Source organism: Clostridium rhizosphaerae, from assembly GCF_016765585.1.
GTDB classification, from domain to species: Bacteria; Bacillota; Clostridia; order Clostridiales; family Clostridiaceae; genus Clostridium_AT; species Clostridium_AT rhizosphaerae.
In genome coordinates this window covers 1-52968 of sequence record NZ_JAESWC010000019.1, presented here as the reverse complement: position 1 = coordinate 52968, position 52968 = coordinate 1, and the positions used below count along the sequence as shown (strand labels likewise).

Annotated in this window: 57 protein-coding genes; 16 read left to right on the top strand and 41 right to left on the bottom strand. The window is 31.7% G+C overall.

The window, feature by feature from the left end:
* Positions 1–622: 622 nt before the first annotated feature.
* Both JK636_RS22200 and JK636_RS22195 read right to left on the bottom strand, forming a co-directional pair.
* Positions 623–1561 carry a GNAT family N-acetyltransferase gene (locus tag JK636_RS22200; RefSeq protein WP_202751184.1) on the bottom strand — a complete coding sequence of 313 codons (939 nt, stop codon included), beginning with the start codon at positions 1559–1561 and terminating at the stop codon, positions 623–625.
* A 19-nt stretch (positions 1562–1580) separates the two neighbouring features.
* On the bottom strand, positions 1581–2696 hold the full coding sequence (locus JK636_RS22195) for an MFS transporter (RefSeq protein ID WP_202751187.1): 1116 nt from the start codon (positions 2694–2696) through the stop codon (positions 1581–1583).
* Positions 2697–3115: 419 nt separating this feature from the next.
* Here JK636_RS22195 and JK636_RS22190 point away from each other — a divergent pair, with 419 nt between their 5' ends.
* The gene (locus JK636_RS22190; RefSeq protein ID WP_202751183.1) at positions 3116–4306 is read left to right on the top strand and encodes a class I SAM-dependent methyltransferase; all 1191 of its coding nucleotides are present in this window, start codon (positions 3116–3118) and stop codon (positions 4304–4306) included.
* 88 nt (positions 4307–4394) lie between these two features.
* A complete protein-coding gene (locus JK636_RS22185; RefSeq protein WP_202751182.1) occupies positions 4395–5054 on the top strand; it encodes a DUF4230 domain-containing protein in 660 nt (219 codons plus the stop codon).
* A gap of 84 nt (positions 5055–5138) precedes the next feature.
* On the opposite strand, the gene JK636_RS22180 is transcribed toward JK636_RS22185, so the two are convergent.
* From JK636_RS22180 to sfsA, 15 genes are all read right to left on the bottom strand, one after another.
* Positions 5139–5909: a tRNA threonylcarbamoyladenosine dehydratase gene (locus JK636_RS22180; protein WP_202751181.1), complete on the bottom strand. Its 771-nt coding sequence runs from the start codon at positions 5907–5909 to the stop codon at positions 5139–5141.
* Positions 5910–6014: 105 nt separating this feature from the next.
* Positions 6015–6566 carry a CBO0543 family protein gene (locus tag JK636_RS22175; RefSeq protein ID WP_202751180.1) on the bottom strand — a complete coding sequence of 184 codons (552 nt, stop codon included), beginning with the start codon at positions 6564–6566 and terminating at the stop codon, positions 6015–6017.
* Positions 6563–7828, bottom strand: a complete 1266-nt coding sequence (locus JK636_RS22170; protein WP_202751179.1) for a hypothetical protein — start codon at positions 7826–7828, stop codon at positions 6563–6565. The genes JK636_RS22175 and JK636_RS22170 overlap by 4 nt, the downstream gene beginning before the upstream one ends.
* Positions 7829–8071: 243 nt before the next feature.
* Positions 8072–9745 carry a sensor histidine kinase gene (locus tag JK636_RS22165; RefSeq protein ID WP_202751178.1) on the bottom strand — a complete coding sequence of 558 codons (1674 nt, stop codon included), beginning with the start codon at positions 9743–9745 and terminating at the stop codon, positions 8072–8074.
* Positions 9746–9916: 171 nt separating this feature from the next.
* Entirely contained in the window at positions 9917–11161 is a 1245-nt protein-coding gene (locus JK636_RS22160; protein WP_202751177.1) for a DUF1015 domain-containing protein, read from the bottom strand.
* A gap of 40 nt (positions 11162–11201) precedes the next feature.
* On the bottom strand, positions 11202–12116 hold the full coding sequence (locus tag JK636_RS22155; RefSeq protein ID WP_202751176.1) for a D-2-hydroxyacid dehydrogenase: 915 nt from the start codon (positions 12114–12116) through the stop codon (positions 11202–11204).
* A gap of 90 nt (positions 12117–12206) precedes the next feature.
* A complete protein-coding gene (locus JK636_RS22150; protein ID WP_202751175.1) occupies positions 12207–13280 on the bottom strand; it encodes a pyridoxal-phosphate-dependent aminotransferase family protein in 1074 nt (357 codons plus the stop codon).
* 238 nt (positions 13281–13518) lie between these two features.
* On the bottom strand, positions 13519–13710 hold the full coding sequence (locus JK636_RS22145) for a hypothetical protein (RefSeq protein ID WP_202751174.1): 192 nt from the start codon (positions 13708–13710) through the stop codon (positions 13519–13521).
* Positions 13711–13808: 98 nt separating this feature from the next.
* Complete coding sequence (locus JK636_RS22140; RefSeq protein ID WP_202751173.1) at positions 13809–13994, bottom strand: hypothetical protein; 186 nt, start codon at positions 13992–13994, stop codon at positions 13809–13811.
* 177 nt (positions 13995–14171) lie between these two features.
* Complete coding sequence (locus tag JK636_RS22135) at positions 14172–15677, bottom strand: carboxypeptidase M32 (RefSeq protein ID WP_202751172.1); 1506 nt, start codon at positions 15675–15677, stop codon at positions 14172–14174.
* An 18-nt stretch (positions 15678–15695) separates the two neighbouring features.
* The gene (locus tag JK636_RS22130) at positions 15696–15857 is read right to left on the bottom strand and encodes a hypothetical protein (RefSeq protein WP_202751171.1); all 162 of its coding nucleotides are present in this window, start codon (positions 15855–15857) and stop codon (positions 15696–15698) included.
* A 19-nt stretch (positions 15858–15876) separates the two neighbouring features.
* Complete coding sequence (locus tag JK636_RS22125; RefSeq protein WP_202751170.1) at positions 15877–16656, bottom strand: EFR1 family ferrodoxin; 780 nt, start codon at positions 16654–16656, stop codon at positions 15877–15879.
* 158 nt (positions 16657–16814) lie between these two features.
* On the bottom strand, positions 16815–17504 hold the full coding sequence (locus JK636_RS22120; RefSeq protein WP_202751169.1) for a beta/alpha barrel domain-containing protein: 690 nt from the start codon (positions 17502–17504) through the stop codon (positions 16815–16817).
* A gap of 102 nt (positions 17505–17606) precedes the next feature.
* Positions 17607–18101, bottom strand: a complete 495-nt coding sequence (locus JK636_RS22115; RefSeq protein ID WP_202751168.1) for an NAD(+) diphosphatase — start codon at positions 18099–18101, stop codon at positions 17607–17609.
* Positions 18102–18160: 59 nt separating this feature from the next.
* Positions 18161–18853, bottom strand: a complete 693-nt coding sequence (sfsA, locus tag JK636_RS22110) for a DNA/RNA nuclease SfsA (protein WP_202751167.1) — start codon at positions 18851–18853, stop codon at positions 18161–18163.
* A gap of 254 nt (positions 18854–19107) precedes the next feature.
* Here sfsA and JK636_RS22105 point away from each other — a divergent pair, with 254 nt between their 5' ends.
* The gene (locus JK636_RS22105; protein WP_243428291.1) at positions 19108–19824 is read left to right on the top strand and encodes a clostripain-related cysteine peptidase; all 717 of its coding nucleotides are present in this window, start codon (positions 19108–19110) and stop codon (positions 19822–19824) included.
* A 358-nt stretch (positions 19825–20182) separates the two neighbouring features.
* Here JK636_RS22105 and JK636_RS22100 read toward each other — a convergent pair whose 3' ends face one another.
* On the bottom strand, positions 20183–20380 hold the full coding sequence (locus JK636_RS22100; RefSeq protein WP_202751166.1) for a hypothetical protein: 198 nt from the start codon (positions 20378–20380) through the stop codon (positions 20183–20185).
* 224 nt (positions 20381–20604) lie between these two features.
* Here JK636_RS22100 and JK636_RS22095 point away from each other — a divergent pair, with 224 nt between their 5' ends.
* Both JK636_RS22095 and JK636_RS22090 read left to right on the top strand, forming a co-directional pair.
* Positions 20605–21078: a hypothetical protein gene (locus JK636_RS22095; RefSeq protein WP_202751165.1), complete on the top strand. Its 474-nt coding sequence runs from the start codon at positions 20605–20607 to the stop codon at positions 21076–21078.
* A 153-nt stretch (positions 21079–21231) separates the two neighbouring features.
* The gene (locus JK636_RS22090) at positions 21232–21678 is read left to right on the top strand and encodes a hypothetical protein (RefSeq protein WP_202751164.1); all 447 of its coding nucleotides are present in this window, start codon (positions 21232–21234) and stop codon (positions 21676–21678) included.
* Positions 21679–21719: 41 nt separating this feature from the next.
* On the opposite strand, the gene JK636_RS22085 is transcribed toward JK636_RS22090, so the two are convergent.
* From JK636_RS22085 to yedF, 10 genes are all read right to left on the bottom strand, one after another.
* Positions 21720–22817, bottom strand: a complete 1098-nt coding sequence (locus tag JK636_RS22085) for a CsxC family protein (protein ID WP_202751163.1) — start codon at positions 22815–22817, stop codon at positions 21720–21722.
* Positions 22818–23047: 230 nt separating this feature from the next.
* Positions 23048–23773, bottom strand: a complete 726-nt coding sequence (locus tag JK636_RS22080) for a CsxC family protein (protein WP_202751162.1) — start codon at positions 23771–23773, stop codon at positions 23048–23050.
* A 252-nt stretch (positions 23774–24025) separates the two neighbouring features.
* The gene (locus JK636_RS22075) at positions 24026–24811 is read right to left on the bottom strand and encodes a CsxC family protein (protein WP_202751161.1); all 786 of its coding nucleotides are present in this window, start codon (positions 24809–24811) and stop codon (positions 24026–24028) included.
* 406 nt (positions 24812–25217) lie between these two features.
* Positions 25218–25490 (bottom strand): 30S ribosomal protein S18, encoded by a 273-nt coding sequence (gene rpsR, locus JK636_RS22070; RefSeq protein WP_202751160.1) that lies wholly within the window; start codon positions 25488–25490, stop codon positions 25218–25220.
* A gap of 26 nt (positions 25491–25516) precedes the next feature.
* On the bottom strand, positions 25517–25984 hold the full coding sequence (locus JK636_RS22065) for a single-stranded DNA-binding protein (protein ID WP_202751159.1): 468 nt from the start codon (positions 25982–25984) through the stop codon (positions 25517–25519).
* Between the two features lie 12 nt (positions 25985–25996).
* On the bottom strand, positions 25997–26284 hold the full coding sequence (gene rpsF, locus JK636_RS22060) for a 30S ribosomal protein S6 (RefSeq protein ID WP_202751158.1): 288 nt from the start codon (positions 26282–26284) through the stop codon (positions 25997–25999).
* Between the two features lie 89 nt (positions 26285–26373).
* Positions 26374–26580, bottom strand: coding sequence for a DUF951 domain-containing protein (locus JK636_RS22055; protein WP_202751157.1), 207 nt, complete (start codon positions 26578–26580; stop codon positions 26374–26376).
* A complete protein-coding gene (locus JK636_RS22050) occupies positions 26573–27469 on the bottom strand; it encodes a mechanosensitive ion channel family protein (protein WP_207751802.1) in 897 nt (298 codons plus the stop codon). Before JK636_RS22050 ends, JK636_RS22055 begins: the two co-directional genes overlap by 8 nt.
* A gap of 35 nt (positions 27470–27504) precedes the next feature.
* The gene (locus JK636_RS22045; protein ID WP_202751156.1) at positions 27505–27765 is read right to left on the bottom strand and encodes a putative Se/S carrier protein; all 261 of its coding nucleotides are present in this window, start codon (positions 27763–27765) and stop codon (positions 27505–27507) included.
* Positions 27766–27783: 18 nt separating this feature from the next.
* Positions 27784–28362 (bottom strand): sulfurtransferase-like selenium metabolism protein YedF, encoded by a 579-nt coding sequence (yedF, locus tag JK636_RS22040; protein ID WP_202751155.1) that lies wholly within the window; start codon positions 28360–28362, stop codon positions 27784–27786.
* A gap of 117 nt (positions 28363–28479) precedes the next feature.
* Between yedF and JK636_RS22035 the strand changes: the two genes are divergently transcribed.
* From JK636_RS22035 to yyaC, 4 genes are all read left to right on the top strand, one after another.
* Positions 28480–29169, top strand: coding sequence for a LysE family translocator (locus tag JK636_RS22035; protein ID WP_202751154.1), 690 nt, complete (start codon positions 28480–28482; stop codon positions 29167–29169).
* A 39-nt stretch (positions 29170–29208) separates the two neighbouring features.
* Complete coding sequence (locus JK636_RS22030) at positions 29209–30363, top strand: aminotransferase class V-fold PLP-dependent enzyme (RefSeq protein WP_202751153.1); 1155 nt, start codon at positions 29209–29211, stop codon at positions 30361–30363.
* A gap of 5 nt (positions 30364–30368) precedes the next feature.
* Complete coding sequence (gene ytvI, locus JK636_RS22025) at positions 30369–31421, top strand: sporulation integral membrane protein YtvI (protein ID WP_202751152.1); 1053 nt, start codon at positions 30369–30371, stop codon at positions 31419–31421.
* Positions 31422–31609: 188 nt separating this feature from the next.
* Positions 31610–32212, top strand: coding sequence for a spore protease YyaC (yyaC, locus tag JK636_RS22020; RefSeq protein ID WP_202751151.1), 603 nt, complete (start codon positions 31610–31612; stop codon positions 32210–32212).
* 3 nt (positions 32213–32215) lie between these two features.
* Here the strand turns inward: yyaC and JK636_RS22015 are convergent, their stop codons facing one another.
* The 13 genes from JK636_RS22015 to rpmH form a co-directional block, all read right to left on the bottom strand.
* A complete protein-coding gene (locus tag JK636_RS22015) occupies positions 32216–32467 on the bottom strand; it encodes a YkuS family protein (protein ID WP_202751150.1) in 252 nt (83 codons plus the stop codon).
* 63 nt (positions 32468–32530) lie between these two features.
* Positions 32531–33031 carry a DUF4446 family protein gene (locus JK636_RS22010; RefSeq protein ID WP_202751149.1) on the bottom strand — a complete coding sequence of 167 codons (501 nt, stop codon included), beginning with the start codon at positions 33029–33031 and terminating at the stop codon, positions 32531–32533.
* 210 nt (positions 33032–33241) lie between these two features.
* Positions 33242–34084, bottom strand: a complete 843-nt coding sequence (locus JK636_RS22005; protein ID WP_202751148.1) for a ParB/RepB/Spo0J family partition protein — start codon at positions 34082–34084, stop codon at positions 33242–33244.
* Between the two features lie 6 nt (positions 34085–34090).
* Positions 34091–34858 carry a ParA family protein gene (locus JK636_RS22000; RefSeq protein ID WP_202751147.1) on the bottom strand — a complete coding sequence of 256 codons (768 nt, stop codon included), beginning with the start codon at positions 34856–34858 and terminating at the stop codon, positions 34091–34093.
* A 138-nt stretch (positions 34859–34996) separates the two neighbouring features.
* On the bottom strand, positions 34997–35776 hold the full coding sequence (gene noc, locus JK636_RS21995) for a nucleoid occlusion protein (RefSeq protein ID WP_202751146.1): 780 nt from the start codon (positions 35774–35776) through the stop codon (positions 34997–34999).
* A 108-nt stretch (positions 35777–35884) separates the two neighbouring features.
* A complete protein-coding gene (gene rsmG, locus JK636_RS21990; protein WP_202751145.1) occupies positions 35885–36604 on the bottom strand; it encodes a 16S rRNA (guanine(527)-N(7))-methyltransferase RsmG in 720 nt (239 codons plus the stop codon).
* A complete protein-coding gene (mnmG, locus tag JK636_RS21985; RefSeq protein ID WP_202751144.1) occupies positions 36604–38505 on the bottom strand; it encodes a tRNA uridine-5-carboxymethylaminomethyl(34) synthesis enzyme MnmG in 1902 nt (633 codons plus the stop codon). Before mnmG ends, rsmG begins: the two co-directional genes overlap by 1 nt.
* 191 nt (positions 38506–38696) lie before the next feature.
* On the bottom strand, positions 38697–40076 hold the full coding sequence (mnmE, locus tag JK636_RS21980; protein ID WP_202751143.1) for a tRNA uridine-5-carboxymethylaminomethyl(34) synthesis GTPase MnmE: 1380 nt from the start codon (positions 40074–40076) through the stop codon (positions 38697–38699).
* Positions 40077–40117: 41 nt separating this feature from the next.
* Positions 40118–40744 (bottom strand): RNA-binding cell elongation regulator Jag/EloR, encoded by a 627-nt coding sequence (gene jag / locus JK636_RS21975; protein ID WP_202751142.1) that lies wholly within the window; start codon positions 40742–40744, stop codon positions 40118–40120.
* A gap of 37 nt (positions 40745–40781) precedes the next feature.
* Entirely contained in the window at positions 40782–41465 is a 684-nt protein-coding gene (yidC, locus tag JK636_RS21970) for a membrane protein insertase YidC (protein WP_202751141.1), read from the bottom strand.
* Between the two features lie 28 nt (positions 41466–41493).
* A complete protein-coding gene (yidD, locus tag JK636_RS21965; protein ID WP_202751140.1) occupies positions 41494–41742 on the bottom strand; it encodes a membrane protein insertion efficiency factor YidD in 249 nt (82 codons plus the stop codon).
* Positions 41705–42073: a ribonuclease P protein component gene (rnpA, locus tag JK636_RS21960; protein ID WP_202751185.1), complete on the bottom strand. Its 369-nt coding sequence runs from the start codon at positions 42071–42073 to the stop codon at positions 41705–41707. Before rnpA ends, yidD begins: the two co-directional genes overlap by 38 nt.
* Positions 42074–42141: 68 nt before the next feature.
* Positions 42142–42276: a 50S ribosomal protein L34 gene (gene rpmH, locus JK636_RS21955; protein WP_034572126.1), complete on the bottom strand. Its 135-nt coding sequence runs from the start codon at positions 42274–42276 to the stop codon at positions 42142–42144.
* 626 nt (positions 42277–42902) lie between these two features.
* Here rpmH and dnaA point away from each other — a divergent pair.
* The 7 genes from dnaA (at position 42903) to gyrA (ending at position 51882) form a co-directional block, all read left to right on the top strand.
* Positions 42903–44252, top strand: a complete 1350-nt coding sequence (gene dnaA, locus JK636_RS21950; protein ID WP_202751139.1) for a chromosomal replication initiator protein DnaA — start codon at positions 42903–42905, stop codon at positions 44250–44252.
* A 258-nt stretch (positions 44253–44510) separates the two neighbouring features.
* The gene (gene dnaN / locus JK636_RS21945; protein ID WP_202751138.1) at positions 44511–45614 is read left to right on the top strand and encodes a DNA polymerase III subunit beta; all 1104 of its coding nucleotides are present in this window, start codon (positions 44511–44513) and stop codon (positions 45612–45614) included.
* Between the two features lie 143 nt (positions 45615–45757).
* Positions 45758–45964, top strand: coding sequence for an RNA-binding S4 domain-containing protein (locus tag JK636_RS21940; protein WP_202751137.1), 207 nt, complete (start codon positions 45758–45760; stop codon positions 45962–45964).
* Positions 45965–46032: 68 nt separating this feature from the next.
* Positions 46033–47142 (top strand): DNA replication/repair protein RecF, encoded by a 1110-nt coding sequence (recF, locus tag JK636_RS21935; protein WP_202751136.1) that lies wholly within the window; start codon positions 46033–46035, stop codon positions 47140–47142.
* A 48-nt stretch (positions 47143–47190) separates the two neighbouring features.
* On the top strand, positions 47191–47454 hold the full coding sequence (remB, locus tag JK636_RS21930) for an extracellular matrix regulator RemB (RefSeq protein WP_202751135.1): 264 nt from the start codon (positions 47191–47193) through the stop codon (positions 47452–47454).
* A gap of 17 nt (positions 47455–47471) precedes the next feature.
* Complete coding sequence (gene gyrB / locus JK636_RS21925) at positions 47472–49382, top strand: DNA topoisomerase (ATP-hydrolyzing) subunit B (RefSeq protein ID WP_202751134.1); 1911 nt, start codon at positions 47472–47474, stop codon at positions 49380–49382.
* Between the two features lie 34 nt (positions 49383–49416).
* Entirely contained in the window at positions 49417–51882 is a 2466-nt protein-coding gene (gene gyrA, locus JK636_RS21920) for a DNA gyrase subunit A (protein WP_202751133.1), read from the top strand.
* Positions 51883–52968: the final 1086 nt, after the last annotated feature.

Genomic DNA, 52968 nt, shown 5'->3' with positions numbered 1-52968 from the left:
CCAGCGTTCGTCCTGAGCCAGGATCAAACTCTCAATTTAAAAGTTTGAAAACTTAAGCTCATCGCTTACTTAAAATTTAGAAGTTGCTAAACAACTTCAAAAGAATTGCTGGTCATTTACCTTAATTTCTCTGTTTAATTTTCAAAGACCAATTTGTTCGCCGTCATCTGACAGCTTTTATATCTTATCATTTAAACTTTTATCTGTCAACATCTTTTTTTAAGTAATTATTATTTACTATTATATATTGAAGATTTTTCAAATGATTTGTTATCGCCTTGTGTCAGCGACAAGGAATATAATATCACATATCAAAACTCGCATAAATATATAATTCCCATTTATATTAGAATAATTCATTATATCTATACATTTCTCTATTTAACTATAACTTTCATACGTTGACACACCAGGTAGAGTATTTGTATAACTTAGCAAAATTGCGATGAAATCCCGATTTTATAATGTAGAATTAAAGGATGTTTTGCTTCGCAAATCTAAATTTTATAATTATGTACGAAGCTCCATATAATAAAAAATCCCCTAAGAGATTTTCTACATTCATTCTGAATTTTTAATTATACATTTTGCAATACGCAGTTTACTGCGCCCTCTACCTTTATTAATCACAAACTCTATAAAAGACTTTATGATCTTTCCACTCACCATTAATAAAAAGATATTTTTCACTTATTCCTATTTCCTTAAACCCACAAGCTAATAAAACAGCTTGAGACTTTGTATTATCAACTAAGGTTGTAGCTTCAATCCTGTGAAGACCTAAATCATTAAAAGCATAACCTAAAACTAATCTTAATGCTTCCTTCATATATCCTTTTCCCTGTTCATCTTTATCTATGGAATATCCTACAAAAGCATTCTTGAAAACGCCCATTACTATATTTGAAATTCTAATTTTGCCTATAAATCTACCATTTTTAAATATTCCAAAGTTAGCTCCTGCTCCATTTAGAAACTGCCTATAATTCTCTATTAAATCCCTCTTTTGAAACTCCATGGTATAAAAAGCCTCATCTCGTGATGGCTCGAATGCCTTTAAATGTTCACGATTTCTTATATAGTAGTCCAATAGTTCTTTGGCATTTTCATGAGTTAGAAGCCTAATTTCTAAATTTCTTCCCTTTAATATAATATTTCTTCTTCTAATCCCATTCTCAAAAGCATCTTTGTCAATTCCAAATAAAAATTCATGCTTATAATGATTGTTCAATATAATACTATTTGGAATCACACCTTCTAATTGAAAACCAAGTTCTGTAAGTGCTCTTATATTAGTATCTTCATCTATTATTGTACTAACTTTAAATATACTCATGTTTTTAAAAAGTATTATCAATATAAGTTTTAATGATTCCTTTAACAGCTCATAATCCTTTGCTTCATTTCTATAAAACTTCACTCTAAAACTGCAGTATCTATTTTCTTTTGATAGCTCGACTATAAATATTCTTCCTGTAGTTATTCCCGATGAGTCTTTTATAATATACTCATTATCATTTCCTTTAACAGGCGCTATACTAACACTTTTAGCATTGTCCATAACCTATGCCCCCTATAATCTAATTAGCTATAGTCTTTACATTTTTATATATAGCAAAAACAAACAAAATTGATACTGCTAAGCTTATCGGTATTAAATAAAAAGCTTTATATACCCCAATATTATCATTTAAAAATCCTATGACCATATTTAATACCATATTAGTTGTTGAGCTTATAGTCACTATTATTCCGGTTGCATAGGCACCATTTTCCTTAAATACTTTACTGATTGTTACTACTATAGTTGGAAAGGTTACAGCAAAGAACAAACCTGATATTGAAATAATAACAAGTCCGCTTTGGCCGAGATTAATACCTGTTATATAAAGTACTAGCGCAATTATTAATGACACCAAAACAGTTTTTATATATCCAAACTTTTCAGCAACAAATCCTCCTACAAGTCTTCCAAAGGTAAATATGCCAAAAAATAATGCCAAATAGAATGAACTTTTACTTTTATCATACGAGTAAGTTTTTTCAATAAAGTTAACAAACCAATTTCCTGTTCCCATCTCAGCAAATACATAAAAACCTAATGCAAACATATAAAAATACAATAATTTATTTTTAAACAGCTCAGATTTTTTAACATTGTTATCTGCATTTTTTGTTTTATGCACATTAGGCAGCTTCACAGGGAGGAAAAATAAAAATACTGCTAAAAATAAAACTGCTTCAGCTAAGTATATAACTCTCCAGCTAACACCTTTAAATAATAAAATTCCAGATGTTCTTTGAATTATAGTTGATCCTAAACCATAACAAAAGTGAGTTAAATTCATAAGTACAGCCTGAAAGCTTAAAAATAATACCGGAATAATTGTATTTATTGCAATCGAAATCAAAGACAAGCCTATATTTAGAATGAACATAGAGATTAAAAATATTGGATAGCTATAAGACATCCATAGTCCTAGCAATGCTATTACCATAGATATAAATCCTGCTATAAAAACCTTCTTCTGCCCAAGCTTTTCACATAGAAGTCCGCCTATATATGTAAATACTATATAACCTACTGATGAAACAGTCAGCATAAATCCAATTTCAGTATCATTTATTGAAAAGTCTTTCTTAAATAATGGGATAAACACACCTCTAACATTTTCTGCAGTTGCGTTTAAAATCATCATCATAAAAATGAATACTATAGGAATTATATATTGTTTCTTTTTTAGATTTTCACTCATTATGCATCACTCCTCGCCACTTTACATTATAGCATAGATATTTCGTGAAAAATATTGAATAATATATATGTTTATATTATTCTTATATAAACATATCCATACTAATAAGAAGTTAAAATCCTAAGCGAATCTTATCAGGTAGTTTGCAAGCGTATTAAACTATCTGGAGTTGTAGAGTGACAGGAGGTTGAAGTCCTAAATGGACTTCAACTGGAATCTTGCGAACTCAAGTGAGCACTCCAAGATTCCCAGTGTTTCGAGTGAAAGGAGGTGCAAGGTCTAAATGACCTTGTACGGGTAGTTTGCGAGTGTGAACGAGTGCTCTAAACTACCCCGTGTTTCGAGTGAAAGGAGAAATTATGAACAAACAATCAATTAATAAACTAACTTTATTTTTAACTGGACTTCAAAGCAGGTTCACTGAAAACAATTCTATTTTCAAGGGCATATATGTATCCTTTTTTACAGGGCTTAAAGAATTCAAAGGCGTTGGACATTATGAAGATGGGAAGATTAAATATAACTTTAATGGCAGAACTGAATTTTTTGACATAGATAATCTCTTTAAAAAGCTTATGAATGATGCAGAGGTGTATGATGTCCTTTCATTCATATATAAAGAAAGAGGAACAGACATATTAATTACTGCTGACAATAAAAATGTAAAGATGACAAATACACCAGTTAGCGAAGAAGAACTTACCACTAATAATTCTTCAGCACAAAAACAATCTCACAGCTTTGGTGAAACCTCTACTCTTTTAAATAGGGATTACTACATTAAAGTCGGCAAAGCGGACGCTCTTCTTAAAGAAATTGGAATAATGTCTAAGGAAGGCAAAATTAAAAATGATAAGATAAGAAAATATAATCAAATAGATCACTATGTTGAACTATTAGAGGGTATACTCGATAGGCTTCCTAAAAATCAAACAGTTAATATACTTGACTGCGGCTGCGGAAAGTCTTATTTAACCTTTGTATTAAATTACTACTTAACAGAAGTTAAAAAGAAAAAATGTCATTTTATAGGATTGGATTATTCTGAAGGAGTTATATCAGCTTCTAAAAAGATGGCTGAAAACTTGGGATACAGAAATATGGAGTTCCATGCTATGGACATAAATAATTATATGCCTGACAAAAAAATAAATGTGGTTATATCTCTTCATGCCTGTGATACTGCAACAGATATGGCTATGGCTCTTGGAGTAAGAGTAAACTCTGATGTAATAATAGCCGTTCCCTGCTGCCATAGAGAGCTTTTAAATCAATATTCTTATGAACCATTTAAAGGTATTTTAAAACATGGAGTATTCAAAGCAAGAATGGCTGATATACTTACAGACGGAATGAGATCATTACTTCTAGAAGCTAAAGGTTATGAAGTTTCCGTAGTTGAATATATTTCACCTCTTGAAACTCCTAAAAATCTTATGATAAGAGCTATAAAGACAAAGGATGAAAATGCAGCTGCTATGGATGATTATTTTAAGCTTATGAGCAGTCTAAATGTATATCCTGCTCTATATGACTATATAAATAGATAGAAAGCAAATATCTAGATAAGTATATAAATTTTTAAATATGTAAATATATAAATATTTACTGATAAATAGCCATAGGGGGATAAGGTTAATGAAAATAATAAAAAGAAGAACTATTATATTAATGGTAGTTTGTATCTGCTTTGGTGTCTTTATCAGCTATAAGTTATTTGTAAGTCCTAAAAAAGCTAAAGCTACTTGGATTGTTCCAAATGTTTCAGACATATCAAAAAAATTTATTACTGAGGACACACTTGTTAAAGAAATTCATCAAAAGCAGGAACTAATCACACTGGAAATAAACATGACTGAGAAAGTAACATTGGATAACAGCTGGGGTAACTTCGAAATCTTTAAAAAGATTCAAAGCATAAATTACTTTGGTACTGGAACATTTGTTGTAGACTTGTCAAACTTAAAACCTGAAAATATAACTATAGATAACAAAAATAAGAAGGTAACTGTAAATATACCTTCTCCATCTGCAAAAACTGTTAATTTAATTGAGGAAAAAACTGAATATCAGACACCAGAAAATGGACTGCTTCGTTTTGGCGAAATAAAGCTAACTTCTGAAGAAAATATGGCTATTTTAAGAAATGTTAAGGATAGAATGATGAAAAAGATGTCTGAAGCAGACTATGTATCACAAGCTCAAAAATCCTCTGAGCAAACCTTAAAAAGTTTAGTTCAGGCTATAATGAAAAACCAAACTAGCGAAGACTATGATATTGAAATTACATTTAAATAAATGAATGATGAATAACTAAAAATTATGCTAAAATGCCTGTTTGGTAAACTAAACAGGCATTTTACAATTATCAATTGCTAATTATTAATTATTAATTTCCAAAAGTTCCTTAATAACCTCTCCGCCAATAATCATTCCCGCTACTGGTGGAACAAAGGATATACTTCCCGGTATCTGCCTTTTCATTGTACAGTGTTTGCTGCTTTCCCCTGTACATATGCATCCATCTTTACAAGACATAATTTCACCTGTCCTCGGTTTTAGAGGCTTTTCTTCAGAGTAAAGCACCTTCAATTTGTCTACTCCCTTTCTCTTAAGCTCGTATCTCATAACTTTAGCGAGCGGACAAACTTTAGTATCATATACATCTGCAATTTTGAATTGTGTAGGATCAAGTTTATTTCCAGTACCTAGGCAGCAGATTAGCTTCTTATTGTGCTCCTGACACCATACTGCCAAAGCAATTTTAGAAGATACCGTATCTATTGCATCTACAATATAATCTACATCCTCTGTAATTATTTCCTCTATATTCTCTTCAGTAATAAAAGTCTTATGTGTTATTACATTACATTTTCTATTTATATCATAAATTCTTTCTTTCATAACATCAACCTTAGGCTTACCTACAGTCTTAAGATTCGCAATAACTTGTCTATTTATATTAGTTAAACAAACAGTATCATCATCTACCAGCACTAAGTTTCCAACGCCTGCTCTTGCTAGTGCTTCTACAGTGTAGCTTCCAACTCCACCTATGCCTAATACCACTACTTTGCTAGCTTCAAGCTTATCTAAGCCTTCTTTTCCAATTAATAACTCTGTTCTTGAAAGTGAATGTTGTGGTCTTGCCATACTTTTCTCTCCTTTAGTAATCTAATCGTAGAATATTATACAACAATAATTAATTCATTTAAACATATAATTTCTTCATAATATATTTTAAATATGTAAACATCATTAATCACTTTCAGTTTTCCACAATCTCCTACTATTATATATGTAATCATAAAACAAATATAATACAATATAGATAATGAATGAATATCCATACTTCCAATTCACTCTATGATACATGCTTAGATATGAAAAAAACGGTTCAAAAATAAATGAGCATAGAAAAGAAAAAAAAATTGCTTTAATATATTTATTAATTTTAGGCTTAAATTGTAGCATTATCATTACACTGATTGGAAACAAGGTTAAATCCCATGGCATATATATAGGAATGAACGGAAAGTCTTTCCAATCATAGTGCCAAAGGTTATAGGAAGCTCCTATGGTATCTAAAAAGTTTGATATCATCATAACCACTAACCCAACAAATAATAATCTTGCTGTATCTTTTTTGTTTCTAATTTTAATCCATACTAACCACGGAACTATGGCTAATACTACCTGAAACCACCAACGCCAAGAGAGAAATATTTGAGATATCCATATATCAGTAAGTTTAATATTATCTTGTTTTAATATGTTATAAACGTCATCTAATAGATTATTTTGTTTCATTTGTAATCTCCTATATCTAATTTACTTACACCAAGAGCCTTATGAGACCAAAGCATGTCTTTGACCATTTCCAACTGACTTTCATTACATTCTATTACGAGAACAACTTCTGACCCGCTTTTATTGCTTTGTCTATCGCTATACTTTTTAGTCATAATTAACCTGATAATAAGACCTATTATAAAACCTATAAATATAGCAATTAACCCCCAAAGTAATGGCCCCCACTTTAATACAAAGCCATATATGCCTCCAAATATTCCACTTATAACTGCTAAGATTGCAGGCAGATCAAACAAGCTTAGACCATCAGATCCATGTATGGAGTCAAACAACATTCTTTGTTCACCTCTTTTATCCAGAGAAACAGCCATAATATTTTCTTTCTTAATTCCTTTCATTTGAATCGCTGTAATGACTAACTCCAAATATATTGAATGATCGAAAGTAGAAACAATATACACACTATCACCTCTAAAATTCTTTTTAAATGGCATTACAAAATTTTGATTTTGGTAGCCTCTTTTAAAAAATTTGGACTGCTCCCAATCAAACAACTTATTATTTTCAATTGTATTTGCATAAGCATCATACATAGCAAAAAAATATACTGATGGAATATTTAATAACCACTGCATATTTACTATAGATTTTGCCTGCTGAAAATCACCTAGCAATGTATAATGCATTGCTGGGAGAAAATTAGCATTTAAACATAGAATTATCCACCAAGTAACAAGAAAAAAGGCTGTAACAAGCCTATGGATATATAGTTGTCCTCCTCCTGGAATTAGCAGTGACCAGATTGCAGCAACCAACGGTTTTCTCTTATCTAAGTAATTTATCTCCATACTGCTTATTTTGAACGGCTTAATTTCTGCATCTTCTCTAGCGGCTAACATATATGCATGATTTAAGTCAATTGTTGTTCGATAACTATCCCAAATTGAAAACAGATATGCAGGTATATAGAAAGACATCCACTTTATATCAACAACTTGCTTGGCTTTTTCAAAATCTCCTAAAAAGGAATAAAGGATAAGCAAATTAATGTGTGCCTTGTAATTTACGACTACTTCCCAAATAAACAAAAGAAACCCTCTCAAATACTTAGAAAGTAGCATATGTCCCATACCTGGAAATGCTACTGACCAAGCAGCAATTACAAAAGGATTCCTTAAATGTAGTTGTGTTGTTCCTAATAAACTAAGATAGGCTGTTGATCTTCTTGCTGAGGGTTCACCATACTTTAAACTGCTCATACTTAACTCCTTTATTGATGTACTCTCTTAGATTATTGACAAACTTATAATATTAAAAACAAATTCATTATAAAAAAATAAGAGCCCCTTCGAGAATACGAAGCTGCTCTTCAACACGAGGCTGCAATATACCTATCAGTTAGTACATTACATGTCCATTTGCTTTTATTATTAACTTTAAGTATCTACTATTTAATAATATAACAACAAATATATTTTAAAACTCAAGCTTAATTTTGTTGACTACATATATATATCCGAGAACTCAATACTCATTTTTTCAATTCTTTCATTATCAAATTTGTTACTTGCAGAGGCATTACATATAATGGACTTTTCATCGGTACTTAGAAACCTTGCTGGAATGAAAATACTGAATTGCGTATACTCCCCATAATTACTCGTTACTGAAATACTTCCACCGTGCATTTCTATTAACGATTTTACTAGAGCTAACCCAATGCCTGTACCTTCACTTCTCCTGGAAAGTGACTTATCAGCTTGTATAAATCTATCAAAAATATTATTTATTTTATCCTTAGGTATTCCACTGCCTGTATCCCTTACAGTTATATTTATACTGTCTAGTGAATCATGTATATTTATTTCTATCCTGCCGCCAGGCTTAGTAAACTTTATTGCATTTGATAATAAGTTTAATATAACTCTCTCAATTTTATCTGCATCACACCCAATTATTTTTTCCTCAACATCTGTGTCAAAAACAACTTCTATGTCCTTGCCCTTAATATACTCTGCAACAGATTGAGTAATATCTTCAACTACTTTTACTATATCATGATTACACATATTTAATTGATAAAAGCCGGAATCTATTTTAGTTATATCTAACAAATTATTAATAAGTCTTAATAACCTGTAACAATTCTGTTTCATTATACCTGTATATTTTCTTATTGATTTAATATTTATATTATTCTCGCGCTCTGTATACATTTCAATAAGTTGGAGTGAACTCAAAAGTATATTTAAAGGTGTCCTTAACTCATGTGACATATTGGAGAAGAATTCTGTTTTTAGTTTATCATATTCCATTGCTCTCTCTAACAACAATCTGTTTTCTTCAAACTTCTTTTTATCTGTTATATCCCTAATTGAGGATAGAATATTTAATTCATTGTTATGACAGAACCTTACTGAAGTAGACTCAACATCTTTTGTTCCCCCTTGTTTAGTAATAAACTTATACTCAACTCTTGGAAATATCTTATCATCAGATAAAAGAGTTTCCACTCTTTGTTTCATAAGTTCAAGGCTTTCTTTACTTACCACTTCATTAACCCTTTTCCCTACTAATTCTTTGGGATTATCATACCCCAGCATTCTAGCATATGAGTTACTAACAAAGGAATAAGTAATACCATCGTGAATACTTATACCATCTGGTAGAATATCAACTAGTCTTTTATATAGTTCCTTGCTCTCTAACAACTCTTCTTTCAGTTGTTTTCTTTCTGCCTTTTCTCTCGTATCATTATATTTCTTCTTATCTGTAGAAACATCACTAAAAGTAATAAACTCATAGTGGCTATCTTCTAACAACCTAGAATTACTCTTAATTTCTATATATATTTCATTACCTTGAAAGTCATTAATCTTGTATTCTCCATTACTAACTTCATCTAATTCTTTCATTCTATTTATGCTATTTGATTTTACATTTAACTGCAGTAACTCCGAAACTGATCTACCTAATATGATATCCTTGTTACAATGCAGAAGTTTGCAAAATTCATCATTTACATAAATAATTTCCATATTCTTTTGAACTATCATTGCAATAGGTACAAGATCTAAACACTCAATGTTTATATTTGTATAATTATTACTTGAATTAGCCATATCCTTGCTGTCAGGTGCCTCTCTAATTTCACTAGCAGAAAGTAAATTATCCATTTGCCTTATTCCTCCAGGCCCATTGAAATATTTTACACTATATTACATTATTCTCCATATACTTTAAAATTCCTGCCACCTCGATCGCTTACTTAATATTTTTTGATAAATAAAAACCGCAGCACCCACTGCGGTTTTCAATCCCCCTATAAAATAACCCCTACTTTTTATTTATTTTAGTTTGTGAATAAATAATCCACTTCTAAGCTTTGGCTCAAACCAAGTTGATTTTGGAGGCATAACCTTCCCTGCATCCGCAATATCCATTAAATCCTGAATAGTTGTCGGATACATAGAGAAGGCAACCTTCATTCCATGCTCTACTCTTCTCTCGAGCTCAGAAAGTCCTCTTATACCACCTATAAAGTCTATTCTCTTATCCGTTCTAGGATCTTCAATTCCTAAAATAGGTCTTAATAGGTTGTTTTGAAGAATAGAAACATCTAACCTATCAACAGGGTCATTAGGATTATAAGTTCCTTCCTTAGCAGCAAGAACGTACCATTTCCCCTCTAAATACATTCCGTAGGTGTGCTTGCTGGAAGGCTTATATTGTCCCTCCCCTTCATATGTGCTTACTTCAAATTTGTCCGAAACTTTAAGCATATATTCTTCGGTTGAAAGTCCATTTAGGTCCTTAACAACCCTGTTATAGTCCATAACATATAAATCTTCATCTGGGAAAAGAACTGACAAGAAGTAATTAAACTCTTCTTCTCCAGTATAATCTGGATTTTGCTGTCTTCTCATCTGTCCAACTTTCACTGCAGAGGCAGCTCTATGATGTCCATCTGCAATATATAGATATTGAACTCCCCCAAATAAGGAACATAACTTTTCTATGTCCTTATCACATTCTATTATCCATACTATATGAGATATTCCATCTTCTGAAATAAAATTGCAGACAGGCTCATTTTCTACCCACTTTAATATTATGTCATCGATTTCTTTTTGTGCCTTGTAAGTTAAAAATATTGGTCCTGTATTTGCATTGCAGTAATCTACATGGTTAATTCTATCCTGCTCTTTATCAGCTCTTGTATGCTCATGTTTTTTGATTATATTATTCATATAATCATCAATGGAGGTACATGCTACTATTCCAGTTTGAGTTCTACCATCCATAATTTGTCTATATATATATAATCTTGGCTTGTCATCTTCAATTAAAATATTATCATCAATCATCTTATATAGGTTTTCTCTAGCTTTTTCATAAACCTTTTTATCATATAATTCTATAGATTTATCTAAATCTATTTCTGCCTTATCAACATGAAGAAAAGAATACGGATTTCCCTTAACCATTTCTCTAGCTTCATCACTGTTCATTACGTCATAAGGCAAAGCAGCAACCTTATCTGCTAAATCCTTTGCTGGTCTAACAGCCTTAAATGGTCTAACAACAGCCATTTTATTCCCTCCACTACATCATATATTAAGTTTATTAATTTTATGCTTTAAAATGTTCAGTAATAATACTTACTATTTCTTCACCAATTCTTGTTTGAGCTTCGGCAGTTGATGCACCAATATGAGGTGTTACTGAAACTCTAGGATGTTTTACAAGCTCTTCATTTTTAGTTGGCTCTTCTTCAAAAACATCAACTGCAGCTCCAGCTAATTTTCCGCTGTTTAAAGCTTCTAAGAGTGCTTTTTCACAAACAACTCCACCTCTAGCACAGTTTACAAGATAAGCTCCATCTTTCATCATAGCGAACTGCTCTGCTTTTATAGTTGCTCCTTTTTCCTTATCAAAAGGTATATGAAGAGATATAAAATCAGAACGCTTTAATAAAGTTTCCATATCTACAAACTCATACTGATCAAAGCCTTCAGCTTTTCCAATAACATCTGTATATATAACCTTCATTCCAAGCGCATAAGCTCTTTTAGCAACTTCTCTTGAGATTCTTCCAAAGCCTATAAGACCTAAAGTTCTTCCATTTAGTTCTATGCCTTCGTAATGCTTTTTATCCCATTTTCCTTCTCTCATAGTTACATTAGCAGTATTTATAAATCTTGCTACTGCAAACATATGACCTATAGTAAGCTCTGCAACAGACGCACTGCTAGCATTAGGAGTATTAGTAACCTTTATGCCTTTTTCTATAGCATAAGCTACATCAATATTGTCTACTCCTACTCCTCCACGGATAACCATTTTAAGTCTTCCGCCTTCAGCTGCCTTGTCAATTATAGGTTTTCTTACCTTTGTAGCTGAACGAACTACAAGTGCATCGAAGTCCTTTAAAGCCTCTCCTAATTCCTCTGGCTGATAGAATTGTTCTACAACCTCGAAACCTCTAGCTTTAAGCTCTTCAACTCCTGACTTTTCCATACCGTCAGTAACTAGAACTCTAACCATTGATTAATCCTCCCTTTAGGTGTTTAGGGGGCAACTTTAATTTAATCGTTTCCATATGAAAGCCACCCCTTAATCCATTTAATTATAAATTTATTCTAAGCCTAATATTTCATTGATATTTCTTAGTAACTCGTTTATGTCTTCCATAGTACAGTCAGCCATATGAGCTATTCTAAATGTCTTATCCTTTAGCTTTCCATAACCATTGGAAATTTGGAAGCCTCTTTCTCCAAGCTTCTTGTTTAAATCAGCTACATCTATGTTTCTTGTATTTTTGATGTTTGTTAATGTATTTGAAAGATATCTTTCATCTGGGAATATATCAAAATATTTCTTAGCCCAAGCTCTAACAACTTCAGCCATTTCAATATGTCTTCTGAATCTGTTTTCAATACCTTCTTCCATTATTCTATCTAATTGATAGTCTAAAGCATACATATGTGATAAAGATGGTGTTGATGGATATTGGTAATCTTTCTTTTGTATGTACTCATACAATGATAATAAATCTAAATATAATCCTCTGTGAGGAACCTGCTTAGCTCTTTCTACTGCCTTTTTGGAGAAAGTACAAATAGCCATTCCTGGAGGTAAGCCTATTGCTTTTTGTGTAGATGTAATGCAGATATCTACTCCTAGTTTATCTACTTCTATTTTAGTTCCAGCTGCTGAGCTTACTGTATCTAAGCAGAATATAACGTCTGGATATTTTCTGATTACTTCAGCAATTTCATCTACTGGGTTCATTAAACCTGCAGAAGTTTCATTATGAGTTATAGTAACTAAATCATATTTTCCTGTTTTTAAAGCTTCATCAACCATTTCTGGAGTTGTTGCTTTTCCATCCTCTGATCTGAACAAATCAGCTGGTACATTATTTGCTACAGCCATATCATACCATCTGTCTCCGAAAGCACCTACTGAAAATACAGCAGCTCTTTTAACTGTACAAGAACGAACTGCACCTTCCATAAGACCGCTTCCTGAAGTAGTTGAAAGTAATATTTCTTCTTTTGTATAGAAGAGAGTCCTTAATTTTTCACTTATTCTTCTTTGAAGTGCAGAAGCATCCTTGCTTCTATGACCTATCATTGGAGTAGCCATTTTTTCTAAAACATCAGGCCTAACTTCTACTGGTCCAGGTATAAATAATTTTTTATGCATTTTTTGACCTCCTCATTTTTGTATAATGTAATTATTCTTTCATTTTTTATAATTTTTGAAGTATTACCACCATTTATATTCTAACATCAAGCATAAAATTTCTCAATATTTAAATCAATATTTATTTTTACAAATTACTTAATTATGTTACTCTATTTAATAATTTGTATAATATTTATTAAATGATATAAAAGGATAGCTTTTAAACTATCCTTTTATACAATTATATAGTCTATTCTTAATCTAAACTAGACAATACAGGATCAAACAAGTTTACTACACATTTGTGCTCCTGCCAGTTATGACAATTATCACAGCTTTTACAATTATCAGCTCCTATAGCGTTTGTAACATTACTTACTGTTGGCTCATAGCCTGGGCAGTTTACAGCTACCATCATCAATTCATTTTCACTTACTGAATTCTCCATAATATGTCCTCCTTTCACTCGGAACACTGGGTAGTCTATCCTGCTCGCTCTCGCTCGCAGACTACCCGTTAAAGTCCATTTAGGACTTTAACCTCCCATTAATTAGTTCTTAGTGATTCATAAAGCTCATTAAATAAACCCTTTTTACATTCCCCTTTTACATAATTTAAGCAGCCTGCACAATTACGAGCTAAGTTTGTATTACTCATATTATGTAAAATATATCTTGATTCATATTCGGAACAATTTTCTCCTACTAAGCTATGCTCACTGCTAATTATCATGAATTTCACTCCTCGCAGCTCATATAGCAATATTGTTCCCTAAAAACTTAGTTTAATTATAAATTTTTTCAAATATAAATAAACACGGAAATAATAGAAACCACAGAAGACGCTGAAAAGATATTGATCTCTTTCCGCGTTATCTGCGTATTCTTTTTATCTCCGTGTTTAATAATTTTAAAGATTATAGATTTTGCTATACTTGTTATTTAAGTATTCAATAAAATACTTAGCATTAAGTTCTTCACCAGTAACCATCTTAATAATATCAGCTGGTTTGTATACAGAACCATGCTTATGAATATTTTCCTTCAGCCATTCGTGAATTTTATCAAATTCTCCTCTTTCTACAAGGCTGTAGTAGTCTGGAATATCTTTTAAAAGCTTGCTTAAGAATTGAGCTCCATAAAGATTTCCTAATGCATAGCTAGGGAAGTATCCAAAGCTTCCGTCAGACCAGTGCATGTCTTGAAGAACTCCTTCTGCATCGTTTTTAGGTTCTACACCAAGGTATTCTTTATACTTTGCATTCCAAACCTTAGGAAGTTCATCCATACTTATTCTTCCGTTTATAAGCTCTTTTTCTATTTCATATCTTATTATAATATGAAGGCTGTAAGTAAGTTCATCTGACTCTGTTCTAATAAGAGATGGTTCTACAACATTAATAGCTTTATAAAATTCTTCTAAGGAAACTCCTTCAAACTGCTTAAACCTCTTCTGAGCCTCTGGGTAAAAATACTTCCAAAACTCTTTGCTTCTACCTAGTATATTTTCATAGTATCTTGATTGAGATTCATGTACTCCCATGGATACTCCAGTTGCAAGACCAGTACCCTTTAATTCATCCGGAATATTCTGTTCATAAATAGCATGACCGCTTTCATGAATAGTGCTGAATAATGCTCCTCTAAATTCATTTTCATCATATCTTGTGGTTATTCTGACATCCTTGTTGTCAAAAGTAGTTGTAAAGGGATGAGCGCTCACATCTATTCTTCCCGCTTCAAAGTCATAACCTAATTTTGAAGCCACAAATACTCCGAACTCTTCTTGCTCTTCTTTTGTAAAATGTTTATAGAAGAAATCAGTATTAGGCTTTACACTGCTCTTTTGTATCTTTTCTAAAAGATTAACTATTGCTTCTCTTAGTTCTCCAAAAACCTTATCTAACTTTTCAACTGTAATGCCTGGTTCATATAAATCTAATAAAGTATTATACTTATTGCCTTCATATCCCCAGTACTCTAAAAATTCCTGATTGAATTTAACTATCTTTTCAAGATAAGGTTTAAAGATACTATAATCAGATTTAGCCCTTGCCTCTTCCCAAGCAGAAAAAGAATTAGAGGCTAAAACAACATATTCTCTGTATCTATCTTCCGGTATCTTTTTGGTCTGATCATAACTTTTCTTAGCATTGCGAACCATTGACTCAGTTACATCATCTAAATTTTCCTGGGAAATAAAATAATCTATAAATTCTTTCATTGTATCTGAAGTTTGAAGTTTATAGGATTCACTAGATAAATAGCCCAAAACATCACTTCTATAAGCCTTTCCCTTCTTAGGAATACTGACCATCATATCCCAGGAAAGTACACTTGTAGCACTATTTAAGTATTCAATCCTAGTCATATACTCTTTAAATTCTTTTAGTCTCATCTCAAAATTCTCACCCATAATAAATCTCCTTATAAATTATAAATTAAGTACAGATTCAGTTTCTGTACAATATTTAGTAGTTATACATTTTCCAAGACTTCTTGGACATCTTCTGCACATACAGTCCTGAGCATTGCCATCACATTTGTTTTCTAAAAAATCAGGACATCCTTTGCAGTTATCTCCGCCTACTGCCATTCTTAATTGCCTCCCTGCACTATTTTAATTCTAAACTTTTAATCATTTTCTTTTGTACTTGATTTATTTTCTTACCTTTATATCTTATTGCATTTATAGGACATAAATGTATGCATCTTGTACACATCATACATTTGCTGTGAAAAACAGCATGACCCTCTTCAAAAGTAATATTACCTTTAGGACAATTTCTTAAACATATGCCGCACTTGCTGCATTCTTCAGTTGAGGTTAAACTAGCTGAAAGCTTAGGAAGCATCTTACTAAAACCATTATGAGATATCTTTGCAAAAAAAACTCTGGCACCAGAGGACTTTTCTTTAAATTGTTCTCCTTTTAAAAACTTTTCAGCTGCAAGCTTAATTTTTTCTTCGGCTTTTCTACAAAAGTCAGCTATCTCTTCTTCACTTCGCTGAACACCCACACCAAAATAATAATTGTTCGCAAATCTTAAAGCAATTTGTACTAAAACCTCATATCCTTTACTTTCTAACTGTCTTTTTATATATTCTGTAGCCGCCGCGCTGTTTGCTCCCTGTGTTGAATAAACTATACATTTTATATTCTTATCATTTACAGGCAGCTTATTTACAAAATCCATAACTATTCTTGGCGGAAATTCAGCATGTACTGGAGTACCTATAATTAAATAATTATATCCTTTTAAATCTATACTCTCTTCTTCTTCAATATTTTTTATAACTATTTCCTTGTGAAGATTTTCAAATTCTTTTTTAAATACCTCAGCCGACCACTTTGTATTTCCAGTACCACTGAAATAATATAATAAACCTTTCATTATAATCCTCCAGGTATTTATTATAAGCCCCAAACAATTATTAATTGCTCAAATCTTAGTATTCTTTTTTATATGAACCAATCATTAATTAATTCACCCTATTATTATGACCTAAAAATTACCTTCACTCAAGGCATTTACCTCAAGCGAAGGTAATTTTACTCACTGATTGGCATATGATGCTCATACTTATCTCTATAATTAACCATTATATCTCCTAAAATATCGGAAGTTGTAGGAGGTGTATATGTAATTCCATTTGCACCTGCTTCTATAGTAGCCTTTATAGTTTCTTCCGTTGGTCCTCCAGTTGCTATTATAGGGAAAGTAGGATGTTTTTCTCTAATCTTTCTTACTATTTCGGGTGTTCTCCTTGCTCCTGAAACATTTAAAATCGTAGCTCCTGCTTCGATTCTTGCCTCTATATCCTCAAATTCAGATACTACTGTAATCACTATAGGAATATCTATTGTAGCTCTCATTTCTTTTATCACTTCATTTGGAGTAGGATTATTAACAACAACTCCCATAGCTCCCTTAAACTCTGCATCAAGAGCAAGATTTACTACTCTAAGACCTGTAGTTATTCCTCCACCAACTCCGCAAAACACCGGTATATCTGCAGCTAAAACTAAAGCTTGTGTTATAACCGGCTGAGGCGTAAATGGATAAACAGCTATAACTGCATCTGCATTTGTATTTCTAATAACCGCCACATCTGTTGTAAAAACAAAGGACTTTAATCTTTTGCCAAAAATTCTTACTCCGCTTGCTTCACTAATAACCTTTGGAAGCTCTATCATATGATTACGTAAGGTTCCCCTTATATCCGGTACAAGCTTACCCATATTTTTCACCTACCTATATATCAATAATTTTTATATATATAATACCACTTTGTGGACATACTTTCATCCAACTTTTGTAAACAATATGTTAATTTATAAACTTTATTTTTTAAGCTCCTCAAGAACCTTTTTTACTATTCTTTTACCTATTTCATCTTCTTTCATCTCTTCTAAGGCACTGTCTAATAATCCCCATTCAACTCCTTCTACCTCAGAGGATTTATTTATATCTCCTTCTATATACTCTGCCATAAAAGTGAGCATTATAATTTCTTTAGAAGCTAAAAACTCGCTGCCTAGATATTTTATATTGCCTACGGTTATTCCTGTTTCCTCCTTAACCTCCCTTGCTACCGTCTCCTCAACACATTCTCCATTGGTAACATAACCTGAAACAAGAACTTTGGAATCCTTATATATATAGCTTTGCTTAAGAAGCAAAATTTTATCACAGTTTATTACTGCCACAATTATACAAGGTCTAGGAGTATCAAAAAACATAATATCATCATGAGGACAATAAGGCACTCCACCTTCATCGAAACTATATCTTGTAATTAATTCTCTTCCGCAGTTAGGGCAGTACTTAAACTTCATAGTTTCTCCGCCTTTCTATATAGATTCAATTTAAGAATATCATTACTATTATAATGTATCTATAACCTAACTTCTACAGCTTTATTTAGAGTTATAAAGTCCTCTCCTAAACTGCAGTCATAAGCAAAAACATCCACACCGCTGTGATAAGCATACCTTAAAGCCTCACCAAAAAGTTTATCCATTTCATCATGAGGAGTAAAATAGTCTACATTTTCCATTTGAATTAAAAATAAAACCCCAGCTCCTCTGCCAGTTTCAAGCACCTCCACAAGCTCTAAAAGATGCTTTCTCCCTCTTTCTGTAGGAGCATCAGGAAATGCAGTTTTTCCATTATCCTCATAAGTTACTCCCTTAATCTCAAGATAATATTCACTGCCCTTGTCATCACTGAGCTTAAAGTCAAATCTACTATTACCAAAAGTTTTTTCCCTAGTTATATTATTATATTTCCTAAGCTTATCTATCTTTCCACTTTTTAAAGCTTCATCCACAACCTTATTAGGAATCTGAGAATCTATATTAATAAGCCTTTCACCTTTATATCCTGCTATAAGATCATATTTTGTTTTTCTCTGAGGATTATTTTCTTCTCTTAAAATTACTGTATAGCCAGGAACTAATATTTCTTTATTTCTGCCTGTATTAGGCACATGAACCATTAATTCTTCTCCATCAAGCTCTACATAGCCCTGAAATCTATTAGGCCTTCTTATAAATTTAGCGTGTCTTATATTATTAGTTATCAACAATTTATCATCTCCAAATCAAAAGTTATACACATATCCACTATATTTGTCCACAATTTACACAAATTTATGCTTGTTTTTTATTATAAACCGTTAATAAACCTATGGAAAGACTAGAATTTAACTTTTTAAGGTTATCCACATTTATTATTAATATTGTCCACATAATTTTTTATTACCTCTTCAAGGTAACACTTTAAATCTTCAGGAATATACTATCATGAACAAAATACAACTTCATTAAGGATGTTGGTAATATGCATAAAAATCTCAAAAAAAAATGGACAATACTTATCTATGCAGACGGCAATAATGAAATGGAAGGTATTATGTACAAGTCCCTTTTATCATGTAAAAAAATAATTTCTAACGAAGATGTCAATGTTGTATTTGAAATTGGAAGGTTAGATAATTATAAGTCAAGGAACAGTGATGACTGGTGCGGTGTAAGACGCTACCATGTTGACAAAGGTAACCTGATTTTAGTTGAAGACTTGGGTAAATCCAATATGGCTGATCCCAATAATTTATATAGCTTTATTAAATGGGGCTTTGAAAATTATAAATCTGAACATTATATGGTTGTACTTTCCGACCATGGTGGAGACTTTATCGGCTGCTTTACTGACTTAAGCAAAAATAAGCCATATATTATGGGAATACCAGAAATGATTGAAGCTATAAACGCTGTAAGAAAAAATTTAGGATATGAAATTGATATTTTAGTATTGGATATGTGCTATATGAACTCTATAGAAGTTATCTATGAGCTTGGTCAGGAGAAATATAATACAGCTAAAACCGTTATAACTTATATGGACTATGCTTCTTATGATGGTTTGAATTATGAGAAACTTATTTCCTGCACTGAAAAAAACAGTAATGTTAAAAACCTAAGGCTATTTATAAAGCTGTTGATTGACAGTTTAGAATTTGATTTTCAAGCTTTTGAAATTAACAATAAGCGGCTATAAGAAATAAAGCAGCTGTTTAGTCAGCTGGCAGAACAAGGCATTGATCCCCTATCTTCAGTTAATAATAAAATGAAGGATAATTTTAATTCAGAACTAATAAATAAAATAGATGATGCATTAAACTCTATGCTTATCTACAGCATACAAACATTTTTTATATTTTGCTTCTAATTAGAGCTAATTTTTGAATCAGGATAAAGCTTGTACCTATCCCTTTTCTACTTTATTGTATGTTGATGCTTTTATAGTGTGAGTACTTTAAAAATCAAATCTTTATAAAAAAACAAAGCATTCAAAGCCTCTCTGAATACTTTATTCTCAATACATTAATTTTTAAAGTCTAATTTTCTTCTAGCTGCTAGCATTCTTTCTCCTTACATTTCTTCTCTTTACAATCTGACAAATCAATAAACACCTGTTGAATTGGAATACCTGGTATTGGCCCATCACACTTTTCTCGCTTCTTACACTCTTCTGTATCATCGACCATTATAACAAATTTGTTTTCATTACTGCGGCCGTCTGTGCAGTAGGAACTATTCTTTACTCCGCCCATACATCATCCATCCTAACAAATATTTTTTTAAATATACTACAACTTTTAATAATATATTATGATTCAATTTATTTTTTGTTCCATTTTTTCATATAAAAACATAAGTAAAAACTAATAAACTGTTACCTTATACCTATATTCTGAATATACTGTTTGTAGATAGTCATCTTGAGTAAATTAACAAAGTACTTATAAAATCCCTTAGATAAATTGGAGGTAATATAATGGAAGACATTGAGAGACATACAGGCGAACCTTTTGTAATTACTCCCTGCACATTAAATAATAATTTACCAAAGCTAAGACTTATAAAATGCTGTGAAGTTTTAATTGATTTCAGAACCTGCTTATTTCCTGAACCAAAGCATTGCAGTAATATAAAAGTATTTTCACGGGTGGAAGCAAAAATTGATAAGGTTTGCGGCTGCAAAGTAATTATAGGCGGTATACTTCATAAAACAATAAAGTTTAAATCGATAGATTCTGACTGCAAAGTTCATGAACATGTAAAGCATAAAGCTATACCTTTTAGCTGCTTTATCGATTTTGATTGCACATCTCCTAATAGTTTATTTGAAATCTCGGGCTATGAAATTATATGTGAGTTTTCGGAACTAAAGAAAATAAAAGAGGATTGCTCTATTAAAACAATTTTTATAGAAAAAGATATTATAGCAATCTCAGTAAGATCAAACTAAATATAAAAAAACTTGTAAACTTCTGTAACGGCTTTTAATAAAATCCATATATTATTACTAGGACAAATGGTAAACCAAAACTCCTATCTAAATTATATTAACTAATGATGTTTAAGTGAGAATCGAAATTGTAAAAAGATGGAGGATTAAAAAATGGCTGTAACAATAACCCCATGTGTAGGATGCCCAGTTTCCGAACTTGAAAACCAAAGATTTTGCGGTGAAGCTGTAATCGAAGATGAACTTTGTTTCGTTCCAGGTATAGCACCAGCTAATATTCGTTCTGTTGTAATTTTAGATCCAGTTTTAAGTAACTTTAGAGTAGAGCTTGTATGCTGCAATCTAATTGTAGTTTGCGGTATGCTCACAAAGAGAATAACCTTTGCTGATTGTAGAACTTTTGACCAAGACATCGTATTCCAAGCTAATATCCCAGCAGAAATAGATGTTGCTGAAGAATTGACCACAGATGAATGGACTGTAACTGGTGTAGAAGTTTGCAGCGGATGTTTTACACTTTTATGTGCTACCCTTGACGGCAGATTCCACAAACTTAGAGAAAAAGATATAGTTCTAATTCAAGTTGACCATGCTGATTAAAAATGAACTTTTTAAGGACGGCTATCTGCCGTCCTTATAATTTATATATTTCTTTTTATATTTATCTCCTGCTCCTGTATAAGCTTTAAATTAAGCTTCACGACCATCTTCTCTGTTATTGTTTCAAACAGTCTTTCACATTCTGGGTTTTCATTTTCATCTTTATCCTCGTCTGCTATTTCAAGTTCCTTTACTTCATCACTGACCAGTTTGCAGTAAATTTTTTCATTGAATTGCTCGCTGCTTAAACGAGTATTTTCAGCTAAATCCGTTCCGGCCCCATCTAATCTTAAAGTCTCTATTTCAATTTCTTCATCTGTATGCCTTATAACAGGTAGAGTGAAATATTCCACTTCTGTAGTACATTTAAATGGAACTTCTACAGTTATATGCTTAATATTGTCTTTCGCTCCATATTCAATGTTTTTTCTGACAACTCCACTCAAAAATAATTTATTTACCTTAGGCAAAAGCCTGCACTCGTCCAAAAATATATTTTTCTTAGTTCGTTTAATATCTATAGCAGGAGAATCGAGCTTTATAGTAGTTTCGCATGAAAATTCTATTTCAAATTGAGAAAGCACTACAGGTACTTGAGCGACTATTTCATTGCAATCTATGTCAGGTATTATAAGTTTGTTTGGATATTCTGGTATAACCTCCGTACTTATGATATCGCTGCAATCTGCATTATCTTTGAAATCCAAATCTGCAGATGAATTATTATTAATTTCACCGCTTCCGCCACTTATACTTGAATATGCTTCATATGTTGCATTCCTGTCCTCACTAGATGTACCTCCTGTATAACTTTCACTATCATCAACTACACCAAAATTTGACTCATCTTGTGACTCATTATTTCCTCCAAGCACCCCGCCTGTATAACTTAGATTATCATTTGCTATATTAGAGTCTGCTTCATTTGCTAAATCTTTCTCTTCACTAAGTACACCGCCTGTATAGCCTATGTCATTTTCTTTATTAACATCATCGTTCGACGCTTTTTTATGTTTTATGTTCAGCAGCTCATTATCAAAATAGTACATCGGTCTTTGGCTATAGACACTTAAAATAAGCAGCAAAATTATGAGCATATTAGGATCAAAACCTGGATTTTTTTCATAATATCGCCCCAACATATTCCTCCTTTTAGTCGGAAACACCGAGTAATTTATAACTCTCACTTCCGCTCGAAAATTACTCGTAAAAGTCCATTTAGGACTTTTACCTCCTTTTCATCGGAAGCACAGGGTAGTTTAGCACACTGGTTTCCACTCGTAAACTCCCCGTTAAAGGTCATTTAGACCTTTAACCTCCCGTATTAATTGCTAAAAGTAAGGGCTCTATTAAAAGCCCCTACTACTTTTTAACAGCGGCAAGCATCTTCAGGTTCTTCGCAGCTTTCTCCAACCTGTTGATTTTGAAGAAGTTTTAATGTAAGATATATTACTTCTTTTTCAATAAAGGTTTGAAATTCATGCTCTGCTGTATGACCTTCTATTGGCTTTGAGTCCTCAACTATATCGGCCTCATATATCGAACTATGTTCCAATTCACAAAATACCCTTTCATTAAATCTTTCTTTGCTTATTAGATCCTGCTGTTTTATATCTGCTCCCATATTTTTTTCATCAAAGTAGATAATTTCTTTTGAAGGTGGGTTTGCCTTTAATTCTGCAGGTCTTAGACACTTAACTTCTGCGACACAATGAAAAGGTACATGAACTGTTGCATGTTTTATATCTCCGCATATGGCCTCATGGGTTACACAGCTGATAGTTGCAAATTCAATATTCTTTCTTACAAAACCTTTTATAAATACTTTATTTGTATGAGCCACAAGTCTGCACTGAGTTAAATAAATATTCTTTTTAATTCTTTTTATTTCAAGTGCTTTCTCAGGCAGCTTTATTTTTGATTCTACATCAATTTGTACAGTAAACTCACCAATTACAACCGGAACTTTTACAGTAACCATATGGTGCATTTTCTCCTCAGGATAGCTGCCTATCATTTGCTCTTCAACAATCTTTCCTTCGCATTTCGTTTCGTATAAACTGCTTTCTTCATTATAGGATTCACCATTATACATGAATCAAGGCCTCCTTATTTATTACTTTTGTCTACTTAAAAATATTTATGTTCTCTTGTTATAATATGAATCAATGATACTAGCTGCTACAAAAACTTAGTATCTTTTGTTAATAACCAAAAGATAGAATTTTTAAGTATTAATCCAAGGATAAGCCTTGTTTATTGAAATAATGCAAATTCTTATTTTTAAGAATAAAAGTGCTTCATTTATAAAAACCAGGATTAAAACTAATCCTGGTCTTTGTCATTATTATTCTTTATAATAATATTCTTTGTCCTTACAATCACATTCTGGATACTTTGTCGGCTGATAATCATAAATTTGCTGATTCTGTAATAGTTTTATTGTGAGACAAATAACTTCTTTTTCAATGAATTCCTGGAACATAACCTCAACGGGCATACTATTTATTTTTTCACATTCCTTAACTATGTCTGCTTCATGTATGCTGGCATGAACGAGTTCACAATAAACTCTTTCATTGAAATATTCCTCACTATGCAGCTCTGTTTCCTTCATATTTCTTCCCATACTCTTTTCATCAAAGTATATAATTTCCTCAGTTACAGGATTGGCTTGAATATTTACTGGTCTCATATTTTTAAGTTCAGTTACGCATTGGAAAGGTACATGTACTGTTGTGTGCTTTATATCTCCGCATATTCCTGAGTTGTTGTAACAATCCATAGTAGCATACTCTATATTTTTTCTTACAAACCCGCTTATAAATACCTTTCCAGTCTTACCAATAAGCCTGCATTGAGTTAAAAATACATTTTTTCTTATTCTCTTAATTTCAATCGCTTGTTCACATAATTTAATTTTAGATTCATTATCAATTTGTACTGTAAACTCTGCTATGACAACTGGAACTTTATAGTGCGGAAATTTAGGATGGCATGTATTAGGACAATCGCCTAATGTACTAGATTCTATAACTTTCGCCTCACATTCTTTACATTTGCTTTCATGTTTATCAGTAGGTTGAGAGTTGTTATAATCATTATTTCCTTTGTTCATTTCCTTATAATCCATAAAAAAGCCTCCCTATTTTTAAAATTTTATCTATTATTTCTAATAGATTAAGTACACATCTTTTCCACCTTCGTACAAGATAATTTTAAATTATTATAAATAACTAGAATTATCCTCCCAATGATATAGTATGAAGAAGATTAAATAGTGCTACCTTCTAAAAACCTTAGGGCTAAATTCTTATCTTCTTATCGCGATATCTTCTTTTCAAGATATCTTCCTAGCAGGATTAGGTTTATCTCATTCAAAGGCAAAATCATAAAGCAACATAATAAGAATTATCTTGATAATGAAACAGTAATTATTTAAGACCTAGGGAGATATTTCATGAAGTTCTAAATTGTATTCATATCAACAAAAAATCTAAAAGGCTGCTGGATAAAATCCAACAGCCTTGTTTTGCTTACTATTCAGTAGTAAATGGTAGTAAAGCGATGTTTCTAGCTCTCTTAACAGCTTCTGTAAGAGCTCTTTGATGCTTAGCGCAGTTACCGGAAATTCTTCTTGGAAGAATCTTTCCTCTTTCAGTAACATACTTTCTTAACTTGCTAACATCTTTATAATCTATGTGAGTAGCTTTATCTGAACAAAAAGCACAAACTTTTTTTCTTGCTCTTCTCATTCTAGATCCGCCTTTTTTACCGAAATCTTTGTTATCTCTAGAATTTTCTCTTGCCATGTCTTTCCCTCCTTACCTATTATAAATTAGAATGGGATGTCTCCATCATCAACTGGAGTCATTTCATCCTCATAAATGGATCCTTGAAAATCCATCGCTGAATAATCAGAATTGCCTTGGTTTGCTGATTTATTGAAGTTTTGGTTTGGATTTGGATTTGCTCCATTGTTTCCGTTACCCCATTCAAGGAATTGAACTTCCTCAGCAACTATTTCTGTAACATATCTTTTTGTACCATCTTTAGCATCATAGGATCTAGTCTGTATTCTGCCGCTAACTCCCATAAGCTTTCCTTTGCTCATGTAATTAGCTGTAGATTCAGCTTGCTTTCCCCAGACAACGATAGGCACAAAATCAGCTTCTCTTTGACCACTTTTGTTAGGAACTCTCCTATCAACAGCCAAAGTAAAGGTGGCAACAGCAGTTCCGGTTCCTGGAGTAAATTTAAGCTCTGGATCCTTAGTAAGTCTACCAATTAAAACTACTTTATTCATTTAAACCACCGCCTATTGCTCTTCTTTGATTATGATATGTCTGATAACACTGTCAGAAATTCTGAAAACTCTGTCTAACTCTTTAGGTAAGTCAGTATTAGCAGTAAAGTTTACTAGAGTGTAGTATCCTTCATTAACTTTAGAAATTTCGTAAGCAAGCTTTCTCTTGCCCCAGAAATCTACGTTATCAACTACTCCTCCACCATTTTCTATTACACCTTTAAACTTTTCAACGTTAGCTTTAACAGCTTCTTCGTCTAATGATGGGTGTAATATGAATATAGTTTCATACTTTCTCATTAGATTTCACCTCCTCCCTCTGGACTAACGGCCGTGATTTTCACGGCAGGGACTACAAATAATAATTATAATACTAAAAGCAATTGAAATCAAGCCTTTTCTTCAGGTATATTTTGCTTAATAATTTTTTTCACGTCTTTTTCAAACTTGCTTCTTTCAAGCATTATAAGTCTTCCACAGCCGCAGCACTTAATTTTTATATCTGCTCCAAGCCTTATAATTTCCCATTCCTTGCTGCCGCATGGATGCTGCTTTTTCATTTCAACAATATCTCCAAGATAAAAAGTCTTAGGCATTCTTATCACCTTTCCCATCACTTAGAATTTTTCTTTTTTGATAAGGAGCCTCTACTTTTTCCTTATCGAGAGCCTTTTTGATTTCTCTCCTAAGACTCATCTCGCACTCTCCTTGTGTCAGCGGCTTTGCTCTGCCGATAACCCTTATAGTCTGGCTGCTTTCTCTTATAGCCGAGACCCCTAACACCTTTGGACGCTCTATAACATTTTCATTTGTATCCTTAAATTCACTGCATACGTTCGAAACTATACCTATAATTCTATCTATATCTTCATCATAAGGTACATCTACATCTACAGCAAATCTTATATCTCCACGAGAATGATTTGTTATCTTACTAATAAGCCCATTTGGAATTATATGAAGATCCCCATTGAAATCTCTTATCTTAGTAACTCTAAGCTCAATACTTTCAACTATACCGCCTTTGTCATCTATATTTATATAGTCTCCAACAGCAAACTGATCTTCAAACAATATAAAAAAGCCATTGATTATATCCTTAACAATGCTTTGTGCACCAAAGGCTATAGCCACACCGCCTATTCCAGCGAAGGTTAAGCTTATAGCCCCAAAGACTTGTGAAAGTATACCCACTATACCAAAGAAATATACCCCATATCTAAGTATACTCTTTAATATAGCTTCAAGAGTCATGCTCTTTTTTTCATTCAAAGTAAATTTTAAATTACTTTTTCTTTGCCTTTCCATAAACTTATGTATTATAGCGCTGCCTATTTTTATAGTTAAATACATAAATATAGCTATTGCAGCAATACTAATTACCTTAAAAAGTAAGTCTGTAAGCTGATTTGTAGTTATTGGAATGTTTCCTATATTAATTCCACCTTTAGTTAAATCTACATCAAGAGCAAAGATATTATTCAACCTAAAACCTCCCCTTTTTTTCTAATGAAGAATTATTAATTCCTCATTAAATCTATTTCTCTAAAGCTGTTTCCTTCTTTAACTATACTTACCTTAATCTTAATTTTGTCACAAACAATTAAAGTTTTGACTTTTTCTATTTCTTCTTCTGACACTCTTAAGCTTATTCCACAGCTCTTAGTTACAAAGGTAGGCGTAGGCATTACTATTGCTTTGATATTATTTTCTTTTAATGTTGTTTCTCCGTTTATTGCACTATGTGTATTTTCAAAAGTTAGTATATAGTATTTTTCCATTTATTTTCCCACCATTTATTAAAGTTTTATTGTATTATCTGCTGTATTCATTTTTTCTATTATTGTGTACATATTAGTTATTTCTCCAACTGAAAGCTTTTCTTTAAGCTTATAAAAATCAAGACAAACTCCACAGCTTGCTATATTAACTCCTCTTTCCTTAAGCTTGTTTAGGCTGTCTAAAACCTCTGAACCTTCTGCAACTAGTTTAACTCCGCTGTTTAAAAAAAGTAAATCTGTCGGAAGTTTATCGCTTTCAGATAGTGCATATAGATAGCTTTTCATAAGTGTTGCTCCTAAAGTATCATCTCCATTTCCAAGCTTATCTGTACCTATTAATATAACTAAAGAATTCTTCTCAAAATCCATAACTTCACAGCTTACATTTTCTTTTGCTATTTTTATATGATATAAACCTTCTTTTTCCTCTACATTAAATTTAAATCCATTACTATTGCAGAACTTTGATATATTATTTTTAGCTACCTCATTATCTACTACTACTTCTGCTTCTCCATTTTCAATGGAATCAAAATATTTTTTTGTATTAATTACTGGCTGTGGACATTTTAGTCCTTTGCAATCTATTATATTCATTTTTGTTCCTCCCTTATCTTTGTTAATGATATACAATTGCTAAAATTTAGATTATAATTATTAATTAGATGTTTTATATTTATATTATAACAAATTAAACTTAAATGAGGAAAGAATATGAGTCAATTAATAGTTATTTTTAAAGCTTTATTTTTGGGGTTTACCACGGGGCTATTATCATCAATACCACTTGGCCCTTCAGGTATTGAATCTGTTAAAAGAACTGTTTCACAGGGCTATAAACAAGGTTTATTAGTTTCTTTAGGAGCTGTTAGTGCAGATTTTGCTTATTTACTTATCATAAATGCTGGCTTATCCAGTCTTTTAGCCTCTAATAAGAGAACAGAGTCTCTTTTTTGGATAATTTCTGGTATAATCTTAAGTATAATAGGCTATATTTCTATAAAGAGTCATAGAGAAGCTTCTAGTGATGTAAAACTTTTAAAAGGTTCAAAAATAAGTTCCATGCCTTTTTTAGCAGGTTTTATAATAACCTTTTCAAATCCTATGACACCATCTCTTTGGTTAACCTTAAGCGGTACTGTAATAAGAGCTTGGTATTATGTCAGTTTTACTGCCTATTACATATTTATTTTTTCAATTATTATTGGAATGATAGCCTGGTTTTCACTTTTAAATTATTTAGCACTAAAAGGAACTAAGGTATTAAAGCCAAGTCATTTTCATGCAACCTCAAAGCTATTGAATTATTCAATCATTATTACAGGCTTAGGCTTTATTATGTTTGGTTTTTTAAATCTTTTTCATGTATTCAGACATCTAGGTTTTTTAAAGATTGCTTTTTAATAAAATCTTAAAGAATAACAAAAGGAGAATATTTTATATATGAAAATATATCTAGATAACGCTGCAACAACCTTCCCTAAACCTTCTTCAGTTTATGATTCTGTTTTAAACTATATGATGAATATAGGAGCAAACCCTGGCAGAGGCGGTCATACCTCTTCTCTTGAAGGAAGCAGAATAGTTTATGGCTGTCGTGAAGCTTTAATGAAACTTTTCAACTTTGACAAGACTGAAAATGTAATTTTCACTTCAAATATTACAGCTTCTTTAAATATACTTTTAAAAAGCATTGTAAAAGATGGCTGGCATATTATTACTACCTCAATGGAGCACAATTCAGTTTTAAGACCGCTTACAAGCCTTCAGGCTGATAAAGATATAGAGCTTGATATAGTTCCTTGCTCAGAAGAAGGAATTATTGATATAGACCTATTTAAAAGCAGAATTAAACCTAATACTAAGCTTGTTATTATGTCTCATGCTTCAAATGTAGTTGGCAGTATTCAGCCTATAGAAGAAATTGGACAGATCTGCAAGGAGCATAACATTTACTTTATCATAGACAGTGCTCAAACAGCTGGAGTCCTTCCGCTTGACTTTTATAAATTAAATTTAAGTGCCTTAGCCTTTACCGGACATAAAGGTCTTTTAGCCCCTCAGGGGATTGGCGGATTTTTAATAAGTGACGAGCTAAACAGAGAAGCTTCAGCATTTATTGAAGGCGGCACTGGAAGCCTTTCTGAAAGTATTATTCAACCTGACTTTCTACCTGATAAATTTGAAAGCGGGACTTTAAATACTCCAGGTATTGCCGGGCTTTTGTCAGGAATTGAATACTTAAACAAGGAGGGTCTTCAAACTATTAGAGAAAGAGAAGAGTATCTTACAGAAAAGTTTATTGATGGGTTATTAAATATAAATAATATTACCGTGTACGGTGTAAAAAATCCTAAACTTATGACATCAACTATATCAATTAATTCAACTGATATTAATAATGCCGAGCTTGGATATATATTAGATAGTGAATATGGTATTATGACTAGAACTGGACTTCACTGTGCCCCTTTAACGCATAAAACTATTGGTACTTTCCCTTTAGGCACCTTAAGATTTAGCTTCGGGCCATTTAACGATATAAAAGATGTAAATTATGCTTTATCAAGCTTAAATAAAATTTTAGAAAGGAAGTGACTTGCTTGGATAAACTTTTAGAAAAAGTAGATAAGCTAGTTGTATTTTTTATTATCTACACTATTCTATTTTTGGTATTTTTCAAAACTTTATCTTATACCTTGCCTTTTGTACTTGCAATTGTATTTGCTTTAATTCTTCAGAAACCAACTAGGTATTTGGTAAAAAAATTCAAAATGAAGAATTCTCTTGCTTCAATATTAACAACAATTATTTTCTTCACCATAATAATTTCTCTTCTTAGTTGGGGAATAGTATCACTTACCACTGAAGCTATACAACTTGGTAAAAACACACAAAACTATATAGCTAATAATACTGATTTAATCAATAAATATGTTGATATTTTTAAGAATTACTATAAAAACTTAGATCCATCTATAGTAAAGACAATACAGGATAACTTATCTAGTTCTATGAATAAAATTTCTAGCTTAACAGCTTCTTTTGTTGGAGGAGTTGCATCAGGACTTCTTAGTTTTCTTGCATCGGTTCCTTATATAATAATGGTAGTTCTGTTTACACTATTAGCTACCTATTTTTTCACAAAGGACATGACCTCAGCAAAAAATAAAATTAGAGACATAATTCCATCAGGAAGTACTCTAAAATTATCTTATATTATTAATGAGTCAAAGAAAATGTTAGGTGGCTATGCTTTATCTTATACTATAATAATATTCATCACATTTTTAGAGACACTAATTGGTTTTTCAATATTTAGAGTAAAATATGCATTAATCTTAAGTGTCATTTCAGCTATTTTTGACTTATTGCCCATACTTGGCATAGGTACTATCTATCTTCCAGTAGCAATAATCTATTTTATTTCTGGAAGTAAGGTTACAGCATTGGGTGTTTTAATTTTATATGGAGTTGTCTCTTTAATAAGACAAATTATTGAGCCTAGAATAGTATCTTCATCACTAGGCTTGCATCCTGTGGCTGTTCTTGCTGCAATATTTATAGGCTTAAAGGCCAGTGGAATAGCAGGAATGTTTTTCTGCATGTTCTTAGTAGTTTTCTATAATATATTAAAAAAAGTAAATGTAATTTAATATTATATGCAATACAAAGGTTCTAATATATTAATGATATCTCTAAATTCTTAAAAACTGGATACCTTGTGGCATCATTATATAAGAACTTTATTGCATTATATAGGTAAACAAATTTATAATTGTTTTACAAAATATGTATATTAGACCTCCTTGTTGGATAAAATTCCATATAGGAGGTTTTAATTATGGAACAAAAATTTATTATAGATTCAAGAGAAAATAATTCGATTATACAGTTACGGGATATTCTTTGCACTGAACTTTATCCTGTAATGAAAGATGAGAGACCAATAGTGTTCTTATGCATTGGAACGGATAGATCTACAGGCGACAGCTTAGGCCCCCTTATAGGAGATAAACTAAAATTTCTGGTAAGAGATCGCATATACCTCTATGGAAATCTTGAATATCCCGTTCATGCTAAAAATTTAACCGAAACAATAAATGAAATTAATTTAACTTATACAAATCCATTTATTGTTGCTATTGATGCTTGTCTAGGAAGTATTCAAAATATAGGAAAGATTTTTGTTGAAAGAAAACCATTAACCCCCGGAGCTGCTATGAATAAAGATTTGCCTGCAGTTGGAAACTTAAGTATAACAGGTATTGTTAATATTTCTGGAACTTTAGAATTTATGGTACTTCAAAATACGCGACTTTATACAGTTATGACTCTTGCAGATGTTATATCAAAAGGTATATATCACTTTGTATTAAAATCAGTAGGCGGAAGAAAGCTTGAAGGTAAAAATGGAGTACTTCAAACTATTGAAGCACAAATATAACTATCAAAACAAAGAACTATATACTCTATTGTTTAATATATACTCTATTTCATCAATGTTTTTGCTACCTGAATCAATCACTAAAGTGCCTTCTCTTTTAATATTTCCTTGTACATTTAAATTAACAAGACCTCCGTTTTTAAGGTTACATATGATAACATCACAAGATATATTGGCATCATTTACAACATTGTATCCTCTATTTATTAATTCTTCTTTTATATTATCTAATTCCTCACTAATACATATTGTCATAAAAAGACCTCCTTTTAGGGTAATATTCCCAAAAAGGAGGTCTTTTATACAATTATTAGCTTTTTAACCTTTGTTTATTGCATCATCTAATACCTGCTGCTCTTCTTCAGATAAATCATACCTTGAGATTCCTTTATCTATTGGTTTAGCATAAGTTGTACTTTCATTTCTTCCATATATTCCTGTTATAATTACTCCATTATTATTATCATCTAATAAAGCAATTGAAAAGCTTAAATCGCTACCTACATCATCAAAAGCTCTAAATCTAACCATAGAAGTCTTCTGAATACATCCTTTAATTCTGTTATCTAACTCATTATAAGCAGCTGCTATATTTTCCGAATCTTGTTTAACCTTATCTATTTTGTCTAAATAACCTACTATAAGTTCTTCAAGGTTTTTATTATTAACACCTCTCATAAACTTTCTATACCTTTTTTCTAAATTACTCATAGATTTTAATAATATAATAATAATAATGATTAAAATAATTACTATTAGAGATATTCCTAATATAATGTATGGTTGAAATTCTTTTAGTAAGTTAATTAAATTATCCATAATTGTTTTTCTCCTTTCATTCGAAACACTGGGAATCTAAGACACTCGCTCCGCTCGTAGATTACCCGCTAAAGTCCATTTAGGACTTTAGCCTCCTTTCATTCGAAACACTGGGTAACTTAAGACATTCGCTTCGCTCATAAGTCACCCGTTGAAGTCCATTTAGGACTTCAACCTCCTTTCAGCTTTAATGTTTCACGTGAAACATTTTTATACACTCAGTATGTCCAATATTCTTTGCAAATCTTCCTCTGAATAATATTCAATTTCAATCTTACCTTTATTTTTTTTGCTTACTAATGATACTTTTGTTCCAAAATACCCTTCTAATTTATCTTTTATATCATTATAATAAATATTAAGTTCGTTTTCTTTTTTATCAGCCTTTACTTTACCTAGATTTCTAATTAATTTTTCTGTATCTCTTACATTTAAACTTTCATCAATTATAGTTTGAGCTATTCTATATTGAACATCCTTGTCATCAATAGCAAGAAGTGCCCTACCGTGGCCTTCACTTATTACTTCATCTATCAAATATTCCTGAACTCTAGAATCAAGGTTAAGAAGTCTTAGGCAATTAGTAACCGCTGTTCTAGATTTACCTATTCTCTTACTTAGTTCTTCCTGCGTAAACTCAAATTCATTTATTAATTTTTTATAAGCAGCCGCTTCTTCAATAGGATTTAAATCTTCTCTTTGAATATTCTCTATCAAAGATATTTCTAATACCTGTTTATCTGTAAGATCCATGACAACTGCAGGTATTTCCTTTAGACCAGCAAGTTTTGATGCTCTCCATCTTCTTTCTCCAGCTACAATAACAAATGTATCATTTTCTTTTCTTAATACTATTGGCTGAACTACTCCGTGTTCCTTTATTGACTCAGATAAATTTTCAATTTTTTCTTCATCAAAAGTCTTTCTTGGCTGATTTTCATTGGCTTTAATTAAATTCATAGAAACTTTTAAAATTTCATTATTCTCTGAAGTTATTTCTTCTTCAGGAATTAATGCACCTAAACCCTTGCCTAATCCAAACTTCTTATTCAAGTTTTATCACTCCTTTTGATGTTTTAAAAATTCTTTTGCTAAACTTTCATAGGATTCTGCGCCCTTACATTTATCGTCATAAAGCATAATTGGTAATCCAAAGCTTGGACATTCAGCTAACCTAATATTTCTAGGTATTGTTGTTTCATAAACTTTATCCTTAAAGTATTTTTTTACTTCTGATACAACTTCATTAGATAAGTTGGTTCTTCCATCATACATTGTTAGTATAACGCCTTCAATATCAAGATTCTTATTTAAAGACTTTTTAACTAACTGAACTGTATTGATAAGCTGTCCTACACCTTCAAGAGCATAAAATTCACATTGAATAGGAATGAACACTGAGTCAGAGGCACAAAGAGCATTTATTGTTAGAAAACCCAACGATGGCGGACAATCTATAAAGACAAAATCATAATCATCTTTTATTTCATTTAATTTATCTTTTAAGATTGTTTCCCTTTTATCCTTACTGATTAATTCTACTTCAGCTCCAGCCAGTTCCATTGTCGAAGGAGCAATATAGAAGTTATTAACAACCTGACATTCTTTTATTACATCCTTTAAAGAAACATCTGAAGTCAACACATCATAAATTGACATCTCAATCTTTCTTTTATCAAATCCTAACCCGCTAGTTGTATTCCCCTGTGGATCCATATCTATAGCTAAAATCTTATAACCTTCCATTGCAAGATAAGCACATAAGTTTATATTTGTAGTAGTCTTGCCAACTCCACCTTTTTGATTAAAAACACAAATTGTCTTCAAACTCACCCCTCCATATTCTTTTGATTAAACTTTAAAAGTCACAATAACATTATATAATTTAAATTAGAAATATAAAAGAGTTTATATAAAAAAAACACCTCAAGTATTAAAAACTTGAAGTGTTTCACGTGAAACATTTTACTTTTTAGGAATTTTAACAGTTATTTCAATACAATCCTCTAAATCCTTAGAGGCATATTGCGCCTCAATTCCATATTTATCAAAAACCTGTCTTACAGTATTTATATATACCTTAGGTGAAAATACACCTTTAATTCTTTTTTTCCCATCTGCAGCAACTTCTTGATGAGTTATTCTTAATAACTCCTTTTCAATAATCTCTTCAGTCTTTTTTACATTCAAACCTTTACTTATTACTATACTTAAGATTTTCTTTTGAAGTTCTGGAGTTGGAAGCTTTAATAAAGCTCGAGCATGACGTTCAGTAAGTTTATTTTCTAATAATGTATTTCTAATCTCACTATCTAATTTTAATAATCTAATCTTATTAGCTATAGTTGATTGCTTTTTGCCAATAACTTCTGCTAATTGCTCCTGTGTATATGAATGATCTTTTATTAAATTATAATAAGCTTCCGCCTCTTCAATAAAATTCAAGTCTTCTCTTTGTAAATTTTCAAGAAGAGCTATTGCTGCTGAATCTTTATCTGTAATATCAATCAAAATAGCGGGTACTTCAGAAAGCCCCAATTTTTTTGCAGCTCTTAGTCTTCTCTCTCCTGCAACCAACTCATATCTGTCAGTGCTTAATTTTCTAACCGAAAGTGGTTGTATGATACCATAAACTTTAATTGATTGAGCTAATTCATCAATTGTTTCCTCATTAAAGTGTTTTCTTGGTTGATAAATATTTGGTGAAATTAAGTCCGGAGATATATAACAAATATTCTTTTCCATAGTACCCTCATCCCTCTTAAGTTTTCCTTATATTAACAAATTCTGTATTATTCTTTAAAATCCTTCTTTTATTGTCTAAATTTCGTATGACAAATTACTACACTAAATTTATTTTATAGGCTTTTTTGAAGCTGTTCCAGCTTTTCGAGGATAAACCTTAGGTGTTTCTTTTACCTTTTTTACTACTACTAAGTTATGATTTAAGTCAGTATTTTCAACCTCAACTTCAATAACCTTTTCAACTACACCACCCAACGTTGTAACAGCTTTTAGACCTTCTTTTATTTCTTCATCAACCGCAGGACCTTTCAATGCTATAAAATGACCGTTTACTTTTACATAAGGTATACATAATTCACTTAATACAGCCATATTAGCAACCGCTCTTGAAACTGCTGTATCAAAAGCTTCTCTATATTTTTTCTCCCGTGCAAAATCTTCTGCTCTTCCATGTATAGCAGTGACACCCTTTAATTGCAGCTTGTTTATTACCTCATTTAAAAAGTTAACCCTTTTATTTAATGAATCTAATAAAACAACTTCAATATCAGGATTTATTATTTTTATAGGTATTCCTGGGAATCCTGCACCAGTGCCTATATCAATAATTTTTTTAGAATTTTTAAGTTCTGAAGATCTAAATACCTTAATTGAATCTATAAAATGCTTTTTTATAAATTCTTCTTCTTCAGTTATGGCAGTAAGATTTATCTTTTCATTCCACTCAATTACAAGATCCTTATACTGCATTAACTTATTATACTTATCTTCATCAAATTCAAGACCTTCATTTGCACAAGCCTTATTTAATAATTCAAAGAACTTCATTATTTCACTTCTCCATCCTTCACATTTTGCTTTGCATATCCTTGCTCAAGATATATAAGTAACACAGAAATATCTGCTGGAGATACACCAGAAATTCTAGATGCTTGCCCTATACTAATAGGTAGTATTTGCTTTAGCTTTTGCCTAGCTTCAGTCCTTAAACCATAAACATTATCATAATTAATATCACCTGGCAAAAGTTTCTTTTCAAACTTCTTAAACTGTTCTACCTGGTCAAGCTGTTTTTCAATATACCCTTCATATTTAGCTATTATATTTACCTGCTCACGAATATCACTTCTTAAATAAGGTCTTTCATTATCTAAAGGTTCCACTAAAAAGTAATCTAATTCCGGTCTCTTAATTAATTCATATAAGCTTACAGGTTTTTTAAGTTCTGCAGAATTAATTGAGAGTAAGAATTCATTTATTTCCTTTTTATTAGTTATTTGAAGGTTTTTAATTCTTTCAAGCTCATCTTCTATGGCTTTTTTTCTTTCCAAGTAACTTTTATATCTTTTTTCAGTTACAAGTCCAACTCTATAGCCCATTTCTGTAAGCCTTAGGTCTGCATTATCCTGTCTTAGTAAAAGTCTATATTCAGAGCGTGAAGTCATCATTCTATATGGTTCTACAGTTCCCTTAGTAACTAAGTCATCAATCAATACGCCAATATAAGCATCACTTCTGCTTAATATTAAAGGATCTTGATTTTTCACCTTAAGTGCTGCATTTATTCCCGCAACAATACCTTGTGCAGCTGCTTCTTCATATCCTGAACTTCCATTCATTTGTCCACAGCTGAATAATCCCTCTATATTTTTAAGTTCAAGAGTTGTTTTAAGCTGCATAGGATCTAAACAATCATATTCTATTGCATATCCTGTTCTCATTATTTCTACATTTTCAAGTCCAACTATTGTTCTAAGCATTTTAAGCTGTACATCTTCAGGTAATGATGTAGACATCCCCTGAACATATAGTTCTTCTGTATCTTCACCCTCTGGCTCAATAAATACCTGGTGTTGAGTTTTTTGAGGAAATCTCATAACCTTATCTTCTATAGATGGACAATATCTTGGTCCAACTCCCTCAATCTCGCCATTATACATTGGAGAACGGTGTATATTTTCTCTTATTACATTATGAGTTTCATCATTTGTATAAGTTAAATAGCATGACATTTGTTCTCTTTCAATATTTTCATTTAAAAATGAAAATGGAACTACCCTATCATCTCCTGGCTGCTCAATCATTTTTGAAAAGTCTATAGATCTTCTATTAACTCTGACCGGAGTACCAGTTTTAAATCTCCTTAAGCTTATACCTAAGCGAACTAAGGATTCTGATAAATCATTTGCGGGGAAAAGACCATTTGGTCCGCTACTGTAATTTACATCCCCAATTATTACTCTACCTTTTAAATAAGTTCCTGTTGCTAAAATTATTGTTTTTGTAGGAAAATATGCCCCATTTTTAGTTTGTACTCCCTTAACAATTCCATCTTCTACATCTATATCAATAGCCTCAAGCTGTCTTAAATACAAATTTGGTTGTATCTCTAATACATGCTTCATTCTTGCCTGATATTTTCTTTTATCAGCCTGCACTCTTAAGGAATGAACAGCTGGTCCCTTAGAGGTATTTAACATTCTAGACTGGAGATAACTATGGTCAATATTTATACCCATTTCACCGCCTAAAGCATCAATTTCTCTAACCAAGTGTCCCTTAGAAGTTCCACCAATATTAGGATTACATGGCATTAAAGCTACACTGTCTAAGTTCATTGCTAGAACTAAAGTCTTACATCCCATTCTAGCTGCCGCAAGTCCTGCTTCACAGCCAGCATGACCGCCGCCTATAACTATAACATCAAATTCTTCTGCTATATATTTCATTATTTCTCCTTTCACTCGAAACACTGGGTAATCTAGAGCGCTCGTTGTCACTCGCAGATTACCCGTTGAAGTCCATTTAGGACTTCAACCTCCTTTCACTCGAAACACTGGGTAGTTTAAAATGCTCGTTCCCACTCGCAAACTACCCGTAAAAGGTCATTTAGACCTTTTACCTCCTTTTTAACCACTGATTATTTTCCAATACAAAACTCCGAAAATATTTTATCTATGATATCTTCCTCCAAGGTTTCTCCTGTAATCTCCCCAAGATTCATCCAAGCATTTCTAAGATCTATTGAAGCTAAGTCTATTGCAAAGGTATTTTTTAAAGCTTCAACTGCTGCTCTGCAGTTTTGTCTTGCATGAATTAAAGCCTGCTTATGTCTCGCATTTGTAATAACTGCATCCTTTGAAGTTATCTCTCCATTAAAGAAAAGCTTTTTAATAGCTTCTTTTAACTTCTCAATACCTTCACCTGTTACAGCGGATATCTCCATTATATACTGAAAGTTTAAATCTTTTAACATATTTTTATCTAATTTATTAGGTAAATCGCTTTTATTTAAAAGTACTATATATTTCTTATCTCTAATATAGTTAATTATCTCCAAATCTTCACTATCTAACTCTCTGCTCAAATCAAGCATTAGAATAATTAAGTCTGCATAATTAATTTTTTCTTTAGATTTTTCAACACCAATTTTTTCCACTATATCTTCAGTATCTCTTATTCCTGCAGTATCAATAATTTTAACTGGTACACCGTCTAAACTTATAAATTCCTCGATTACATCTCTAGTTGTACCTGGCACCTCAGTAACTATTGCTCTCTTTTCCATAAGAAGTGCATTTAATAACGATGACTTTCCTACATTTGGTTTCCCTACAATTACCGTATCAAGTCCCTCTCTTAATATTTTACCCTCATCAGCTGAACTTAATAGTTTATCAATTTCTTCTAGTACACTTCTCAACTGTGAACCAGTTATTTCTGATGTAGTTTCCTCTAAATCATCTTCTGGAAAGTCTACTGTAGCTTCAATATGAGCAATTATTCCTAACAATTTATGTCTTAAAGCCTTGATTTCCCGGGAAATCCTGCCCTCAGACTGAGCCAAGGCAGATTTCATACTAAGTTCTGTCTTTGCTCTTATTATATCTATAACGGCCTCTGCCTGGCTTAAATCAATTCTTCCATTTAGAAATGCTCTTTTTGTAAATTCACCAGGCTCCGCAAGTCTTACACCCTGCTTTATAACTTCTTCCAAAACTCTATTTGTAGCAATAACACCACCGTGACAGTTAATTTCTACCGTATCCTCTGCTGTAAAACTTTTAGGTCCCTTCATGAAACTTACTATAACTTCGTCAATAATCTCGTTATTTTCTTTATCTATGATATGGCCATATCTCATGGTATAGCTCTTGATGTCATTTAAATCTCTGCTGTTTTTTCCTTTAAATATATTTGCAACACTTTTTAATGCATCTTTTCCCGAAATTCTTATTATGGCAATACCGCCTTCTCCTAAACTTGTAGCTACTGCGGCAATTGTTTCAAATTCCTTCATTTGTTTTTGCCTCCTTGAGCATAAAATTAAAAAGAAAGCCCTTAGGCTTTCTTCAAATCAACAACAACTCTTCTATAGGGCTCTTCTCCCTCACTAAAGGTCTGAACATATCGATCATCCTGTAGAGCGGAATGAATTATTCTTCTTTCGTATGGATTCATAGGTTCAAGCTTAATAATTTTTCCGGTTCTTCTAACAGTACCTGCTACCTTAAAGGCAAGTCTTTTTAGAGTTTCTTCTCTTTTTAATCTATAATTTTCAGTATCTAAAACAACTCTCTTATAAGCTGTTTCATGTCCTTTATTCACAACCAAACTAACCAAGTATTGAAGTGAATCTAAGGTTTCGCCTCTGTATCCAATAAGTATACCCATATCAGGTCCTGTTAAAGATATTTTAATAGTGTCAGTTTCTTCTTTAATTTTAATCTCAGCTGTTATTCCCATATTATCTAAAATATCTCTTAAAAAGGTCTTAGCCTCATATATATAATCTCTTTTAACCTTAACTTTTATTCTGGCTGGTTTAGCTCCTATCAATTTAAATAAGCCTTTACTACCTTCTTCTAAAACTTCTACCTCTATTTTATCCTCTGTTACTTTTAGCTCATTTAAAGCATTTTTTATTGCATCATCAACAGTTTTACCAGTCATCTCTATAACTTTCATACCAAAGACACCCACCTTCCTACTTTAATTAGAAATATTAAGCCTCTTCCTTTTTTGCATGTATCTTTCTTACAAGTAAATTCTGACCAATTTGAATTAAACTATTAGTTACCCAGTAAACAACCAATGCAGCTGTAAAGTTCCATGCCATAAACAGCATCATTACAGACATACCAATATTCATAGTTCCCATTTGTTTAGCTTGAGCAGGATCCATTTGAACAGGCATAATAACGGATGATAAATATGTAGTTATTCCTGCTAATATAGGTAATATTTTAAGCTGATCAGGTGCAAATAAATTTTTTATCCATAAGAAAGATACAGTAATGTGCTGTCCCGTAACAGGATCTAAAGGCTGCATAGTTCTAAATACATAATATAAAGCCCAAAGTATTGGAAGCTGAATTATAAGTGGTAAACATCCACCCATTGGATTTACACCCTTTTCTTTATATAGCTTCATCATTTCCTGTTGAGATTTTTGCGGATCATTTTTATATTTTTCTTGTAATTTTTTAACCTCTGGCTGAACCTGCTGCATAGCAGCTTGAGATTTCATCTGCTTTAAATTTAATGGTAATAAAATTAATCTAATAATTATTGTAAAAAGTATTATAGATAATCCGTAATATGCACTTGGATTAGTTACCCCTATAAGCTTAATTAAGCTTTGAATAAATTCAAAAAACTTTGTTAGTCCTACGTTTATGAAATTCAAACTCCAAACCTCCTTGGATACTTATTAATCATTTTACAGGATCGTATCCACCTTTATTAAAAGGATTACACCTTAAAATTCTTTTAGCTGCCATGATACTTCCTTTTAAAGCTCCATACTTTTCTATAGCTTCAATAGCATACTCCGAACAAGTTGGATAAAACCTGCACCCAACTTCTCCCACTAAAAAAGGTGAAAAAATATAATAGAAGCCTCTTTTCAATGGTGAAAGAAACTTTCTATAAAACTTGATTATCACAATCAGTAGTTTTTTCATTAATTAATAAACCTGCCTTTTTAAACAGATTTGTAAGTGCCTTTTCAATATCATAATAATTTTTATCATTTGATGTAGTTCTAGCAATAAAGACCAAATCATATCCTTTTTTGACATTGTCTTTATTTAGTCTATAGCTTTCGCTGATAAGTCTTTTAACTTTGCTTCTAACTACACTCTTACCTACTTTTTTACTAACCGATATTCCCGCTCGGTTTATTTCCTTACGATTCTTCATTATATATAAAACTAATAATTGATTAGAAAAAGATTTGCCTTTTCTGTAAACAGTTCTAAACTCTATATTTTTTCTTAGTTTTTCTTCCTTAATAAAAGCATTCATAAAAGCATTTCGCTCCTTTTTCACTGCAATTACAGAAAAAGGCCACTAAAGCGGCCTTATGCTGTCAATCTTTTTCTACCTTTTGCTCTTCTTCTCTTAAGAACGTTTCTTCCACCTTGAGAAGCCATTCTTTTTCTGAATCCGTGCTCTTTTTTTCTTTGTTTCTTTTTTGGTTGGTAAGTCATAAACATCTGTGCTACACCCCCTTCTACTTATCAATAATGTATAGCAATTTTCTTACTACCTACATAAAACTTAAATTCAACCTGCCTGGCTATTCTAATTATAACCAAATCTCTAAACTTTAATAATACAGGTTAAAATTTAAAATTGAACATACTTTAAGTTTTACTATTAAATTATATATTTACAAGGTGTTAATGTCAAGAATAAGAGGATTGTTGATTATTTTTTATATTTCTACACATTTTTTGTGGATAACTTCTTGAATAGCCTCTGTAGTTTTGATATTATAGATAAAGGATTGTGAATAATTTTTAAATATGACAAGTTATCCACATCTGTTGATAACTTTGTGTATAACTTGTTCAATAATTGCAAATACAATGCGTAACAATGTTATATTTATAGATAAATAAGGCTTTTATTGATAGTTAATAATGTTAATATATAAATTTCTTCACATTGTTAATAACTTTTGTGCTTATAAAATATCCACAATATTATTGACATGTGAATATTTTTTTCAACATTTGTCTACAAATTAAAATAATCTTAGTTTTAGTTAATATAACATGTGGATTATTATTTTCCCGGTTAAAAAAATATTTTTTATGTTTGAACTGGAGGATAAAAAATGGATGGCGGACTAAAAGAACTATGGGAAAAAACGTTAAATATTATGAAGGGTGAACTTAGTGAAGTGAGTTTTAATACCTGGATTAAGAGTTCTATTCCCTTATCCCTGATTAACGATACCTTAAGACTTGGCGTACCAAATAACTTTACAAAAGAAATACTTGAAACAAGGTATAGAGACCTGCTTATTAATGCATTAAAGATTATCTCGCCTAGAAAATATAATATAGAATTTACCGTTGCTTCAGAAGAATCTGTTGATCTTGAAGAAAAAGCTATCAAAAAGACTCTTTCAAGTAATGTTGTAATAAGTGATGAAATGTCTGCTACCTTAAATCCAAAGTATACCTTTGATTCTTTCGTCATAGGTAATAGCAACCGGTTTGCTCATGCAGCTTCTTTAGCTGTTGCAGAATCTCCAGCAAAAGCATATAATCCTCTTTTTGTTTACGGAGGTGTTGGACTTGGAAAGACACACCTTATGCATGCTATCGGACACTATATATTAGAAAACAATCCTAAGTCAAAGGTTGTTTATGTGTCTTCAGAAAAGTTTACTAATGAACTGATTAATTCTATTAAAGATGATAAAAACGTTGAGTTTAGAAATAAATACAGAAATGTAGATGTTCTTTTGATAGATGATATTCAATTTATTGCTGGTAAAGATGCTACCCAACAGGAGTTTTTTCATACATTTAATGCTTTGCATGAAGCAAACAAGCAGATAATTTTATCCAGCGACAGGCCACCAAAAGAAATTCCCACATTAGAGGATAGGTTAAGATCCCGCTTTGAATGGGGACTTATAGCAGATATTCAGACTCCTGATTTTGAAACGAGAATTGCTATTTTAAAGAAAAAAGCGGATGTAGAAGGCTTAAATATTTCTAATGATGTCATGGTTTATATCGCAACCAAAATAAAGTCTAATATAAGAGAGCTTGAGGGAGCATTAATAAGAATAGTTGCTTACTCTTCTCTTACTAATAAAGAAATCACTGTAGATTTAGCAGCTGAAGCCTTAAAGGATATAATTTCAAACAAGCAAAGTAAGATTATAACTATAGATTCAATTCAGGATATAGTATCAAGCTACTATAATCTTAGAATAGAAGACTTCAAGTCTCAAAGAAGGACAAGAAATGTAGCTTTTCCTCGTCAAATTGCTATGTATCTTGCCAGAAAGCTTACAGATACTTCTTTACCTAAAATAGGAGAAGAGTTTGGCGGCAGAGATCATACAACAGTAATACATGCTTATGAGAAAATTTCAGAAAGTTTAAAGGAAGACGAAAACCTTCAGCAGGCTATAAATGAGCTTACTAAGAAAATACAGCAAAAATAACTAACAGGTTGTTATTAATTGTTTTATAACAACCTGTTGATAAAAAAATACTGATATTGTGCTTTATAACAATGTGGATAAGATTAAAATTATTGCTTTTACTTATCCACACTTATTTTTATGTAATTTATGAGTAGTTTCAATGCATGGGACCTGTTATCCACATACACACAGCCCCTACTACTACTGTTACTAAAATAATATATTTATCTAATCTATCTAAAGAAGATTCTATTGTGAATAAAAGGAGCGGATAAAATGAAATTTATATGTGAAAAAAGCAAACTACAGGAGGTTATATCAACAGCTCAAAAAGCCGTTACTGGAAAATCCACTATGACAATATTAGAAGGAATTCTTTTAATTGCTAGAAATGATGAATTAACCTTAATAGGATCCGATATTGACTTAAGCGTAGAAACTAAAATACAAGCAAATATTCTAGAGGAAGGCAGCATTGTTGTAGATTCAAAGCTTTTTGGGGAACTTATTAAAAAGCTTCCAAACTCAGAGGTTCAAGTTAATACTATTGAAAATAACTCTTTAGAAATACTTTGTGAAAAGTCAAAGGCAGTGCTTAAATACATGAATTCTGATGAATTTCCAATGCTTCCAAAGATTAATGAAAACATGCTTTTAACTATCCCTCAAAAGATTTTAAAAAATATGATAAAAGGAACAATTTTTGCTACAGCTCAAGATGAAATAAGGCCAATACTTACTGGAGTTAAGTTTGAAATTGATAATGGAAAGCTGAATTTGGTAGCACTTGATGGATTGAGACTTGCTTTAAGAAGTGAACCAGTAGAAAATGATAATACTATAAGTGCTGTAATTCCTGGAAAAACCTTAAGCGAAGTTTCAAAAATTCTTGAGGACTCAGAAGAAAATGTAAATATTACCTTCACACCTAATCATATTTTATTCAATCTTGGAAATACAAAAATTATATCAAGACTTTTAGAAGGCGAATTTATAAACTATAAATCCATTATTCCTGATGAATATAATTTAAAAATCACTTTAAAAAGAAATGAATTTTATGATTGTATAGAAAGAGCTTCCCTTATGGCAAAGGAAGGAAATACTAATCTAGTAAAGCTTGATATCCAAGACGACGTCATGATTATCACTTCCGATTCTCAATTGGGAAAAGCTCGTGAAGAACTTAATGTAATTATGCAAGGTGACCCTTTGAAAATTGCATTCAATGCAAGATTTGTTATAGATGTACTCAAAATCATGGATGAAGAAGAAATTATTCTTGAGCTTACAAGCAGTGTAAGTCCATGTATAGTTAGAAATAAAAATAAGGATAACTGCACATACTTAGTTCTTCCTGTAAGAGTTATGGGATATTAAATTAAAAATACAAACAATGGGAATACTAATAAATAATGTTTAAGGTATCTATACAGTATGAAAAGCAGCTGACTTAATTGCTTTTTATACTGTATAAATTTATGTTTAAAGATAATTAAAGTTAAAGGAGATAAGAAAAGCTTATGAAAGAGATAAAAATAGATACAGAATATATAAAGTTGGATGCATTCTTAAAATGGGCTGGAGCTGTAGGAATGGGTTCTGAGGCAAAAATAGTTGTTCAAAATGGTGAAGTAAAGTTAAACGGAAATATTGAAGTGCAGCGTGGTAAAAAATTAGTAAAAGGTGATATTATAGAATTTGATGGAGAAAGCTATAAAATAGTATAAAAATATATTTATTTTCTCTTCTTGCCATGATATTCACTTTTTATGCTATAATATAATAGGTGTTTTGTATGTATATAAAAAACTTACAGCTTATAAATTTTCGCAATTATGATGAATTAAATATTAGTCTTAATAGTGGAGTTAATGTTTTTATTGGAGATAATGCTCAAGGTAAAACAAATATTTTAGAGGCAATATATTACTCTAGTATTGCAAAATCACAAAGGACTAGTAGAGATAAAGAACTTATAAATTGGAATAAAGACGAAGCTTATGTTAAGGCTTATATTTCTAAAGAAAGATTAGACAAAAATATAGAAATAAAAATTTTTAAAGATGGAAAAAAGGGAATAAGAATAAACAGCATAAAAATCAATAAGATACAAGAGCTTATTGGTGTTTTTAATGTTGTTTTGTTCTCTCCAGAAGACTTAAAAATAGTAAAGGAATCTCCATCTTATAGACGAAAATTTATTGATATTGAACTTTGTAAGCTTAATTCCAAGTACTATTACAGTTTGGTTCAATATAATAAAGTTCTAAATGAAAGAAACTCACTTCTTAAAAAGTGGAATGAAAATATTGAAAGCATAATTGATATCTATGACAGTCAGCTTTCAAGGTTTGGAAGCTTTATCATTAAAGAAAGACTTAAATATTTAAATCTTTTAAATGAAAAAGGAAAAGCAATTCATAAAGAAATTACCTCAGCAATTGAAGACATAAGTTTTAAATATATAACAAGTATAAAAGATTTTGATAACATAGAAAAAAACTTGAATGAACTTTTAAAGAAAAACTTAAAGGGCGATATGGAGAAAAGAACTACCTCGCATGGACCTCATAGAGATGATTTTTTAATAAGTATAAATGGAATTGATACGAGAAGTTATGGTTCTCAAGGGCAGCAGAGAACTTCGGTGCTTACTATTAAGTTTTCTTCTCTTGAGATAATAAAAGAACAGACAGGAGAATATCCTGTGCTGCTTTTAGATGATGTATTATCAGAACTTGATTTAAGCAGACAAAAATATATTTTAAATTCTATAAACAATGTACAGACAATTGTTACTTGTACAGGAATAGAAAATATTAAAAATTATATAAGTGAAAATGCAAAGATATTTACAGTTCATGGAGGAAACATAATAAAAGAATACACTTTAAAAGAGTTTTAGTTATGCTTTGCTTTGATTATAGATTATGCTTTGAAAGGAGATTTTTTTATGTTTTTACATTTAGGAGAGAATGTAGTTGTCCCATTAAAAGATGTTATAGGTATATTTGATATGGAAACATCTACCTATAGTTCAGATACACTTCAATTTTTAAGAATGGCAGAGGAAGACGGCTTTGTAGAAAGAATTACAAATGAAAAACCTAAATCTTTTATAGTAGCTGAAGTTGATAAAAAAAGTAAAATATTTTTATCACCAATATCATCATCTACTTTAGGAAAAAGGACAGAAACTTTGTACGATGAAATATAACAGTGGGAGGTATTACAATGCCAGAAAATAAACAAAACTATGATGAAAGTCAGATCCAAGTTCTTGAGGGACTAGAAGCGGTTAGAAAGAGACCTGGGATGTATATAGGAAGTACAGGTCCTAGAGGGCTTCATCATTTAGTATATGAAATTGTTGATAACAGTATAGATGAAGCTATGATTGGAGTATGTAAGAATATAAATGTTTCTATTCATAAGGATAATGCAATAACTGTTATAGATGATGGTAGAGGTATGCCTGTAGGAATACATCCAAAGATGGGAATACCTACAGTTGAAGTTATAATGACTGTGCTTCATGCAGGCGGAAAATTTGGCGGTGGAGCTTACAAGGTTTCTGGAGGACTTCACGGGGTTGGTGCATCTGTTGTTAATGCTCTTTCAGAAGTTTGCGAAGTTACTGTTAAATCTGAAGGAGTTCTATGGAGACAGAGATATGAAAGAGGTAAAGCAGTTACTGGTCTAGATAAGGTTGGCGAGCTAGATGGACATGGTACAAAGGTATATTTTAAACCTGACCATGAAGTGTTTGAGGAATTGGATTATGACTATGATACATTAGCTCAAAGATTAAGAGAGTTAGCATTTTTAAATAAGGGTATAAGAATAACATTAGAAGATGAGCGAGAAGGCGGCAAGAAAGAGGAATTTTACTATGAAGGCGGTATAAAGTCCTTTGTTGAGTATCTAAATAGAAATAAAGAGACTCTTCATGAAAAGGTAATATACGTAGAAGGTAAAAAAGAAGATTATACAGTAGAGGTAGCTCTTCAATACAACGATACGTATAACGAGAATATTTTTTCTTTCGCAAATAACATTGATACAGTAGAAGGCGGTACACATATGATTGGCTTTAAAGCTGCCTTAACACGTGTATTTAATGATTATGGAAAGAAGTTTGGACATTTAAAAGAAAATGATAAAAACCTATCAGGTGATGATATTAGAGAAGGACTTACAGCAGTAATTTCTGTAAAGCTTACTGATCCTCAGTTTGAAGGACAAACAAAAACCAAGCTTGGAAACAGTGAAGTAAGAGGAATTGTTGATAATATAGTTGGAGAAGGAATATCTACTTTCCTTGAGGAAAATCCATCTGTTGGAAAGAATGTTATAGATAAGGCTCTTTTAGCTGCTAGAGCTAGAGATGCTGCTAGAAAAGCAAGAGAACTTACAAGAAAATCAGTACTGGAAAGAAGTGCACTTCCAGGAAAGTTAGCAGATTGTTCTTCAAAGGATCCTGAAGAATGTGAAATCTACATTGTAGAGGGTGACTCTGCAGGTGGAAGCGCTAAAGGAGGAAGAGATAGAAAGTTCCAGGCTATACTTCCTTTGCGTGGAAAAATAATGAATGTAGAAAAACAAAGATTAGATAAAATACTAAACTACCAAGAGATAAGATCTATGATTACAGCTTTTGGTGCAGGTATAGGTACAGATTTTGATGTTGAAAAGTTAAGATATAATAGAATTATAATAATGACAGATGCTGATGTAGATGGAGCGCATATTAGAACACTGCTTTTAACCTTCTTCTATAGGTATATGACAGACTTAATTGATAAGGGCCATGTATATGCAGCTCAGCCACCTCTTTTCAAAGTATCTAAAGGCAAAAAAGATTATTATGCTTATAGTGATAAAGAATTAGAGGCTATATTAGCTCAAATTGGCGGTAAGGATAATAATACTAATATACAGAGATACAAAGGTCTTGGAGAGATGGATGCAATTCAGCTTTGGGAAACCACTATGGATCCTGAAAAGAGGACTCTAGTTCAATTTACATTAGAGGATGCTATGGCTGCTGATGAAATTTTCACAATTCTCATGGGCGATAAGGTGGAACCAAGAAGACAGTTTATACAAGAAAATGCTAATAAGGTTGTTAATCTTGATGTTTAGTAAGGTTATTCACACAGTAAATGAGGTGTAGCAAATGGGAAATGAAGGTAACGTTATACAAGTCGATATAAAACAAGAAATGAAAAAATGTTATATAGATTATGCTATGAGTGTTATAGTAGGTCGTGCTCTTCCGGATGTAAGGGATGGGCTTAAGCCTGTACATAGAAGAATACTATACTCTATGCAAGAATTAGGAATTACTCCTGATAAAGGTTATAGAAAGTGCGCTAGAATCGTAGGAGACGTTTTAGGTAAGTACCATCCTCATGGCGATACTGCAGTTTATGATGCTTTAGTTAGAATGGCACAGGACTTTTCTATAAGATATCCTTTAGTAGATGGTCATGGAAACTTTGGTTCCGTGGATGGTGACGGGGCAGCTGCTATGCGTTATACAGAGGCTAGAATGAGCAAAATAACGCTAGAGCTATTAAGAGAAATAAATAAAAATACAGTAGACTTTATTCCAAACTTTGATGGTGAGGAACAGGAGCCTGTGGTACTTCCATCAAGATTTCCAAATCTTTTAGTAAGCGGTTCTTCTGGTATTGCTGTTGGTATGGCTACAAACATACCTCCACATAACTTAGGTGAAGTTATAAATGGAATAACTATGCTTATTGATAATCCAGAAGCTACGGTTTTGGAATTGATGACTGAGATAAAAGGTCCGGATTTTCCTACTGCGGGAATAATACTTGGAACTGCAGGAATTAGAGAGGCTTATGAAACTGGAAGAGGAAAAATTATAGTTAGAGCCAAAGCAACTATTGAAGAAGAAAAGGGAAGACAAAAGATTATAGTTACAGAGCTTCCATATCAAGTTAACAAAGCTAAGCTTGTTGAAAATATAGCAGACTTGGTAAGAGATAAAAAGATTGAAGGCATATCAGATCTAAGAGACGAATCTGACAGAGAGGGTATGCGTGTAGTAATTGAAACTAAAAAAGATGCTAATGCTAGTGTTATTTTGAATCAGCTATATAAACATACTAGTCTCCAAACTACATTTGGCGCTATTATGATAGCACTTGTAAATAATGAGCCTCAAACACTTAATTTGAAGCAAATATTAGTACATTATATAGATTTCCAAAAGGAAGTTATAAGAAGAAGAACTCAGTTTGAGTTAGATAAAGCACTTGCTAGAGCGCATATCTTAGAAGGATTAAGAATTGCTCTTGATCATATTGATGAGGTCATAGCTCTAATAAGATCTTCAAGAACTACAGAGGCAGCTAGAACAGGCCTCATGGAGAAATTTGGTCTTTCAGAAAAACAAGCTCAAGCAATATTGGATATGAGACTTCAAAGGCTTACAGGTCTAGAAAGACAAAAAATTGAAGATGAGTATAATGAGCTTATGAAAGATATAGCTCACTATAAAGAAATCTTAGCTAATGAAAGCTTAGTGTTAGACATTATAAAAAATGAGCTTTTAGAAATAAAAGCAAAATATTCTGATGAGAGAAGAACCGAAATTGAAAGAAATAACAATGAAATTGATATAGAAGATTTAATCCAAGAACAGGATGTTGTCGTAACATTAACTCATGCAGGATATATAAAGAGAATACCATCTGATACCTATACAGCTCAAAAAAGAGGAGGAAGAGGAATACAAGCTATGGCAACAAAAGAAGATGACTTTGTTGAACATATCTTTATTACATCTACTCATAATAATCTTTTATTCTTCACAAACCTTGGAAGAGTGTATAGATTAAAGGGATATGAACTTCCAGAAGCAGGAAGATCTGCAAAAGGAACTAATTTAGTTAATATTCTTCCTCTAAATCCTGGAGAAAAAATTCAAGCTGTTATGCCGGTTAAAGAATTCGAAGAGGATAAGTTCCTTATAATGGCTACTAGAGAAGGGCTTATAAAGAAAACAGACTTAACTCAATTCTCGTCAATAAGAAAGAATGGATTAGCAGCAATTAATTTACGAGAAGGCGATGAACTTATTGGAGTTAAGATGACTGACGGACAAAGTGAAATTTTAATTGTTACTCAGGATGGATACTCAATGAGGTTCAGCGAAACAGATGTAAGACCTATGGGAAGAACTGCTACTGGAGTTAAGGCCATAACTTTAAGAGAAGGCGACAGTGCTGTAAGTATGAATGTTATAGCAGAAAATGAAGATGTATTAATCGTAAGTGAAAATGGTTATGGTAAAAGAACAGGCATAGATGAATACTCTGCTCACAGAAGAGGGGGTAAGGGTATTATAACCTATAAGGTCTCTGAAAAGACAGGTAAAATAGTTGGAGCTAGAATCGTTAAAGACGGTGATGAAATAATGCTTATTAATACCAGTGGTGTAGCAATAAGATTAAATGCTTCCAACATATCAGTTACTGGAAGAAACACTATGGGTGTTACACTAATGAAGACTACTGAAGATGAGAAAGTTGTTGCACTTGCTAAAATTAATATGGATGAAGCGGTAGCACAGGAAGAAGTAAACGAAGATGAAAAACAAGAAGATTAATATTATATAATTTTAAAAAAGCCCTTAGGGGCTTTTTTTGTTGTTGAATATAAGTAGATTGCGAAATAAAGCTATCGTAGGCTGTGGTGTAAAGACCTTAGAGCCTAGCGTAGAAAATAATATTTTACTTTAGGATAACTTTGCGTATGTTCTAAGGCTTGCAATGCTGAAAAGCTAAGAGTCTCTAGGAATTCGCTTGACTTCTTGTTTATTTAATGGCTGCAGGATTCAAAATATCTTTAGTAAACTTAAAATACTTTTAGCTTGCTCAAAAGAGAGACTCTAAGCTTTCCAGCATTGCTTCACCAAGAACATGGGCAAAGTTATCAATCAAATTAAAATAATATTTTCTACACCTGCTCTCGGTCTTTACACCTAGCCTATGCATCTTATACGCAATTATAATTATATCTATACGACTTACTCAATGATTGTTTTATAATTAAAGCTTTTTAATATTTGGAGTTGTTTAATATTAGAGTTGATATAAGCATGTTCTTTAATATCGTATAAAGTAAATCTACTGCAAACCAGCATGGCTCAAGTAAATATTTAAATAGATATATATTTGAATATGTTTATAGGTTTATATTTAAATATATGAATGATAGAAAGGTAATTACTAAGATTATATATTATTTTCCACGCAAAGCCCTGCGGACTTTAAAGCAAAGCATACAAACATTTAGTTCGCAATTTTATTATATTTAGCATAAACTTTTCCTAGTGTATCCATATGCGTAAAATGAAAAAAAATAAAGTAAAAAATAGTATATGCAACATAATTTGATATAATAAGAAAATATGTAAAAGTCTAAGTAAATATTTTTGATAAAATAACACTTGTCGCTGCGATGCAGTGGCCACGATGAATTTCGTTGCAACATTTAAACTTCTTATCAATAATAAAAAGTTATTGACAATAAGAAGTTTAAATGATAAGATATAAAAGCTGTAACGAAGCAAAGCAAATTGGTCTTTGAAAATTAAACAGAGAAATTAAGGTAAATGACCAGCAATTCTTTTGAAGTTGTTTAGGCGACTTCGATAAAATAAGTAAGCGATGAGCTTAAGTTTTCAAACTTT

Excerpts from the sequence above, each read along its gene's own strand:
- JK636_RS22175 (WP_202751180.1), bottom strand. The coding sequence starts at position 6,566 with ATGAAACAAAATAATCTATTAGATGACGTTTATAACATATTAAAACAA.
- JK636_RS22015 (WP_202751150.1), bottom strand. The coding sequence starts at position 32,467 with ATGACAATATGTATTAGTGAGGAATTAGATAATATAAAAGAAGAATTA.
- JK636_RS22105 (WP_243428291.1), top strand. The coding sequence starts at position 19,108 with ATGCATAAAAATCTCAAAAAAAAATGGACAATACTTATCTATGCAGAC.
- dnaN (WP_202751138.1), top strand. The coding sequence starts at position 44,511 with ATGAAATTTATATGTGAAAAAAGCAAACTACAGGAGGTTATATCAACA.
- JK636_RS22045 (WP_202751156.1), bottom strand. The coding sequence starts at position 27,765 with ATGGAAAAATACTATATACTAACTTTTGAAAATACACATAGTGCAATA.
- JK636_RS22065 (WP_202751159.1), bottom strand. The coding sequence starts at position 25,984 with ATGAATAAAGTAGTTTTAATTGGTAGACTTACTAAGGATCCAGAGCTT.
- JK636_RS22185 (WP_202751182.1), top strand. The coding sequence starts at position 4,395 with ATGAAAATAATAAAAAGAAGAACTATTATATTAATGGTAGTTTGTATC.
- JK636_RS22170 (WP_202751179.1), bottom strand. The coding sequence starts at position 7,828 with ATGAGCAGTTTAAAGTATGGTGAACCCTCAGCAAGAAGATCAACAGCC.
- gyrA (WP_202751133.1), top strand. The coding sequence starts at position 49,417 with ATGGGAAATGAAGGTAACGTTATACAAGTCGATATAAAACAAGAAATG.
- rpsF (WP_202751158.1), bottom strand. The coding sequence starts at position 26,284 with ATGAGAAAGTATGAAACTATATTCATATTACACCCATCATTAGACGAA.
- dnaA (WP_202751139.1), top strand. The coding sequence starts at position 42,903 with ATGGATGGCGGACTAAAAGAACTATGGGAAAAAACGTTAAATATTATG.
- mnmE (WP_202751143.1), bottom strand. The coding sequence starts at position 40,076 with ATGAAGGAATTTGAAACAATTGCCGCAGTAGCTACAAGTTTAGGAGAA.
- JK636_RS22055 (WP_202751157.1), bottom strand. The coding sequence starts at position 26,580 with ATGCCTAAGACTTTTTATCTTGGAGATATTGTTGAAATGAAAAAGCAG.
- JK636_RS22160 (WP_202751177.1), bottom strand. The coding sequence starts at position 11,161 with ATGGCTGTTGTTAGACCATTTAAGGCTGTTAGACCAGCAAAGGATTTA.
- rsmG (WP_202751145.1), bottom strand. The coding sequence starts at position 36,604 with ATGAAGTTCTTTGAATTATTAAATAAGGCTTGTGCAAATGAAGGTCTT.
- JK636_RS22190 (WP_202751183.1), top strand. The coding sequence starts at position 3,116 with ATGAACAAACAATCAATTAATAAACTAACTTTATTTTTAACTGGACTT.
- JK636_RS22035 (WP_202751154.1), top strand. The coding sequence starts at position 28,480 with ATGAGTCAATTAATAGTTATTTTTAAAGCTTTATTTTTGGGGTTTACC.
- JK636_RS22165 (WP_202751178.1), bottom strand. The coding sequence starts at position 9,745 with ATGGATAATTTACTTTCTGCTAGTGAAATTAGAGAGGCACCTGACAGC.
- recF (WP_202751136.1), top strand. The coding sequence starts at position 46,033 with ATGTATATAAAAAACTTACAGCTTATAAATTTTCGCAATTATGATGAA.
- rpmH (WP_034572126.1), bottom strand. The coding sequence starts at position 42,276 with ATGTTTATGACTTACCAACCAAAAAAGAAACAAAGAAAAAAAGAGCAC.
- JK636_RS22125 (WP_202751170.1), bottom strand. The coding sequence starts at position 16,656 with ATGAAAGGTTTATTATATTATTTCAGTGGTACTGGAAATACAAAGTGG.
- JK636_RS22030 (WP_202751153.1), top strand. The coding sequence starts at position 29,209 with ATGAAAATATATCTAGATAACGCTGCAACAACCTTCCCTAAACCTTCT.
- JK636_RS21940 (WP_202751137.1), top strand. The coding sequence starts at position 45,758 with ATGAAAGAGATAAAAATAGATACAGAATATATAAAGTTGGATGCATTC.
- jag (WP_202751142.1), bottom strand. The coding sequence starts at position 40,744 with ATGAAAGTTATAGAGATGACTGGTAAAACTGTTGATGATGCAATAAAA.
- JK636_RS22010 (WP_202751149.1), bottom strand. The coding sequence starts at position 33,031 with ATGGATAATTTAATTAACTTACTAAAAGAATTTCAACCATACATTATA.
- JK636_RS22140 (WP_202751173.1), bottom strand. The coding sequence starts at position 13,994 with ATGATAATTAGCAGTGAGCATAGCTTAGTAGGAGAAAATTGTTCCGAA.
- JK636_RS22150 (WP_202751175.1), bottom strand. The coding sequence starts at position 13,280 with ATGCATAAAAAATTATTTATACCTGGACCAGTAGAAGTTAGGCCTGAT.
- JK636_RS22080 (WP_202751162.1), bottom strand. The coding sequence starts at position 23,773 with ATGTATAATGGTGAATCCTATAATGAAGAAAGCAGTTTATACGAAACG.
- yedF (WP_202751155.1), bottom strand. The coding sequence starts at position 28,362 with ATGAATATAATAGATTGCAAAGGACTAAAATGTCCACAGCCAGTAATT.
- gyrB (WP_202751134.1), top strand. The coding sequence starts at position 47,472 with ATGCCAGAAAATAAACAAAACTATGATGAAAGTCAGATCCAAGTTCTT.
- JK636_RS22135 (WP_202751172.1), bottom strand. The coding sequence starts at position 15,677 with ATGGGTGAGAATTTTGAGATGAGACTAAAAGAATTTAAAGAGTATATG.
- remB (WP_202751135.1), top strand. The coding sequence starts at position 47,191 with ATGTTTTTACATTTAGGAGAGAATGTAGTTGTCCCATTAAAAGATGTT.
- JK636_RS22130 (WP_202751171.1), bottom strand. The coding sequence starts at position 15,857 with ATGGCAGTAGGCGGAGATAACTGCAAAGGATGTCCTGATTTTTTAGAA.
- yyaC (WP_202751151.1), top strand. The coding sequence starts at position 31,610 with ATGGAACAAAAATTTATTATAGATTCAAGAGAAAATAATTCGATTATA.
- JK636_RS22095 (WP_202751165.1), top strand. The coding sequence starts at position 20,605 with ATGGAAGACATTGAGAGACATACAGGCGAACCTTTTGTAATTACTCCC.
- yidD (WP_202751140.1), bottom strand. The coding sequence starts at position 41,742 with ATGAAAAAACTACTGATTGTGATAATCAAGTTTTATAGAAAGTTTCTT.
- JK636_RS22200 (WP_202751184.1), bottom strand. The coding sequence starts at position 1,561 with ATGGACAATGCTAAAAGTGTTAGTATAGCGCCTGTTAAAGGAAATGAT.
- noc (WP_202751146.1), bottom strand. The coding sequence starts at position 35,776 with ATGGAAAAGAATATTTGTTATATATCTCCGGACTTAATTTCACCAAAT.
- rpsR (WP_202751160.1), bottom strand. The coding sequence starts at position 25,490 with ATGGCAAGAGAAAATTCTAGAGATAACAAAGATTTCGGTAAAAAAGGC.
- JK636_RS22100 (WP_202751166.1), bottom strand. The coding sequence starts at position 20,380 with ATGGGCGGAGTAAAGAATAGTTCCTACTGCACAGACGGCCGCAGTAAT.
- JK636_RS22155 (WP_202751176.1), bottom strand. The coding sequence starts at position 12,116 with ATGGTTAGAGTTCTAGTTACTGACGGTATGGAAAAGTCAGGAGTTGAA.
- JK636_RS22090 (WP_202751164.1), top strand. The coding sequence starts at position 21,232 with ATGGCTGTAACAATAACCCCATGTGTAGGATGCCCAGTTTCCGAACTT.
- JK636_RS22195 (WP_202751187.1), bottom strand. The coding sequence starts at position 2,696 with ATGATTTTAAACGCAACTGCAGAAAATGTTAGAGGTGTGTTTATCCCA.
- JK636_RS22120 (WP_202751169.1), bottom strand. The coding sequence starts at position 17,504 with ATGGGTAAGCTTGTACCGGATATAAGGGGAACCTTACGTAATCATATG.
- JK636_RS22075 (WP_202751161.1), bottom strand. The coding sequence starts at position 24,811 with ATGGATTATAAGGAAATGAACAAAGGAAATAATGATTATAACAACTCT.
- JK636_RS22145 (WP_202751174.1), bottom strand. The coding sequence starts at position 13,710 with ATGGAGAATTCAGTAAGTGAAAATGAATTGATGATGGTAGCTGTAAAC.
- mnmG (WP_202751144.1), bottom strand. The coding sequence starts at position 38,505 with ATGAAATATATAGCAGAAGAATTTGATGTTATAGTTATAGGCGGCGGT.
- JK636_RS22180 (WP_202751181.1), bottom strand. The coding sequence starts at position 5,909 with ATGGCAAGACCACAACATTCACTTTCAAGAACAGAGTTATTAATTGGA.
- JK636_RS22115 (WP_202751168.1), bottom strand. The coding sequence starts at position 18,101 with ATGAAGTTTAAGTACTGCCCTAACTGCGGAAGAGAATTAATTACAAGA.